The 57,671-nt window shown below is 62.5% G+C and carries 47 protein-coding genes, 3 tRNA genes and 1 riboswitch (1 of these 51 running past the window's edge); of the genes, 32 read left to right on the forward strand and 18 right to left on the reverse strand.

All coding sequences use genetic code 11. The features are described 5' to 3' along the window. Together ACODS1_RS10680 and ACODS1_RS10685 are read left to right on the forward strand one after the other, a co-directional pair. The coding region (locus tag ACODS1_RS10680) for a type I secretion C-terminal target domain-containing protein (protein ID WP_489085628.1) at positions 1-3,110 on the forward strand (3,110 nt) is incomplete at its 5' end. Positions 3,111-3,367: 257 nt separating this feature from the next. Continuing rightward, complete coding sequence (locus tag ACODS1_RS10685; protein ID WP_322978516.1) at positions 3,368-3,712, forward strand: tryptophan synthase subunit beta; 345 nt, start codon at positions 3,368-3,370, stop codon at positions 3,710-3,712. Positions 3,713-3,727: 15 nt separating this feature from the next. Here the strand turns inward: ACODS1_RS10685 and lapD are convergent, their stop codons facing one another. The 4 genes from lapD to ACODS1_RS10705 all read right to left on the reverse strand — a co-directional run bounded on the left by lapD (position 3,728) and on the right by ACODS1_RS10705 (position 7,266). Next, complete coding sequence (lapD, locus tag ACODS1_RS10690; protein ID WP_489085629.1) at positions 3,728-5,686, reverse strand: cyclic di-GMP receptor LapD; 1,959 nt, start codon at positions 5,684-5,686, stop codon at positions 3,728-3,730. A gap of 8 nt (positions 5,687-5,694) precedes the next feature. Then, on the reverse strand, positions 5,695-6,333 hold the full coding sequence (lapG, locus tag ACODS1_RS10695; RefSeq protein ID WP_322978518.1) for a cysteine protease LapG: 639 nt from the start codon (positions 6,331-6,333) through the stop codon (positions 5,695-5,697). A 193-nt stretch (positions 6,334-6,526) separates the two neighbouring features. Further along, positions 6,527-6,772: a DUF1145 domain-containing protein gene (locus ACODS1_RS10700; RefSeq protein WP_489085630.1), complete on the reverse strand. Its 246-nt coding sequence runs from the start codon at positions 6,770-6,772 to the stop codon at positions 6,527-6,529. Positions 6,773-6,852: 80 nt separating this feature from the next. Then, on the reverse strand, positions 6,853-7,266 hold the full coding sequence (locus ACODS1_RS10705) for a hypothetical protein (protein ID WP_489085631.1): 414 nt from the start codon (positions 7,264-7,266) through the stop codon (positions 6,853-6,855). 296 nt (positions 7,267-7,562) lie between these two features. After that, positions 7,563-7,665: riboswitch (guanidine-I (ykkC/yxkD leader) on the forward strand. Between the two features lie 65 nt (positions 7,666-7,730). Between ACODS1_RS10705 and ACODS1_RS10710 the strand changes: the two genes are divergently transcribed. The 18 genes from ACODS1_RS10710 to ACODS1_RS10795 all read left to right on the forward strand — a co-directional run bounded on the left by ACODS1_RS10710 (position 7,731) and on the right by ACODS1_RS10795 (position 28,238). After that, positions 7,731-8,801 carry a putative urea ABC transporter substrate-binding protein gene (locus ACODS1_RS10710; RefSeq protein ID WP_489085632.1) on the forward strand — a complete coding sequence of 357 codons (1,071 nt, stop codon included), beginning with the start codon at positions 7,731-7,733 and terminating at the stop codon, positions 8,799-8,801. A 62-nt stretch (positions 8,802-8,863) separates the two neighbouring features. After that, on the forward strand, positions 8,864-9,679 hold the full coding sequence (locus ACODS1_RS10715) for an ABC transporter permease (RefSeq protein ID WP_489085633.1): 816 nt from the start codon (positions 8,864-8,866) through the stop codon (positions 9,677-9,679). Continuing rightward, positions 9,676-10,503: an ABC transporter ATP-binding protein gene (locus ACODS1_RS10720; RefSeq protein WP_489085634.1), complete on the forward strand. Its 828-nt coding sequence runs from the start codon at positions 9,676-9,678 to the stop codon at positions 10,501-10,503. The genes ACODS1_RS10715 and ACODS1_RS10720 overlap by 4 nt, the downstream gene beginning before the upstream one ends. Positions 10,504-10,505: 2 nt before the next feature. Further along, positions 10,506-11,234 carry an urea amidolyase associated protein UAAP1 gene (locus ACODS1_RS10725; protein ID WP_489085635.1) on the forward strand — a complete coding sequence of 243 codons (729 nt, stop codon included), beginning with the start codon at positions 10,506-10,508 and terminating at the stop codon, positions 11,232-11,234. Positions 11,235-11,245: 11 nt separating this feature from the next. Beyond that, the gene (locus tag ACODS1_RS10730) at positions 11,246-11,881 is read left to right on the forward strand and encodes an urea amidolyase associated protein UAAP2 (protein WP_489085636.1); all 636 of its coding nucleotides are present in this window, start codon (positions 11,246-11,248) and stop codon (positions 11,879-11,881) included. 220 nt (positions 11,882-12,101) lie between these two features. After that, positions 12,102-15,785 (forward strand): urea carboxylase, encoded by a 3,684-nt coding sequence (uca, locus tag ACODS1_RS10735; protein WP_489085637.1) that lies wholly within the window; start codon positions 12,102-12,104, stop codon positions 15,783-15,785. Between the two features lie 356 nt (positions 15,786-16,141). Continuing rightward, a complete protein-coding gene (locus ACODS1_RS10740; protein ID WP_489085638.1) occupies positions 16,142-17,608 on the forward strand; it encodes a sensor domain-containing diguanylate cyclase in 1,467 nt (488 codons plus the stop codon). Then, on the forward strand, positions 17,608-17,808 hold the full coding sequence (locus tag ACODS1_RS10745; protein ID WP_489085639.1) for a cysteine-rich CWC family protein: 201 nt from the start codon (positions 17,608-17,610) through the stop codon (positions 17,806-17,808). The genes ACODS1_RS10740 and ACODS1_RS10745 overlap by 1 nt, the downstream gene beginning before the upstream one ends. 3 nt (positions 17,809-17,811) lie before the next feature. Next, positions 17,812-18,504 (forward strand): pseudouridine synthase, encoded by a 693-nt coding sequence (locus tag ACODS1_RS10750; RefSeq protein ID WP_489085640.1) that lies wholly within the window; start codon positions 17,812-17,814, stop codon positions 18,502-18,504. A 382-nt stretch (positions 18,505-18,886) separates the two neighbouring features. Beyond that, positions 18,887-19,774, forward strand: coding sequence for an alpha/beta fold hydrolase (locus tag ACODS1_RS10755; protein ID WP_489085641.1), 888 nt, complete (start codon positions 18,887-18,889; stop codon positions 19,772-19,774). Between the two features lie 73 nt (positions 19,775-19,847). Next, a tRNA-Gly gene (locus ACODS1_RS10760) sits at positions 19,848-19,921 on the forward strand. Positions 19,922-20,152: 231 nt separating this feature from the next. Beyond that, positions 20,153-21,382: an SIR2 family protein gene (locus ACODS1_RS10765; protein WP_489085642.1), complete on the forward strand. Its 1,230-nt coding sequence runs from the start codon at positions 20,153-20,155 to the stop codon at positions 21,380-21,382. After that, on the forward strand, positions 21,375-23,141 hold the full coding sequence (locus tag ACODS1_RS10770) for an ATP-binding protein (protein WP_489085643.1): 1,767 nt from the start codon (positions 21,375-21,377) through the stop codon (positions 23,139-23,141). Before ACODS1_RS10765 ends, ACODS1_RS10770 begins: the two co-directional genes overlap by 8 nt. Positions 23,142-23,149: 8 nt before the next feature. Continuing rightward, positions 23,150-23,362, forward strand: coding sequence for a KTSC domain-containing protein (locus tag ACODS1_RS10775; protein ID WP_489085644.1), 213 nt, complete (start codon positions 23,150-23,152; stop codon positions 23,360-23,362). A gap of 262 nt (positions 23,363-23,624) precedes the next feature. Further along, on the forward strand, positions 23,625-24,758 hold the full coding sequence (locus ACODS1_RS10780; protein WP_489085645.1) for a mechanosensitive ion channel family protein: 1,134 nt from the start codon (positions 23,625-23,627) through the stop codon (positions 24,756-24,758). Positions 24,759-24,856: 98 nt separating this feature from the next. Then, positions 24,857-25,522 (forward strand): DsbA family protein, encoded by a 666-nt coding sequence (locus ACODS1_RS10785; RefSeq protein ID WP_489085646.1) that lies wholly within the window; start codon positions 24,857-24,859, stop codon positions 25,520-25,522. 454 nt (positions 25,523-25,976) lie between these two features. Then, complete coding sequence (locus ACODS1_RS10790) at positions 25,977-27,428, forward strand: high affinity choline transporter 1 (RefSeq protein WP_322978546.1); 1,452 nt, start codon at positions 25,977-25,979, stop codon at positions 27,426-27,428. Between the two features lie 111 nt (positions 27,429-27,539). After that, a complete protein-coding gene (locus ACODS1_RS10795) occupies positions 27,540-28,238 on the forward strand; it encodes an endonuclease (protein WP_489085647.1) in 699 nt (232 codons plus the stop codon). A 375-nt stretch (positions 28,239-28,613) separates the two neighbouring features. Here ACODS1_RS10795 and ACODS1_RS10800 read toward each other — a convergent pair whose 3' ends face one another. Continuing rightward, entirely contained in the window at positions 28,614-28,811 is a 198-nt protein-coding gene (locus ACODS1_RS10800) for a hypothetical protein (RefSeq protein WP_489085648.1), read from the reverse strand. 73 nt (positions 28,812-28,884) lie between these two features. Here ACODS1_RS10800 and ACODS1_RS10805 point away from each other — a divergent pair, with 73 nt between their 5' ends. The 6 genes from ACODS1_RS10805 to ggpS all read left to right on the forward strand — a co-directional run bounded on the left by ACODS1_RS10805 (position 28,885) and on the right by ggpS (position 39,381). Continuing rightward, complete coding sequence (locus tag ACODS1_RS10805) at positions 28,885-30,402, forward strand: sigma-54-dependent transcriptional regulator (protein ID WP_489085649.1); 1,518 nt, start codon at positions 28,885-28,887, stop codon at positions 30,400-30,402. A 553-nt stretch (positions 30,403-30,955) separates the two neighbouring features. After that, the gene (gene gcvH / locus ACODS1_RS10810; RefSeq protein WP_230927049.1) at positions 30,956-31,339 is read left to right on the forward strand and encodes a glycine cleavage system protein GcvH; all 384 of its coding nucleotides are present in this window, start codon (positions 30,956-30,958) and stop codon (positions 31,337-31,339) included. Between the two features lie 9 nt (positions 31,340-31,348). Beyond that, the gene (gene gcvP / locus ACODS1_RS10815; protein ID WP_489085650.1) at positions 31,349-34,201 is read left to right on the forward strand and encodes an aminomethyl-transferring glycine dehydrogenase; all 2,853 of its coding nucleotides are present in this window, start codon (positions 31,349-31,351) and stop codon (positions 34,199-34,201) included. 168 nt (positions 34,202-34,369) lie between these two features. Next, positions 34,370-35,494 carry a glycine cleavage system aminomethyltransferase GcvT gene (gene gcvT, locus ACODS1_RS10820; protein ID WP_489085651.1) on the forward strand — a complete coding sequence of 375 codons (1,125 nt, stop codon included), beginning with the start codon at positions 34,370-34,372 and terminating at the stop codon, positions 35,492-35,494. Between the two features lie 261 nt (positions 35,495-35,755). Then, positions 35,756-37,006, forward strand: a complete 1,251-nt coding sequence (locus tag ACODS1_RS10825) for an MFS transporter (protein WP_489085652.1) — start codon at positions 35,756-35,758, stop codon at positions 37,004-37,006. 116 nt (positions 37,007-37,122) lie between these two features. Then, positions 37,123-39,381: a glucosylglycerol-phosphate synthase gene (gene ggpS, locus ACODS1_RS10830; protein ID WP_489085653.1), complete on the forward strand. Its 2,259-nt coding sequence runs from the start codon at positions 37,123-37,125 to the stop codon at positions 39,379-39,381. A 10-nt stretch (positions 39,382-39,391) separates the two neighbouring features. Here ggpS and ACODS1_RS10835 read toward each other — a convergent pair whose 3' ends face one another. Further along, positions 39,392-40,249 (reverse strand): LysR substrate-binding domain-containing protein, encoded by an 858-nt coding sequence (locus ACODS1_RS10835; RefSeq protein WP_489085654.1) that lies wholly within the window; start codon positions 40,247-40,249, stop codon positions 39,392-39,394. A gap of 142 nt (positions 40,250-40,391) precedes the next feature. On the opposite strand from ACODS1_RS10835, the gene ACODS1_RS10840 reads away from it, so the two are divergent. Further along, positions 40,392-41,234 (forward strand): bifunctional allantoicase/(S)-ureidoglycine aminohydrolase, encoded by an 843-nt coding sequence (locus tag ACODS1_RS10840; protein WP_489085655.1) that lies wholly within the window; start codon positions 40,392-40,394, stop codon positions 41,232-41,234. A gap of 121 nt (positions 41,235-41,355) precedes the next feature. Here ACODS1_RS10840 and ahpF read toward each other — a convergent pair whose 3' ends face one another. The 3 genes from ahpF to ACODS1_RS10855 all read right to left on the reverse strand — a co-directional run bounded on the left by ahpF (position 41,356) and on the right by ACODS1_RS10855 (position 44,829). Continuing rightward, positions 41,356-42,912 (reverse strand): alkyl hydroperoxide reductase subunit F, encoded by a 1,557-nt coding sequence (gene ahpF / locus ACODS1_RS10845; RefSeq protein WP_489085656.1) that lies wholly within the window; start codon positions 42,910-42,912, stop codon positions 41,356-41,358. 245 nt (positions 42,913-43,157) lie between these two features. Continuing rightward, positions 43,158-43,721 (reverse strand): alkyl hydroperoxide reductase subunit C, encoded by a 564-nt coding sequence (gene ahpC / locus ACODS1_RS10850; RefSeq protein ID WP_322978556.1) that lies wholly within the window; start codon positions 43,719-43,721, stop codon positions 43,158-43,160. 142 nt (positions 43,722-43,863) lie between these two features. After that, positions 43,864-44,829, reverse strand: a complete 966-nt coding sequence (locus tag ACODS1_RS10855) for a zinc-binding dehydrogenase (RefSeq protein ID WP_489085657.1) — start codon at positions 44,827-44,829, stop codon at positions 43,864-43,866. A 130-nt stretch (positions 44,830-44,959) separates the two neighbouring features. Between ACODS1_RS10855 and ACODS1_RS10860 the strand changes: the two genes are divergently transcribed. Next, positions 44,960-47,038: a carboxy terminal-processing peptidase gene (locus ACODS1_RS10860; RefSeq protein ID WP_322978558.1), complete on the forward strand. Its 2,079-nt coding sequence runs from the start codon at positions 44,960-44,962 to the stop codon at positions 47,036-47,038. 104 nt (positions 47,039-47,142) lie between these two features. Then, the gene (locus ACODS1_RS10865; RefSeq protein WP_489085658.1) at positions 47,143-48,903 is read left to right on the forward strand and encodes a bifunctional diguanylate cyclase/phosphodiesterase; all 1,761 of its coding nucleotides are present in this window, start codon (positions 47,143-47,145) and stop codon (positions 48,901-48,903) included. Here the strand turns inward: ACODS1_RS10865 and ACODS1_RS10870 are convergent. The 7 genes from ACODS1_RS10870 to ACODS1_RS10900 all read right to left on the reverse strand — a co-directional run bounded on the left by ACODS1_RS10870 (position 48,891) and on the right by ACODS1_RS10900 (position 51,999). Then, on the reverse strand, positions 48,891-49,364 hold the full coding sequence (locus tag ACODS1_RS10870; RefSeq protein WP_489085659.1) for a tetratricopeptide repeat protein: 474 nt from the start codon (positions 49,362-49,364) through the stop codon (positions 48,891-48,893). The two genes, ACODS1_RS10865 and ACODS1_RS10870, sit on opposite strands and share 13 nt — an antisense overlap. Further along, a complete protein-coding gene (locus ACODS1_RS10875) occupies positions 49,357-49,722 on the reverse strand; it encodes a hypothetical protein (RefSeq protein WP_322978561.1) in 366 nt (121 codons plus the stop codon). The genes ACODS1_RS10870 and ACODS1_RS10875 overlap by 8 nt, the downstream gene beginning before the upstream one ends. After that, positions 49,719-50,042, reverse strand: coding sequence for a helix-turn-helix domain-containing protein (locus tag ACODS1_RS10880; protein WP_489085660.1), 324 nt, complete (start codon positions 50,040-50,042; stop codon positions 49,719-49,721). Before ACODS1_RS10880 ends, ACODS1_RS10875 begins: the two co-directional genes overlap by 4 nt. A gap of 78 nt (positions 50,043-50,120) precedes the next feature. Further along, the gene (locus ACODS1_RS10885) at positions 50,121-50,576 is read right to left on the reverse strand and encodes a YkvA family protein (protein ID WP_489085661.1); all 456 of its coding nucleotides are present in this window, start codon (positions 50,574-50,576) and stop codon (positions 50,121-50,123) included. 337 nt (positions 50,577-50,913) lie between these two features. Next, positions 50,914-51,645 (reverse strand): BamJ family beta-barrel-assembly machinery protein, encoded by a 732-nt coding sequence (gene bamJ / locus ACODS1_RS10890; protein ID WP_322978564.1) that lies wholly within the window; start codon positions 51,643-51,645, stop codon positions 50,914-50,916. A 186-nt stretch (positions 51,646-51,831) separates the two neighbouring features. Continuing rightward, positions 51,832-51,908: transfer RNA gene (locus ACODS1_RS10895), tRNA-Asp, on the reverse strand. Positions 51,909-51,923: 15 nt separating this feature from the next. Beyond that, positions 51,924-51,999, reverse strand: a tRNA-Val gene (locus tag ACODS1_RS10900). Positions 52,000-52,251: 252 nt separating this feature from the next. On the opposite strand from ACODS1_RS10900, the gene rdgC reads away from it, so the two are divergent. After that, positions 52,252-53,172, forward strand: a complete 921-nt coding sequence (gene rdgC / locus ACODS1_RS10905; protein ID WP_489085662.1) for a recombination-associated protein RdgC — start codon at positions 52,252-52,254, stop codon at positions 53,170-53,172. 61 nt (positions 53,173-53,233) lie between these two features. On the opposite strand, the gene arfB is transcribed toward rdgC, so the two are convergent. Then, entirely contained in the window at positions 53,234-53,647 is a 414-nt protein-coding gene (arfB, locus tag ACODS1_RS10910; protein ID WP_489085663.1) for an alternative ribosome rescue aminoacyl-tRNA hydrolase ArfB, read from the reverse strand. A gap of 114 nt (positions 53,648-53,761) precedes the next feature. Between arfB and ACODS1_RS10915 the strand changes: the two genes are divergently transcribed. Next, on the forward strand, positions 53,762-54,826 hold the full coding sequence (locus ACODS1_RS10915) for a metal-dependent hydrolase (protein ID WP_489085664.1): 1,065 nt from the start codon (positions 53,762-53,764) through the stop codon (positions 54,824-54,826). Between the two features lie 36 nt (positions 54,827-54,862). After that, a complete protein-coding gene (locus tag ACODS1_RS10920; protein WP_489085665.1) occupies positions 54,863-56,698 on the forward strand; it encodes an ABC transporter ATP-binding protein in 1,836 nt (611 codons plus the stop codon). 66 nt (positions 56,699-56,764) lie between these two features. On the opposite strand, the gene ACODS1_RS10925 is transcribed toward ACODS1_RS10920, so the two are convergent. Further along, positions 56,765-57,671 carry the 3' portion of a DEAD/DEAH box helicase gene (locus ACODS1_RS10925; RefSeq protein WP_489085666.1) on the reverse strand. 419 nt of this gene lie beyond the right edge of the window, so only the last 907 of its 1,326 coding nucleotides appear in the window; its start codon lies off the right edge, out of view; it ends in the stop codon at positions 56,765-56,767.

The following is a 57,671-nucleotide window of genomic DNA, read 5'->3' on the forward strand; positions in this document are numbered from 1 at the left end:
GCTTCGCCATCAATGCCACCACCGGTGTGGTCACCGTCGCCGACGGCAGCAAGCTCGACTACGAGACGGCTACCAGCCACAACATCACCGTCAAGGCCACCAGCTCCGACGGCAGCAGCAATACCCAGGTGTTCACCGTCCAGCTCGGTAATCTCAACGAGTTCGGCGTGACCCTCAGCGATGTCGATGCAACCACCAACAGCGTCGCGGAGAACGCCGCCAACGGCACCGCCGTGGGCATCACTGCACGCGGGGTCGACGGTGACGCCGGCACCACGGTCAGCTACGCGCTGACCAACGACGCCGGCGGCCGCTTCGCCATCAATGCCACCACCGGTGTGGTCACCGTCGCCGACGGCAGCAAGCTGGACTTCGAAACTGCCACCAGCCACAGCATCACCGTACTGGCCACCAGTTCCGATGGCAGCACCCGCGCGGAGACCTATTCGATTGCCGTGACCAACGTCAACGAGGCCCCTGTGGTGGTCTCCGGCGCCAGCGTTACCGGTGCCGAAGACAGCAACTACACGTTCGCCTGGAGCGACTTCAAGGTCAGTGACGTCGACGCCAACAGCAGCCTGTCGATCAAGATCGAAAGCCTGCCCGGCGAAGGCAAGCTGCAGATCAAGTCCGGCAACAGCTGGGTCGATGTCAGCGCCAACGCCACGGTCAGCAAGTCGGTGATCGATGCCGGCGGCCTGCGCTTTGTCCCGGACAGCAACGAGTCTGGTCACGACAGCTTCGGCGGCAACGGCGTCGGCTTGAACCAGGCTACCTACGCCACGTTCAAGTACAGCGGTAGCGACGGCAGCCTGAGCACCGCCAGCAGCACCATGAACATCGACATCGCGCCGGTAGCCGATGTACCGACTCTGACCGTGAAGTCCGCTGCCACCAGCACGCTGTTCACCACTACCTGGGAAAGCGCGCCTGACAGCAACTACACCTCCGAGTTGATCAGCGGTTCGACCTTCGAGAACTGGACGCTGGTCACCACCGGTGACAAGCTCACCGGCGGCAGCAATGTCTTCGAGGTCTGGGGCCACAACGACCGGATGGAGAACCAGGCCGGCACCGAGATCACCATCAAGATGCAGGGCAGCGGCAACAACGATGCTCTGGAGCTGAACGACTCCGCTGGCACGATGGCTCAGACCCTGGGCATCACCCGCAACGTCGCCACCGAAGTCGGCAAGGTCTACGAGCTGTCGATGGACTACGCAGGCCGCCTGGGCTTCGACACCAGCTACACCAAGATCGCGGTCTACCTGGGCAATACCCTGGTCGGTGAATACGGTTCCACCAGCAGCCAGACCAGCCTGAACTGGGAGAACATCCATTTCAGCTTCGTCGGCACCGGCAGTACCGAGGCCCTGACCATCAAGCTAGCGGGCACTTCGACCAACGATGCTGGCCGCGGCGCGCTGATCGACAACATCAGCCTCTCCTCGTCCCAGGGCGTGGTGGCCGGCGATGGCGGCGTCAGCGGCAAGACCAGCATCGCCCTGAGCAACTACATCAGCGGCGCGCTGACCGACACCGACGGCTCGGAAAGCCTGCGCTACAACCTCTCCAACCTGCCCACAGGTGCCAAGATCGTGGTCGGCGGCAATACCCTGAGCGCAGTCGATGGCGTGGTTTCGCTGACAGCGGCCCAGTTGGCCACGGCCAAGCTGGAGGTCAATGGTGCAGTGCGTGGCGAGATCGGTCTGGACGTCAAATCCGTATCGGTCGAGCCCAACGGCAGCACCGCCAGTTCCAGCAGCCAGCACCTGACACTGAAGATCATCGATGGCGGCGTGGAGCATGGCAGCTACACTACCAACACCATCACCGCGAGCGAAACCGCAGGTGTGACCACTCTCGGCAGCGGCCTGACCAGCGAGTACTGGGGCTATCAGGAGGACAGCCGCAACCCGAACCTCAGCAGCCTGAGTCAGGTGGAGAACTACATCGAGGGTCGCAGCGGCAACAACAGCAACCTGGTCGGCTCCAACGCCAACGCGGCCAATGGCTCGCTCAATGCCAGCTTCATCGCCAATCAGATCGATTTCGGCCTGAAGAACGGCACCACGGTGTTCAGCGACGATCTGGGTGACAACCGCACCGTGAGAAATGGCAGGACCATCGGCAGCTCCACCGACAACCAGAACAACCTGTACGACTTCCTCACGGCGGCCAGCGTCAACAATGTCTCCGACCTCAAGGCTGGCGGCGCCGGCCTGGGCGATACCACGGATGCCATCATTCGTGCCCACGGCTTCCTCTCGGTCGCTGCCGGCACCTATGACATCCGCATCACCGCAGACGACGGTTATCGCCTGCTGATCGGTGGTCAGGATGTGGCCAACGTTGACAAGATCCAGTCCACCACCACCGACACCTTCAAGGGCGTCAACCTGGCGGGCGGCCTGCAGGCACTCGAACTGCTGTACTGGGATCAGGGCGGCCACGCCGCGCTGAAGGTCGAGTTGAAGCTCAGCGGCAGCAGCGACTCCACCTACCAGACCCTCGGCGCAGGAGACTACAAGTTGTTCCAGGCCGCGACCCTGAGCAGTGGCCAGGAGCTGGTGCAGACCGATACCGGCTGGGCGGTACACACCATCCAGACCACCAACGGCAGCGAAGCCAGCGACCTGATCAATGGCAGCAAGTACTCCGATATCCTCAATGGCGGCAACGGCCACGACGTGCTTTACGGCAACGCCGGCCATGACCTGCTCAATGGTGGTGACGGCAACGATCTGCTGATCGGTGGTGTGGGCAACGACACCCTGACTGGTGGTGCAGGCGCCGATACCTTCGTCTGGAAGGCTGGCGATCTCGGCAACGACGTGATCACGGACTTCAAGGCCAGCGACGGTGACCGCATCGACCTCAGCGACCTGCTGCCCGATGCGGCTAACGCCAACAACCTGCTCGACTACCTCAAGGTCGACACCACCACCAACACCCTGCAGGTCAGCACCACCGGCAATGTCGCCAACGGCGCCGACGTGACCATCAAGCTCGAAGGCGTGGATCTGACTCAGTACGGCTCCACCTCCGCGCAGATCGTCAACTCGCTGGTGGCCGGTGCCGATCCGCTGGTGAAGACCGAGCACAGCTGATGATCGCACTCACCCACCGCGTGAGGGCACTTCTAAAAACGTAGGCGAGGCAGCCAACGCAAGGCAAAAACAGGCGAAAAAGCGGAGTTTACGAGCTGTAAATGAGCATTTTGAGCCTGTTTTTAACGCAGCGGTGGCAACGCAGGTAGTTTTTAGAGGTGTCCTATAGGCGCGGTGGGTGAAGTGCATCCTTCTTGTCGAGGGCTCCGGCTGCGCGTATAGATGTGCGTCCGGCGCACATCCCATCGGGGGTATCCATGCTCTACGTACAACACGACGACCAGGGCCGCCTGGTGCGCGTCGAAGCGGCCGCGTTCGCCGGTCATACCGGCCAGCTTCCGGCCGACGCGCCTGACGTGCTCGCCTGGTACGCCAATCAGGCGGTCGAATCGAGCCTGCTGCAACTGCGCCAAAGCGACCAGGAAATGATCCGGGTGCTGGAAGACCTGATCGGTGCGCTGATCGCCAAGGGCGTCATCCGTATCACCGACCTGCCGCCTGCCGCGCAATCCAAGCTGCTCAGCCGTAACCAGGCGCGCGAGGCTCTGGGCGGCCTGTCACGCCTGATCGGTGAAGAAGAAACCAGCACCGGCCTGATCTAGCCGGCGCTCTCAGATTCAGTCCGCAGTCGGCCACGGCATGGGCGCGCCAACGCGTTGCCCCTGCACACCCTTGAAGCCCATCTCGGCCAGCACCTGCAACTCCCCTTCGGTTTCCACGCGCTCGGCGATCAGCGGCAGATCGATGCTGTTCGCTGCACGCTGCATGGCATCGATGAACAGGCGTTTGTCCGCCTCCATATCGATGGCGCGGATGTAGCTGCCATCCACCTTCAGGTAAGCCAGGCCCAGACGCGCCAGGTTGCCGATCATGCTGAAGCGCCCACCGAAGTGCTGCAGGCTGAGGCTGAAGCCCAGCTCGCGCAGGCGCCGGGTCAGTTGTTCCAGAGCGAGCGGATCCGGCAGTTGATCCTCCTCCAGCTCGAGGATCAGGCGCGGCCCGAGCGCAGCATGCCGGCGCAACAACTCGAACGCCGCCTCCAGCGCCTTGGGCTCGCGCAATAGCGCGCCGGAGAGGTTCAGCGCCAGCGTCTGCTGGTGCTGGGTCAGTTGTTGCAGCACCTTTTCCAGCATCAGCAGATCCAGCCGCGATGACCAGCCGAAGCGCTGCAGCCACGGCAGGAAGCGCCCGGCCGGAATCGTCTCGCCGGCTTCGTCGCGCAGACGCGAGAGCACCTTGTAATGCAGCACCTGCTCAGGCGCCCGAGCGCTGACCACCGGCTGGAAATACAGCTCCACCTGGCGCCGACTCAGGGCGGTGTCGAGCAACTGGTGCCAGGCATGGCGTTCGTCACCGACGCTGTGGCTCTGCTTGCGCGACACCAGTGCCCAGGTCTGCTCGCCCGAGGCTTCGGCCTTGGCCAGCGCCTCGTCGGACAGGCGCAGCAGGTCATGGCAATCATCGCCCGGCTGGAACGGCGCCAGGCCGATATGCGCCACTGGCGCACAATCAGTGGCACCAATGCTGACCAGATTGCCCAACGCCACTTCCAGCCGTATCGCCAGTTGCTCGGCCTCCTCGCTCATCAGCCCCGGCGCCAGCAGTGCGAAGTCGCCGCCCCGGCAACGCGCCAGCAGGTGGCCTGAGCCCAGCGGCAGCGCCTCGCGGGCGAGCAGCTCGCTGACGGCCTGCAGCAACTGGTCGGTACGCTGACCACCGAGGCGCTGGTTGAGCCCACCCAGGTCATGCACGCGCACCAGCAGCAGGTAGCCGGCATTGGCCTGATCCTCGGCACCCAGGCGCGTCTGCAGTTGCATCTCGAAGTGGCGACGGTTGGCCAGCCCGGTCAGGGCGTCCTTGTAGGCCTCGTCGCGCAGGCGTTCGCTACGCTCGGCCTGTTCCTGAAACAGCGCCTTGAGCTTCTCCACCATCAGGTTCATCGCCTGCACCACCCGGCGCAGCTCCGGGGTGCGCGGCAGCATGGGCAGGCTGAGAAATTCGCGGCGGGCAATGGCATGGGATTGCTCGACCATGTAGTCCAGTGGTTTGAGCTGGCGGCGCAGCACGAAGGCACCGACGCCGGCGCTGAGCAGGCCACACAGCAACAACCAGCCCAGGCTACCCAGCGCGCTGCGCCAGAGTCGGGCGATGGCGAACAGCGGATGGCTGCGCACCTCCACCCGCGCCGCCTGCTCCCAGCCGCGACTGACGATGGCGTCACCGGCCTCGGCGTTCAGACCGATCAGGTCGACGAACCATTGCGGCACTTCGGTGCCGGCGGCATCCGGTACGCCAGTGCGCTCGACCAGGATATTGCCGCTGGCGATGTCGATCACCCGGATGCTTTGGAAGTAGCCGCTGTCGAAGATCGAGCTGACCATCAGCTCCATCATCGCCGGGTCGTCCACGTGCGGCGTCAGCGACAGGCCGAGCGCGGTCGCGGCATCCTGCGCGTGCGAGCGCAACTGGTTGACGTACTGCTCGCGGGAGCTTTCCAGACCGACCATGAAGCTGCCGGTGAAAGCGACCACGAGGAACAGGCAGATGGCAATCAGCAATTGTTTGAACAGCGACATCTCGACTCCTATCGACCCGACTCCGCCGGGAATCCCTCGGCCGTCATCTTTTTCATCAGTTCCTGCCAGCGCGACAGGCGCTTGGCATCTCCCACCTGCTTGCCACCGCCCTTGCCCGCCAGCCACATGCCTTCGGCATTGAAGGCATACACCGGCAACAGATCCGAACGCTCGCTGGCGGGCCGGATGACGTTGATCAGATTGTCCAGCACCAGCGGCATGGCTTCGGGGGTGGCGTAATAGGTCAGCACCATGTGCGCCTGGTTCAGGCGCAGTGCCTTGACGTAGGTGATCCGCAGTTTTTCACTGGCGACACCGGCTTCACGCAGGGTGAAGTACTTGGCGATGGCGAAGTCTTCGCAGTCGCCCGCGCCAATGCGCAATGCCTCGACCGGCGTCGCCCAGTAATCGTTCTGGTGCCAGATTTCGATGTCGTCACGGAAGCGGAGGCTGGCATTGAAGAAGCGGTTGACCGCCTCCAGCTGCGCCGGCTCGTCGAGCGTCGGCAGTCGCTCCAGCAGCGCCTGCCAGTCGTCGATGCGTGCCTTGCCGGCACCCAACGGGCCGTAGAGCTTTTCGGCACGCTGGCTGATCAGGTTGAAATCCCAGTCCGCCTGTAGGGCACCGGCCAACGCGATCAGCAGCAATGGCGCGGCCAGGCGCGATTTGCGCCGCCGCCACCCTGCTCGACCTGTGCCTATGCCACCTCGGAACATCATCCATCCGTCTCGGGGCCACCCGCCCCTGGAACAAGGCAGGAATGGTGCGGGCTGGCCCGGAAAAAGACAATGGCACTTCGCCGTTATCCGGCGCGCCAGCCGGAGCCAGGCGGGGATGGCTTCAGCGCAGGCTGCGCAGGTGCAACACGCCGAACAGCAGCACTTGCAGGCGTTGCCACCACAGCCCGGGAAACGCGCTCAGGCGCGAGCGAAACAGCAGTAACTCGCCGACGTGCGCCAGCAGTATCAGCAAGGCGGCCCAGTTGACCCAGCCGCCCAGTGGCGCTGCGAAGGGATAGAAGAGATTGAGCAGCGCCACCAGCCAGAACATGGCCAGGGCACCCTTGGCGAAAGACAGCAGCTTCATCGTTGGCCTCCAGTGCAGTGAAGCCTGGAGTGTGCCGAGAAGCGGCGGCTCATGCCGCCGCTCTTTGGATGGGTGATCGGCTAGCGACGGTGTTCGCCCAAGCCGCGCGGTTGCTGATCGCGCCCCTGCGAGTAACGGCGATCACTGCGCTCCCAGCCACCCCGGGAAATACCACCGCCGCGCTGCTCGTAGCGGCGGCTGTCTCGGTAATGCTCATTGCGCGGCTGCCAGCGCGGCGGTTGCGCGTCGTGGTAGCGCGGCGGCTGAACGTAACGCGGTGGCGGGGGCAGGTAGCGACGATCCTGCCGGTAGTCGTAGCGGCGTTCCTCGTAGTAATAGCCCGGCACGTAAATCGGCGGCGAGGCGTAATAGCCGCGATAGCCATCGTTGTAGCGGTGTTCATAACGGCCATAACCGGGGCTCTCATAGCCCCCGCCATAAACCGCGCACCCTGATAACGAGAAGAACAGCAGGAACAGCATCTTCTTGAGCATGGCGGCCTCCTTTCGACCGCGAGACATAGCCGGCGCATGCCGGCAATAGGGAGTCGATCCCTGTTCCATCAGACAGCGGCAAGACCTTTAGGTGCGGCGGCAGGTGCTGTGATTTTCACGGCGCGCCCCAGCAGGCAGCACATCCTCTCGCGCCCGCACCAACACGGCGCACACCAGCCACCCGCGCCCGCTGCAGCCCAGGCAGAACCAGGGGTTGAATACCTGGCACGATGTTCGCTTGAGCTACTGCGTGCAGGAAATACCCCGGTACGCCGGGTACGCGGCACCACAATTTGCAAATAGCCGACTAGGGTTCCGGCTCGCCAGAAAAGCGAGTGACTGGTCCGAGAGTTGGCGACCTCCTTCGAGGTTACACGGCGGGACAAAAGCCCGGGAGACGCGCCCCTGTATCGGGGAACCGCCGCGAACTCCTGCCCGCCCCTTTCTCGAACTGGAGGTTCTCCATGCGTAAGTCCCGTCTGCTCTCCGTTCTCGCTGCCGCCGGTCTCGGCGCCGCACTCAGTCTGTCCGCCCAGGCCGCCCCGAAAACCGACTTCAGCGTGTGCTGGACCATCTACGCCGGCTGGATGCCGTGGGAATACGGCGCGGCCCAGGGCATCGTCGACAAGTGGGCGAAGAAGTACGGCATCAACATCGACGTGGTGCAGATCAACGACTACGTCGAGTCGATCAACCAGTACAGCGTCGGCCAGTTCGACGGCTGCACCATGACCAACATGGACGCCCTGACCATTCCCGCCGCCGGTGGCGTGGACAGCACCGCACTGATCGTCGGCGACTTCTCCAATGGCAACGACGGCGTCGTGGTCAAGGGCGAAGGCAAGACCCTGGCAGACCTCAAGGGCATGGACGTCAACCTGGTCGAGCTGTCGGTCTCGCACTACCTGCTGGCCCGTGGCCTGGAAAGCGCCGGCCTGAGCGAGCGCGACCTCAAGGTGGTGAATACCTCCGACGCCGACATGGTCGCCGCCTTCGCCACGCCTGGCGTGCAGGCCGTCGCCACCTGGAACCCGCTGCTGGCTGAGATCGAAGCCACGCCGGGCGTGACCAAGGTGTTCAACTCCAGCCAGATCCCCGGCGAAATCATCGACCTGATGGTGGTCAACAGCGAAACGCTCAAGGACAACCCCGCCCTGGGCAAGGCCCTGACCGGCGCCTGGTACGAAATCATGGCCACCATGGGCAGCGACTCGGCCGAGGGCAAGGCCGCCCGCGAGCACATGGCCAAGGCCTCCAGCACCGACCTGGCCGGCTACGAGGCGCAACTGGCCGCGACCAAGATGTTCTATGCCGCCCAGGACGCCGTGACCTTCGCCACCAGCGCGCAACTGCCGGCGACGATGACCAAGGTGGCCGAGTTCTCCTTCGCCCACGGCTTGCTCGGTGAAGGCGCGCAGAGCAGCGACGCCATCGGCATGAGCTTCGCCGGCGGCGTGGTCACCGGCGACAAGGGCAACGTCAAGCTGCGCTTCGACCCGAGCTACATGCAGATGGCCGCCGACGGCAAGCTCTGACGCCTCTCCCGCCCGTTCCCCTGCGGGAACGGGTTCAGGCCCCAAGCCAACCGAGAGATCCCATGCGCCTGATCAATCGACACCCGGATCGCGGCAGCCGTCTGCTGCTGATCCTCCTGCCCTTCGCGCTGGTGCTGCTGGTGTACTTCAGCAGCTCGGCCACGCGCCTGGCGGAAAACCCCAATGACAAGCTGCTGCCCAGCGCCGGGCAGATGGCCGATGCCATCGACCGCCTGGCGTTTACCGAGGACAAGCGTACCGGCCAGTACCTATTCTGGGCCGACAGCGCCTCCAGCCTCAAACGCCTCGGCCTCGGCCTGGGTATTGCCGCGCTGGCCGGCCTGACCCTGGGTATCGCCGCTGGCAGCCTGCCTCTGTTCGGCGCGCCGCTGTCGCCGCTGCTCACCGTGCTGTCGATGATTCCGCCGCTGGCCATCCTGCCGATCCTGTTCATCGTCTTCGGCCTGGGCGAGCTGTCCAAGGTCATGCTGATCGTCATCGGCGTCACGCCGATGCTGGCGCGCGACCTCGAACAGCGCGCACGGGAAATTCCGGGCGAGTTGCTGATCAAGGCGCAGACCCTCGGCGCCAGCACCTGGACGCTGATCCTGCGCCTGGTGCTGCCGCAACTGCTGCCACGCCTGCTCATCTCCCTGCGCCTGGTGCTCGGTTCTGCCTGGCTGTTCCTGATCGCCGCCGAAGCCATCGCCAGCACCGACGGCCTGGGCTATCGCATCTTCCTCGTACGCCGCTACATGGCCATGGACGTGATCCTGCCCTACGTGGCGTGGATCACCCTGCTGGCCTGGGCCATGGATCTGGGCCTGCGCCAGCTCACCCGCCTGTGCTTCCCCTGGTATGAGGGGGCCAAGGCATGAACGATAAAAAAAGCAGCGCAGTAGGCGCTTTCATCGAAGTGAAGAATGTTTGGCAGACCTACGGTGACCAGACTGTTCTGGAACGCCTCGATCTGAGCATCGCCGAAGGCGAGTTCTGCACCCTGGTCGGCGCCTCCGGTTGCGGCAAGTCCACCTTCCTGCGCCTGCTGCTTGGCCAGGAGCGCCCCAGCCGTGGGCAGATCCTGCTCAGTGGCGAGCCGCTGGTGGCCGAGCCCGATCCCAGCCGGGGCGTGGTGTTCCAGCGCTACTCGGTGTTCCCGCACCTGAGCGTGCTGGACAACGTCGCCCTCGGTCTGGAGCTGCGCCAATCACGGCTGCTCGGCCGCCTGTTCGGCGGCGCCAAGCGCGAAGCCCGCGAACGTGCAGCCGAGATGTTGACCAAGGTCGGTCTCGGTCACGCCCTGGACAAATACCCCAGCGCCCTCTCCGGTGGCATGCAGCAACGTCTGGCCATCGCTCAGGCGCTGATCATGAAGCCGCGCGTGCTGCTGCTGGACGAGCCCTTCGGCGCGCTCGACCCCGGCATCCGCAAGGACATGCACGCCCTGCTGCTGGAGCTGTGGCACGAGACCGGGCTGACCGTGTTCATGGTCACCCACGACTTGTCCGAGGGCTTCAGCCTTGGCACGCGGCTGATGGTCTTCGACAAGCTGCGCCACGACCCGCATGCCCCGGGCGCCTATGGCGCACGGGTGACCTACGACATCCCCCTCAACGCAAGCCGCCGCAACCAACGCGCCGCGGCCGACCTGCTGCCCGAACACCTGCTCGGCAGCCTGCAACCCACTCACCAAGGAGCCTGAGCATGACTGCCTCTCTCGCCCTGCGTCCGACCCTGTACGAAGAAACCGTCCCCGGTGGCGGCCACACCTCCTTCATCCTCAAGCGCGGCCAACAACTGCGCATCACCGATCTCGAAGGCGGCGCCAACGTCAGCCTGCTGCTGTTCAACGCCGCCGAGAAAAGCGAGCGCCTGAACCTGCCCGACACCCTCAAGGGCCAGCACACCGCCAAGCTCACCGCCGGCCACTGCCTGTACTCGGACATGGGTAAGGTGCTGGCGGCCATCACCGCCGACACCTGCGGCTGGCACGACAGCTTCGGCGGCGTGCTCAACGCAGAAGAAACGCTGGAGAAGTACGGCCAGGGCCGCTACCAGGAACTGCGCAACGGCTTCTTCCGCAACGGCATGGACAACCTGCTGGTGGAAATGGGCAAGTGGGATCTCAACCTGCTTGATCTGCTGATGAACCTCAACCTGTTCAGCCGCGTGGACGTCGACGCTGAGGGCGCCTTCCACTTCCAGCCTAACAACAGCAAGGCCGGCGACTACATCGAGCTGTACGCGCCGATGGACACCCTGGTGGTGCTCACCGCCCTGCAGCACCCGATGGATCCGAACCCGCAGTACGCGCCCAAGCCGGTGCACCTTCGCTGGAGCAAGGTCGACAGCGACGGCATCACCGTGCTCTGCCGCACCTCGCGCCCGGAGAACGGCCGCGCCTTCCACAACACCGAACGCCAGTACATCTGAGGGCTGCCGAAATGACCCTGACCGCCAGCACCCTGCCTGCCGAAACCGCCGTGTTCCGCCACACCATCCCGGCGGGCGAACCCTACCTGTTCGAGGTCAAGGCCGGGCAAACCCTGCGCCTGCACGACCTCGAAGGCAACCAGGCCATCGACACCCTGTTCTTCGCCGCGAACAACCCGCGCGAGCGCTTCGACCCACAGCGCACCCTGCGCAAGCAGAACAAGGTCTACCTGACCACCGGCACGGTGCTCTACTCCAATCTCGGCAAGCCACTGCTGACCATCGTGGCCGACACCTGTGGCCGCCACGACACCCTCGGCGGCGCCTGCGCGCAGGAGAGCAACACCGTCAGATATGCACTCGATAAGCGCTATATGCACAGCTGCCGCGACAACTTCCTGCGCGCCAGCCTGCACGACGGCCGCCTGAGCAAGCGCGACATCGGCGCCAACATCAACTTCTTCATGAACGTTCCCGTAACGCCGGAGGGCGGCCTGACCTTCGAGGACGGCATCTCCGCACCCGGCAAATACGTGGAGCTGAAGGCCGAGACCGATGTGATCGTGCTGATCTCCAACTGCCCGCAACTGAACAACCCCTGCAACGGCTGGAACCCGACGCCCGCCGAAGTGCTGGTGTGGAACTGACGTAGGGCGGGTGCAACCCGCCAAAACCCCAGCCAAAGCGCTGGCACAGAACCGACGTAGGGCGGGTGCAACCCGCCAAGGCCCGGCGGGTTTCACCCGCCCTACAAAATCGTCCCGCCAACACGCGCGGCACGTATCAGCGGATTTTTCGCCACGGACGACCGTGGCGCACGACGAATGACGGCGGGACGGCCCGCCACGCCCTTCGAGGGTCACCCTGATGTTCGACAAACTTTTGATCGCCAACCGTGGCGCCATCGCCTGCCGCATCCTGCGCACCCTACGCTCGCTGAACGTCGGCGGCGTGGCCGTGTACTCCGAAGCCGACGCCGCCAGCCTGCATATCCAACAGGCCGACGAAGCCTTCTCCCTCGGCGACGGCCCAGCCGCACAGACCTACCTGGTAGTCGACAAGATCCTCGCCGTCGCCAAACAGACTGGCGCAAAAGCTATCCACCCGGGCTACGGTTTTCTCTCGGAAAACGCGGCGTTTGCCGAAGCCTGCGAAGCCGCCGGTATCGCCTTCGTCGGCCCGACGCCGGAGCAACTGCGCGTATTCGGCCTCAAACACACCGCCCGCGCCCTGGCCAAGCAACATGGCGTGCCCATGCTCGAAGGCACCGAGCTTTTGGAAAACCTCGATGCCGCGCTGGTAGCCGGCGAGCAGGTCGGCTACCCGGTGATGCTGAAAAGCACCGCTGGCGGCGGCGGCATCGGCATGCGCGTGTGCCGTTCGGCAGAGGAACTGAGCGACGCCTTCGAGGCGGTCAAACGCCTGGGGCAGAACAACTTCAGCGACAGCGGCGTCTTCATCGAGAAGTACATCCAGCGTGCCCGTCACCTGGAAGTGCAGGTGTTCGGCGACGGCCAGGGCGAAGTGCTCGCCCTCGGCGTGCGCGATTGCTCGGTGCAGCGGCGCAACCAGAAAGTGCTGGAGGAGACCCCTGCACCCAATCTGCCCGCCGGCATGGCCGACGAGCTCTGCGCGGCGGCGATCAAGCTGGCCAAAGCGGTGAATTACCGCAGCGCCGGCACCGTCGAATTCGTCTACGACAGCGAGGCCGAGCGCTTCTATTTTCTGGAAGTGAACACCCGCCTGCAGGTCGAACACGGCGTCACCGAACAAGTGTGGGGCGTCGACCTGGTGCGCTGGATGATCGAGCTGGCTGCCGGCGATCTGCCGCCGCTCAGCGAGCTCGCCAAAGGCCTGCAACCCAGCGGCCATGCCATCCAGGCACGGCTGTACGCTGAAGATCCGGGCCGTGACTTCCAGCCCAGCCCCGGCCTGCTCACCGCCGTGCAATTTCCCGAAGCCGACGGCAAGGCGCTGCGCATCGACACCTGGGTCGAAGCCGGCTGCGAGATTCCGCCCTACTTCGACCCGATGATCGCCAAGCTGATCACCTGGGCGCCCAGCCGCGATGAAGCGTCCAAAGCACTGGACAAAGCCCTTGGCGATTCCGTGCTGTATGGCGTGGAATGCAACCGCGACTATCTGCGCCAGATCCTCAGTGACGCGCCCTTCGCCAGCGGCTCGCCCTGGACGCGCTGCCTGGAAAATCTGCTCTACCAGGCAACCACCTTCGAAGTGCTCAGCGCAGGCACCCAGACCAGCGTGCAGGACTTCCCCGGCCGCCTCGGCTACTGGGCCGTCGGCGTGCCGCCGTCCGGGCCGATGGACAGCCGCGCCCTGCGCCTGGGCAACCGCCTGTTGGGCAATGAAGAAGGCGCCGCCGGCCTGGAAATCACCATGAGCGGCCCGACACTGCGCTTCAACACCGATGCCGTGGTCGCGGTGACCGGTGCCGAGATTCCCGTCAGCCTAGATGGCGCGGCACACCCCATGAACACCGCGCTGCTGATCAAAGCCGGCAGCGCCCTGACGCTCGGCACCATCGCGGGCAGCGGCGCGCGCAGCTACCTGAGCATTCGCGGCGGCATTCAGGTGCCGGATTATCTGGGCAGCAAGAGCACTTTCACCCTCGGCCAGTTCGGCGGCCACGGCGGTCGCGCCCTGCGTGCCGGCGACGTGCTGCACCTGCTGCCACTCGCCGATACCAGCAGCGGTGCGCAACTGCCCGCCGAGCTTTGCCCCGCCCTACCGGCCGTGCGCGAACTGCGGGTGATCTACGGCCCGCACGGCGCGCCGGAATACTTCACACCCGGCTATGTCGACCGCTTCCTCGCCACCGACTGGGAAGTGCACTTCAACTCCAGCCGTACCGGCGTGCGCCTGATCGGCCCGAAACCGGAATGGGTGCGCGACAGCGGCGGCGAAGCCGGCCTGCACCCGTCCAACATCCACGACAACCCCTACGCCATCGGCGCGGTGGACTTTACGGGCGACATGCCGGTGATCCTCGGCCCGGACGGCCCCAGCCTCGGCGGCTTCGTCTGCCTGGTGACCATCATCGAGGCCGACCTGTGGCAGCTCGGCCAGCTCAAGGCCGGCGACAAGGTGCGCTTCGTGCCGGTGGATATCGCCACGGCGCGGGAGTTGGCCAAGGCACGCGACACAGAGGTCAGCAAACTCGCGCTTGTCTCCCCTCTCCCGCTTGCGGGAGAGGGGCCGGGGGAGAGGGTTCTTGAAAACGCCCAAAGCCCCTCTCCCCAACCCTCTCCCATAAATGGGAGAGGGAGCCGTTCGGTGTTGGCTTCCCCCATCGTCCTCGACATCGGCGAAGCCGACACCCGCCTGGTCGCGCGCCTGTCCGGCGACACCCACCTGCTGTTGGAAATCGGCCAACCCGAACTCGACCTGGTGCTGCGCTTCCGTGGTCATGCGTTGATGCAGGCGCTGGAGGCCAAGCAACTGGACGACGTGATCGACCTCACCCCCGGTATCCGCTCGCTGCAGGTGCACTACCAACCGGAAACCCTGGTCCTGCAGAAGCTGCTGGATATCGTCGCCGGCGAGTGGGACGCTGTCTGCGCCGCACGCGATTTGAAAGTGCCGTCCCGTATCGTCCACCTGCCGCTGTCCTGGGACGACCCGGCCTGCCAGTTGGCCATCGACAAGTACATGACCACCGTGCGCAAGGACGCGCCCTGGTGCCCGAGCAACCTGGAGTTCATCCGCCGCATCAATGACCTGCCGAACCTCGACGAGGTCTACCGCACGGTGTTCGACGCCAGCTACCTGGTGATGGGCCTGGGCGATGTCTACCTCGGCGCGCCGGTGGCCACGCCGCTCGACCCGCGCCACCGCCTGGTCACCACCAAGTACAACCCGGCACGTACCTGGACAGCGGAAAACTCCGTCGGCATCGGCGGCGCCTACATGTGCGTGTACGGCATGGAAGGCCCCGGCGGCTACCAGTTCGTCGGCCGTACCCTGCAGATGTGGAACCGCTACCGCGCGGTCGAGGCCTTCGACGGCAAGCCCTGGCTGCTGCGCTTCTTCGACCAGATCCGCTTCTATCCGGTCAGCGCCGACGAACTGCTGCGCATCCGCCGCGACTTCCCGCTGGGTCGCTACCCGCTGCGCATCGAACAGAGCGAACTGGCCCTGGCTGACTACCAGCAGTTCCTCGACGCCGAAGCCGAAGGCATCGCCGCCTTCCGCCAACAACAGCGCGCCGCCTTCGACGCCGAACGCCAACGCTGGATCGACAGCGGCCAGGCGCACTTCGAGGTCGAGGAAGCCACGCCCGAGCAGGGTGAGGATGCACCACTGGCAGCCGGCCAACATGCCATCGAAAGCCATGTCGCCGGCAACCTGTGGCAGGTGCAGGTGGAGGCCGGCGCGCAAGTGCAGGCAGGTGATGTGCTGGTGATCCTCGAATCGATGAAGATGGAGATTCCGCTCACCGCTCCAATGGCCGGCACCGTGCGCGAAGTACGCGTACAGCCAGGCTCGCCCGTGCGTGCCGGGCAGCGTGTGGTGGTGCTGGAAGAAGCCTGAAAAGCTCGCCGCTGAAGCGCCTCCCACAACGCCCCGCAGACGCCGGGAGTGGAGCGCTTCACCAGCGGCTGGGCAGCATTCTGCTTCAGCCACAACCCAACAGCGCCCCCGTAGGAGCGGCTTCAGCCGCGATCTCACCAAAGCCCCAATCCCCCCTGTGGGAGGGGCTTTAGCCGCGACCGCTTCACGCCTCACCGCCCCCCCAATCGCGGATAAATCCGCTCCTACAGCCCCATAACCCGGATGCAACCGGGCAACGCTCAGTCCGATAAAACAACACCAATTGTGATCACAACTGGCGCTTTCCCCGCCCAACGGGCTAGCATCACGCCATCAACCCGCTCCCGGATTCACCCATGTCCCTGCGCCCCAAACGGCACACGCAAATCTCGCTGGTGTTAGTGCTCCTGTTGCTGCTCGGCAGTGGTTTCCTCACCACGTCACTGCTCAGCTACTACGCCTCGCGCGACTCGATCCGCGACCACATCATCAACACCGAGCTGCCGCTGACCTCCGACACCGTCTACTCGGAAATCCAGAAAGACCTGGTGCGCCCCACCCTCATCTCCTCGATGATGGCCCGTGACACCTTTCTGCGTGACTGGGTGCTGGCCGGCGAGCAGGACGCCGAGCAGATGACCCGCTACCTGCGCGAAGTGCAGGAGCACTACGGCGCCTTCACCAGCTTCTTCGTCTCCGACAAGAGCAGCACCTACTACCAGTCCAAGGGCGTGCTGAAGAAGGTCAAACCAAGCGAACCGCGCGACGTCTGGTATTACCGCGTGCGCATGCTGCCGGAGCCCTACGAGGTCAACGTCGACGTCGACATGGCCAACGCCGACCGCCTGACCATCTTCATCAACTACAAGGTGCTCGACTACGACGGCAACTTCATCGGCGCCACCGGCGTCGGTCTGGCGGTCGATGCCGTGGTCAAGCTGATCGACGAATACCAGCAGCGCTACGAGCGCAGCGTCTATTTCGTCGACACCACCGGGCGCATCACCCTCACTGGCGCCCAGGGCGGGCCGCTGGGCGCCAAGGTCGGCGACCAGTTGGTCGACATCCCCGGCCTGGACAACCTGATGGAGAAACTACCGACGCCACAGAGCGGCCAGTTCGAATACCAGGAACAGGGCCACGAGCATTTCCTCAACGTGCGCTACATCCCCGAGCTGGAGTGGTACCTGTTCGTCGACAAGCATGACAAGGCCCTGGCCGGCGTCCGCCAGGGGCTCTACATCAACCTGCTGCTGTGCCTGCTGGTCACCGTTATCGTCCTCACCCTGGTCAGCCTGGTGATTCGGCGTTATCAGCGCCGTATCGCCGCCCTGGCCACCACCGATGCCCTTACCGAGCTGCCCAACCGTCGTGGCTTCGACATCCTCGCCGAGCAGGCCCTGCAGGAAGCGCAGCGCGACAGCAGCCCGCTGTGCGCCGTGCTGCTGGATCTGGACAACTTCAAGCTGATCAACGACCAGCACGGCCACCTGGCCGGCGACGAGGTGCTGCGCCGCTTCGCCGAGCAGTTGCGCGGCGCACTGCGCCAGTCCGACATCCTCTGCCGCTGGGGTGGCGAGGAATTCATCTTGCTGCTGAAGAACACAGACCGCCAGGCCGCCCATGAACTGGCCGAAAAACTCCGCCAGCACTGCGCCGACCAGCGCTACGCCGTAGACGATGCGGCGCTGCAGGTCACCGTCAGCCTCGGCCTCAGTCAGTGGCAAAGCGGCGAGAGCCTGCATGCTCTGCTCGGCCGCACCGACCGCGCGCTGTACCGCGCCAAGCAGGCCGGGCGCGACCGCGTCTGTGAAGAGCAGTGATGGATAACGAACGCTGTCCGCTGTGCGGCAAGCTCAACCAGTGCAGCGTCGCCGCCGGCCGCCGCGACGAACCCTGCTGGTGCTTCGAAGCCAAGATCGACCCGGCCGCGCTGGAGCGCCTGACGCCCGAACAACGCGACCAGGCCTGCCTGTGCCCGGCCTGCGCCGGCGCCGTCGCCAAACGTGATGAGCGCGACTGAGCCATGCGCCTGGATCGCTTTCTCAGCAACTTCCCGCGCTTCAGCCGCCAGGACAGCCGCCTGCTGATCAGCGCCGGCCGTCTGCGCGTGGATGGCGAGATCGTCCGCGACCCACGCCATGAGATCCGCGACATCCAGCGCGTGGAGCTGGACGACGAACTGCTGCAGGCCGGGCGCAGCGCGCGCTACTGGATGCTGCACAAACCGGTCGGCGTGGTCAGCGCCACCGAGCACGACGAACACCGCACCGTGCTCGACCTGCTCGACGAGCCGAACAAGCACGACCTGCACCTGGCCGGGCGCCTCGACCTGAACACCAGCGGCCTGCTGCTGATCACCAACGACGGGCGCTGGTCGCGGCGCATCACCCAGCCGCAGCAGCGCAAGCCCAAGGTCTACCACGTCACCACCGAGCAGCCGATCACCGCCGAATACGCCGAGGTCTTCGCCCGTGGCCTGTACTTCGCCTTCGAGGATCTGACCACCCTGCCCGCCCAGCTTGAGGTGCTCGACAGCCACCACGCCCGCCTGACCCTGTTCGAGGGCCGCTACCATCAGGTCAAGCGCATGTTCGGCCACTTCCGCAACCGCGTCGTCGCCCTGCATCGCGAAAGCATGGGCGAAATCGTCCTCGATCCACAACTCGCCCCCGGCCAGTACCGCGCCCTGACAGCTGCGGAAATCGTCAGCGTCTGACGACCTTTCCGGCTACCCGACCAACGGTCGGCACAATCGTCCATAAAGATGTGACTTGGCCTTGCGTGGCTGCAAGCTAGCTGCTTGAATCGAATCACAAGTCTTTGCGTGACCGATTGGTCACAGCGAGACGAACGAAAACGTTCTTCGGTTGCTGGTGCTCTGCACCGACTGGATTCCTGCCTGGTAACACCGCCCTCTCCCGGCCCTGAAAACGCTTGGAGTGCTCGCCTGTTTCGATCCTAACTGTTTGAAATTCCTAGACTTATAAAAATCTCCAGCCTGACATCACGCTGTCACGCTCAGGCGCTTTTCTAACTGCTAAAACCAACGCGAACGGTCGCCCGCTCGCCTTGACCTACTTGCGCCAGGAGGAAACGACATGAGGCCAGAAACCGCAGTCGTCGAGATCAACAGGAAGCACAAAGTCCACACGGAGTTCTACGGCAACCCGGCAGCAAGCAAGACCATCATTCTGGTCAACGGCTCTCTGGCGACCACCGCCTCGTTCACGCAAACGGTCAAATACCTGCAACCGCAGTTCAACGTGGTGGCCTTCGACCTGCCCTACGCCGGCCAGTCGAAGCCACACAACACGGACTTCACCCCCATCACCAAGGAAGACGAAGCGGCGATCCTGCTGCACCTGATCGACCACTACGGCGCCAACTACCTGATGTCCTTCTCCTGGGGCGGCGTCGCCTCGATGCTCGCCCTGGCCCAACGCCCGGCGACCCTGGAAAAGGCAGCGATCTGCTCCTTCTCGCCAATCCTCAACGTGCCGATGCTCGACTACCTGCACAAGGGCCTGCGCTTTTTGAACGCCGTGGATCGCGACAACATCGCCCTGCTGGTCAACAGCACCATCGGCAAACACCTGCCGTCACTGTTCAAGCGCTTCAACCATAAGCACGTCAGCACCCTGGACGAACACGAATACCGGCAGATGTACGCCCACATCAAACAAGTGCTGAGCATGGAAGCGCACTGCAGCATGGAGTGCCTCAAGGCCATCGACATCCCGCTGCTGTTCGTCAACGGCGACCGCGACGAATACACCTCGGTGGAAGACGCCTGCCTGTTCGCCCAGCACATCGACCACGCCCAGTTCGCCGTGATCGACGACGCCGGCCATTTCCTCGACATGGAACACAAGGCCGCCTGGCTGCAGAGCCAACGCGTACTGCTGGACTTCTTCAACGCCCCCAGCAAGCGCCTACAACTGCCAGCCAAAGGCGACCTGCGCGAACTGCAGGCGATGGCGGTGTGAAGGGCACCGAGCGCAAAGCGAATGCGCTTTGCGCTTCATTTCCGCCGCCGCTTCCGGTATAAAGGCACCCGCTGCGGGTGTCGTATAATGGTAATACCCTAGCTTCCCAAGCTAGAGCCGTGGGTTCGATTCCCATCACCCGCTCCAGACAGCCAAGAAAAAGCCCCGTCATCACTGACGGGGCTTTTTCGTTTCTGGCGTTTGAAGGGCTTGACCGCAAGGGTCATGGTCAGAAGGATGGCTTATTGCAATCATCTGAAAAACACGCTAGACAGACAATACATCTGTCTCAGGCTCTCGCTGTCCGAGATTCCAATTACCTTTAGTAAAAATAAATAAAAATCACAGATATAAATTAAACCATTTATAGGAATTTCAATGAGCAGATCAACTCACAACCCAGACCAATATATGTTCGGTTTTCGACAACTCGCCAGTAATGGCAAGAAAAAAATAGGGATACTTATCGGCGCCGGAGCTCCCGTAGGAATAAACGTAGCAAAAGATAGCGCCCAATGGGAATCACTAATTCCGAACCTAGACGGTCTAACTAAAACCGTAAAAAATGGACTTAGCGCTAAGGATCTAGAAGTCTATAACATTCTTGAGACAAGCACAGAAAAACCTAACCTAGAGAAGGTTCTATCAAAAATCAGAGCTATTTCTGAGGTTATAGGCTCTTCAAAAATACACAACTATAATTCAGATGATTTTGTCTCACTATCAGAAAAGATTTGCAACCTAATACGCGACGCAGTAAGCAAGGAATTACCAACAGGCGCAACGCCTTACTCAGAGTTAGTTGCATGGATAAATGGAGTTAACCGAAAGTACGGCATAGAGATTTTCACAACTAATTATGACCTCTTGATGGAGCAAGCTCTTGAGAGGTCTAAAACACCATATTTTGATGGTTTTAGCGGAGCTCGGGAGGCTTTTTTTGATCCATCAAGCATTTCAAGAAATGACTTACCATCTAGATGGGTGCGACTATGGAAACTTCATGGATCTATTGGTTGGGAACAAAATGAAAGAAGTGAAATTGTGCGCATACCCAACTCACCCAAAGCAAGCATGGTATATCCGTCCCATATAAAATATGACCAAACACAGGCTGCACCTTTTTCCTCACTATTCGAGCGGCTTAAGAATTTTTTGCTAGAGCCCGATACAGTTCTAATATCTACTGGCTTTTCATTTGCAGACGCCCACATCTCATCAAAATTACTAGAAAGTCTCCAAGCGAACCCATCAGCCGCTCTATTAGCCTTTCAATTTCAAGACCTAGAAACAGAGAAGTTCATAACAGAGCTAGCATTAAAATGCCCGAGCATAAGTGCATACTGCAACGACGGCGCAATAATAAACGGCGTCAAAGCCAAATGGAAGCTAGGTGCAATACCAAGCAAAGGCTGGGAACATATTAGGAAAGAATACTATCAAAATGACAAATTTACACTAGGAGACTTCTCCGCCTTAGCTCGATTTCTTGCAACAGCGGGAGGAGACTTCTCCGGAGACTTACCCCCCCCACAGGACCTTGAAGAAACAAATAACGCTACATCCAATACTAAAGAGGCACTCATTGAGGAGCCAAAAAATGCTTAACCAGCCTACGCTATTGGGAACGATAAGCTCTGTATCTGGTTCATCAGCAGTCGTAGAGGTAGCAAACTCCGTCGATTCTGGAATAGTAATTATAGGCGGGAGAAATTACAGAGTAGGCCAAGTCGGTAGCTTTGTAAAAATCCCCATTGGCTACAACAATCTTTACGGTGTAATCGCAGGCTCAAGTGAGTCCTCTCAACTAGAGGAAAGTCAATCAATTCGGCCAGATAGGCGGCTGGTAAAGATTGAGCTTGTAGGCGAGATAATTGCTGGAAACTTTGAAAGAGGCATAAGCGAATACCCTAGCATCGGAAATGAAGTACATATTGTAACAGACAAAGATTTAATTAAAGTTTTTGGTGACCCTACTGAGGGCCATGTCAAAGTTGGTACGCTTTCTAGCTCCGACGGCATAGATGTCAGCTTAGATCTAGACAAGCTCGTCACAAGACACTCAGCTATATTAGGATCAACCGGCTCTGGAAAATCCACTAGCACAGCCAGTATTTTAAGAGCCATAGCTACTGACGAAAAAAACGCAACACTACCAAGCGCAAGAATATTATTAATCGACATACACGGAGAGTACGAGTCCGCTTTAGGAGATATAGCAAAAGTCTTTTCAATTCTACCAGAATCAAAGAATAAACTTGAAATACCTTACTGGTGCCTTTCACCTAATAATCTCATCGATTTCTTATGCGGCACAATGAGCGAAAGCCACAAATCATTATTCCTAGACAAAACAATAGAGGAAAAAAGTCACGCGATAAATGCCAATAACCTAAACGACATAGATCCCGAGAAAATAACTAGCGCAACCCCACTGCCGTATAGAATTAAAAAAATATGGTACGACTTATTTTTCGATGACACGGTTACCTGGCAGGATGCCGCAATGAGTACACCAGCCTATGCCCATAATGGCAAAGGAAGTTTTGAAAATCTCGTAGCACCTAAATTTATTCCTCCCGGCGCCGGACAGGCTCTACCTAAAAAAGGTGGACAAGGAGTAATGAAAAGACCATTGGATCTAATGAAGTCTAGACTAACAGACGCTCAATTCTCTTTCATGCTTGAGCCCGGCGACTGGAACCCAGATAAAGATGGAATCATTAAAAAAGATATTGACGAGCTGATATCTGAATGGCTAGGACATGACAAACCTATAACCATACTAGATTTATCAGGAATGCCATCAACTACATTAAGCCTGCTTTTAGGAACCATCCTGGACATCCTCTTTGAAATCGCAATATGGGGTAGACATCAAGAAAGCGGAATGCGTAAGCGGCCTTTATTGCTAGTTCTCGAAGAAGCACATAGATACTTATCAAAGTCTGAAAATGGACTTGCCAAAAGCATGATCCAAAGAATTGCAAAAGAGGGTAGAAAATTTGGTGTTGGCGCCATGCTTGTTAGTCAACGACCATCAGAAATTGATGACACAATCCTGTCGCAGTGCGGAACGATTATATCCCTAAGAATAAACAACGCTTCAGATCGCGCCATAGTAAAATCCTCCTTCTCTGAGGGACTAGCAGGAATAGTAGAATCACTACCGATACTTCGAACCGGTGAAGCTATAATTGTTGGTGAGGCAGCAAAACTTCCTACGCGGTGCAGATTCAACCTACTATCCGAAGACAAATATCCCACGAGCAAAGATCCGGAAGTCACAAAACAATGGAGAAACCCAAAGACAAAAGAAGATTATGCAAAACTAATCAAAAGCTGGCGAACCCAATCAAATAAATAGGTAACACAATGGAACGCATACCTGTAGGCTCCAGCAATATAGCATCAATTGGTTACAACTCTGACTCGGAAATTCTTGAAGTGGAATTCTTGAATGGAAGCATTTACGAATATTACGGAGTCCCAGAACAAATACATCAAGATCTAATGAATGCAAGTTCTCACGGCTCTTACTTGAGCGCAAACATCAAAAACCATTTCTCATACACTAGAATACAGTAGAAGTATACCTCTATAATCGCTGGAGCTAGCTGTCCCAGCGTCAAGAGAACATAAAACGTAAAATCGGAGATATGCCACGATCAATACTTCAGCAGCTCCCGCTTACCCTCTTAATTGCTTGTTCTAAGCAACACATGAAAGCCAAGTCGATGCAAGGCCTTCTCACAACTGTATTTTGAAGCACCCCTTCTCCATTTCCCCGGAACTTCTGCCCCCCAACGCCACCAGAACACTATCCGCCCTTTTCTGGAGGCCTCTGGCGATGGAACAGTGGAATATCTGGCTTAACCGCGATATCTGGCTCAACGTGGCGATCGTGCTGGTCGCTACGGCGCTGATCTACAGCGTGCTACGTACCCTGGTGAATACCCTTCACAAGCGCCTGAAAGCCTGGTCGAAGGATCAGGATGGCAGTTGGCAGCACTTCGTCGCGGTGGTGATCGGCCGTACCAGCCGGCTGTTGCTGCTGGCCTTTTCCCTGTTGCTGGCGTTGCGTTTGCCGGATCTGCCCGACAGTTGGCAGAGCGCGCTAAGCCATACCTGGTTCGTCGCGCTGGCCTTGCAGGTGGCGCTGTGGGTCGATAGCGGCGTACGCCTGTGGTCGCGCAGCCTGGTGATGGGCAAGAGCGGCGCCAACTACAACCCGGTGATGACCACCATCATCAGCATCATGGTGTTGGTCATGGTGTGGTCGGTGATGCTGCTGTCGATCCTGGCCAACCTCGGTGTGGATATCACCGCGCTGGTGGCCAGCCTGGGTGTGGGCGGTATCGCCGTGGCGCTGGCGGTGCAGACTGTGCTCAGCGATGTGTTTGCCTCGCTGTCCATCGGCGTCGACAAGCCCTTCGAGATCGGCGATTTCGTGGTGTTCGGCGAGGTGGCCGGCACCATCGAGCATATCGGCCTGAAGACCACGCGCATCCGCAGCCTCAGCGGCGAACAGGTGGTGTGCGCCAACGCCGATCTGCTGCGGCAGATCGTGCATAACTACAAGCGCATGGACACCCGGCGCATCGTCTTCAAGTTCGGCATCAGCTATGACACACCGAGCGCCAAGGTGCGCCAGGTGTCGGAGAAGGTCGGCGAGATCATCCGCGCCACGTCCAAGACGCGCTTCGACCGCGCGCATTTCCTTGGTTTCGACGAGAGCCAGTTGACCTTCGAGGTGGTGTATATCGTGCTGACCTCGGACTACAACCAGTACATGGATATCCAGCAGGAGATCAACCTGCAGTTGCTCGACGCCCTGCGCGAGCTGGACGTGCGCTTCGCCCTGCCGCGCCGCGATCTGCGCCTGGTGGGCGAGCGAACGCCAGTGCTCAAGGTTGCCGGCCTGCCGCAACAGGTGGAGGCCGAGCGGGGTGAGGAAGATCAGCGCTTGCCTAGGTTCAGTTAGCCGCTGACTCGCGCGCTTTGCGCAACAAAGCTGCGACTGTCACGCGGTATATCTGCGCATGACGCAACGATAGAGTGGGCGCGCAGGAGACTTCGCCCATGACCATGCAAAACCTCGAACTGCAGTATTTCTTCGATCCGCTCTGCGGCTGGTGCTATGCCAGTGCCCCAGCTCTGGCCGGCCTGGCCGAGCGCCATGGCGCGGCATTGCGGATGATGCCCGTGGGGCTCTTCACGCAGCCGCGCCCCATCGCGGGCATGGCTGATTTTGCCTGGCAGAACGACCAGCGCATCGCCACGCTCACCGGCCAACGGTTCAGCGAGGCTTATAGGGAGCAGGTGCTGCTGGCCGCCGATGGGGTCTTCGATTCGACGTCACTGACGCGGGCACTGACGGCGCTGGCTGAACAGAACGCAAGCCTGGAGCCCCACCTGTTGCACGCCGCCCAGCTCGCTCGCTACGTCGACGGGGTGGACACCTGCCGCGCCGAAGCCGTCGCGCAGATCGCCGTGAATGTGGCGCAAGGCGCAGGTCTCAGCCTGGATGCCGCCGAATTCGCCGCGCGCCTGGACGATGATCGTGCGCTCGCAGAAGCCACCGCACGTCGTGTCGCCCTGGCCCAACAGGCCATGCAGACGCTGCCGTCAGGCGGCGTGCCGCAGTTGCGGGTCATCATCGATGGCGTATCTCAGGTCATTGCCGGGCAACACCTGTATACGGGCCCGCAACGGCTGCTGGAACAGCTGCAAGCCCTTCTCGGTTGACGGACTCGTCCACCCCATCTGACGTGCCGCTCATTCCAGACCTATCGGCATGAGCGGCCAGCGCGCAGAACCTGCAAGGCGCGGCCTCAGAGTGGCCGTGCGGCTCGCGCGAACCGGCAAAGCCGGTACGCTTGCCCAGTAGCCGTAAAATATCCAAAACGCCCTACACCGACACATCCAGCCAACGCTTTGTTTATCAGGTGCTTATCGATTCCGCCTGAAGGTCGCCTGTCGCTTTTTTACGTCATGAACGCTGTATATGTTTGACATATTTTACGGCTTTGGCAGACTGCTGGCCCGTTGCGGCAGGTGGCCGCGAACCCGGCATGGTGAGCGCCTGCGGGGTATCGCTCGCCAGTTGTGACGCGCCATGAAAACAACAATTCTGTCTGTCCAGGCGGCCTAGCGGGCACTGCCCACGCCGGACGACGGGCGAGCCACTGGTATTCATCCAATGCTGATCTGGTTTGTTGCGATCTACCTGCTGTTCACCGTCGGTGTCGGCGTCTATGCATCCACTCGCGTCAAGAACTCCAAGGATTTCGCCGCCGGCGGCAGGAGCATGTCCTTCCCACTGGTCGCGGCCATGGTGTTTGCCACCTGGTTCGGCTCGGAAGCGGTGCTGGGCATCCCGGCCACCTTCATCGAGGAAGGTTTCGCCGGCATCATCGAGGATCCGTTCGGCTCCTTCGGTTGCCTGATGCTGGTGGGTCTGATCTTCGCCCGCCCGCTGTACCGCATGAACCTGCTGACCATCGGCGACTTCTTCCGCAAGCGCTACGGCCCGCATGTGGAGATCTTCACCAGCCTGGTGATCATCGGCTCCTACCTGGGCTGGGTGGCGGCGCAGCTGACCGCGCTGGGCGTGGTGTTCAACGTGCTCTCCGATGGCTCGATCACCACCACTCAGGGCATGCTGATCGGCACCGCCATCGTGCTGCTCTACACCCTGTTCGGCGGCATGTGGTCGGTGGCGCTGACCGACTTCATGCAGATGATCATCATCGTCGCCGGCCTGTGCTACCTGACCTGGCTGATCGGCGACATGGCCGGCGGCGCCGACGTGGTGATCAGCCACGCAGCGGCCGAGGGCAAGTTCACCTTCATGCATGCCTTCGAGCCACGGGATATCGTCGCCTTCATCGCCGCGGCGGTGACGCTGATGCTCGGTTCCATCCCGCAGCAGGACGTGTACGCCCGCGTGATGTCGGCCAAGACCGAGAACATTGCCGCGCGCGCCTCGATGGCCGGCGCGGTGTTCTACCTGTCGTTCTGCATGCTGCCGATCTTCCTTACCTACGCCGCCTCGCTGATCGATCCGGCGATGGTGCAGAAGTGGCTGGCCGAGGATGCGCAGATGATCCTGCCGCACCTGATCATGGAGCGGACGCCGCTGTTCGCCCAGGTGATGTTCTTCGGTGCGCTGCTGTCGGCGATCATGTCCACCGCCTCGGGCACGCTGCTGGCGCCGTCGGTGACCTTCACCGAGAACATCCTGAAGAACTTCGTGCCGGTGATGAGCGACCGCCAGTTCCTGCTGGCCATGCGCCTGAGCGTGGTGGCGATGACCATCGCCACGTCGATCTTCGCCCTGAACTCCACGGCGAGCATCTACGAGATGGTCGGCAATGCTTACAAGGTGACCCTGGTAGCTGCCGTGGTGCCGCTGTTCGCCGGCCTGTTCTGGAAACGTGCGACCACCCAGGGCGCGCTGCTGGCCATCATCCTCGGCCTGTCGAGCTGGATCGCCCTGGAGCTGACCTATCAGGAGACCGACTTCTGGCCACCGCAACTGGCCGGTCTGTTGATCAGCCTGGCGGGCATGCTGATCGGCTCGCTGCTGCCGCAGTTCAGCCGTCACCGCGGCGACAGCGTACAAGCCATCACTGCCTCGGCCAACGCCTGAAAACAGGCGCCCTTCTCCTTCGAGAAGGGCGCTTTGCCACCATATAAGCCTTTGAAAAACATAAATTTTCACGCTTCACAAGCGTGACGGTGACGGCTACTCTGCCGCCCCATGATTCGATCTCTACTGCTTCTGTTCTGCTGTTTAACAGCCCTGTCCCTGCATGCCGCACCCGCCACCTTCGCCGAGGCCAAGCGCCTGGCCTGGCCGCTGTATGCCAAGCAATCCACCGAGTTCTATTGCGGCTGCAAGTACAGCGGCAATCGGGTCGACCTGCGCTCATGCGGCTACACGCCGCGCAAGAATGCCAATCGCGCCCAGCGTATCGAGTGGGAACACATCGTCCCCGCCTGGGTTATCGGCCATCAGCGCCAGTGCTGGCAAAAAGGCGGTCGCAAGAACTGCGCCGCCAACGATACCCAGTTCCGCAAGGCCGAGGCCGACCTGCACAACCTGGTGCCGAGCATCGGCGAGGTGAATGGCGACCGCAGCAACTACAGCTTCGCCTGGCTGCCGCAAAAGCCGAGCCAATACGGCCAGTGCCAGACGGTGGTGGACTTCAAGGCACGCAAGGTGATGCCGCGTGCCGCCATACGCGGGATGATCGCGCGTACCTACTTCTACATGGCCGACCGCTACAAGCTGCGCCTGTCCAGGCAGGATCGCCAACTCTACGAAGCCTGGAGCAAGACCTACCCGGCCGAACCCTGGGAGCGCCAGCGCAACCAGCAGGTGGCCTGCGTGATGGGCTGGGGTAACCCCTATGTGGGCAAGGTGGATATGAACCGCTGCGGACGTAAGCACGCGTAGGGCGTAGTTCGGCAGAGCAGGTCGAAGACGCCTCAGGCTCTTGTAGGAGCCCCGCCCCGGGGCGAAGCGCTTGAGTTCTCTATCGCCTGAATGATCGCATTCGCTGCGGGGCGCAGCTCCTACAGTTGATATACAGCTCGTAGGGCGGACTCAGGAGCCTAAGCGAACAGTCCGCCGGGCCAAGCCGAGTCAGGCACCACAACCCACGCCCAATACTCCCCCCAACGGCGTACTGCTTCGCGAACAGATCACTGCTCTTGCCGCCGCTTCCACGATCCGAAATGCAACCCCATGAAACAGTGGGAGGGGCTTTAGCCGCGACAGCCGTGGCGGCCAATTAATCGCGGCTAATGCCCCTCCCACATCGCCAAGCGGCTACGCCAGGCGCTGCAGCTCGCGCCGTACCATATTGGCGAACTCCGGGGGGCTGAGCTGGTAAAGCTCCTGCGCCACCCAGGGTAACCAACTCCCCTGCAGTTCAGCCTTGCGCGCCAGCAGGCGCTGGGCCTCGGCTTCGGCGCGGGCCTGGTGCTCGCGGTGGTAGTCGGCGCGGCTCGGTTTTTCTGTACTCACGCTGTTGCCCTTTTCCTCATATCGGGCGGAGCAGGCATAATCGCCGCCTGTTCGCCCATATCGACCGTCATCAATGCGCATCCACGTCAGCTTCATCGACCGCGTCGGCATCACCCAGGAAGTCCTGGCGCTGCTCGGCGGGCGCAATCTGAACCTCGATGCGGTGGAGATGGTACCGCCAAACGTCTATATCGACGCACCGACGCTAAGCGCCGAGGTGCTCGAAGAACTGCGCGGCGCGCTGCTGCAGGTGCACGGCGTGCAGAGCGTGGAGGTGGTGGACATTCTCCCTGGCCAGCGCCGTCGCCTGCAGCTCGATGCCCTGCTCGCCGCCATGCCCGACCCGGTGCTGGCGGTGGATGATCGCGCCACCGTGCTGCTGGCCAACCCGGCACTGAACGACCTCTACGGCCGCGCCCCCGAGGGCCTCAGCATCGCCGCGCTGTTCGCCGACGAGCCGCTGCAGCAATCGCTGCTGGCCGCTGGTTTCCACCAGCCGCTGCGCGAGGTGCATTTCGCCGGTCAGCCGCTGCTGCTCGATGCCCAGCCGATCACCGAGGACGGCCGCCTCACTGGCGGCCTGCTCACCCTGTATGCGCCGAGTCGCATGGGTCAGCGCCTGGCCGCGTTGCACCACGACCATGCCGAGGGCTTCGACTCGCTGCTCGGTGAGTCCGCTGCGATCAGCGCCCTCAAAACGCGCGCTCTGCGTGTGGCATCGCTGGATGCGCCGCTTTTGATCCATGGCGAAACCGGCACCGGCAAGGAACTGGTGGCGCGCGCCTGCCATGCCGTCAGCGTGCGCCGCACTGCGCCCTTCCTGGCGCTGAACTGCGCCGCCCTGCCGGAAAACCTGGCCGAGAGCGAGCTGTTCGGCTACGCCCCCGGCGCCTTCACGGGCGCCCAGCGTGGTGGCAAGCCAGGACTGCTGGAGCTGGCCAACCAGGGCACGGTGTTTCTCGACGAGATCGGCGAGATGTCGCCCTATCTGCAGGCCAAGCTGCTGCGTTTTCTCAGCGATGGCAGCTTCCGCCGCGTCGGGGGCGACCGTGAGGTGAAGGTGGACGTGCGCATCCTCAGCGCCACCCACCGCGATCTGGAAAAGATGGTGGCCGAAGGCAGCTTCCGCGAGGATCTGTTCTATCGCCTCAACGTGCTCAACCTGGAAGTGCCGCCACTGCGCGAGCGCGGCCAGGACATCCTGCTGCTGGCCCAGCACTTCATGGCCCAGGCCTGCGCGCAGATCCAGCGCCTACCCTGCCGCCTGGCGCCAGCCACTTTCCCGGCGCTGCTGGCCGGGCGCTGGCCGGGCAACGTGCGCCAGTTGCAGAACGTGATCTTCCGCGCTGCTGCCATCTGCGACAGCAACTGGGTGGAAATGGACGACCTGGACATCGCCGTGACTGAGGTGGCGCCACGGGTACAGGGCGAGGTTGGCAGCCTGGAGCAGGCCATGGACGAATACGAGAAGGCGCTGCTAGAAAAGCTCTACGCCAGCCACCCCTCCAGCCGCCTGCTCGCCACCCGCCTCGGCACCTCGCACACCGCCATCGCCAAGCGCCTGCGCAAGTACGGTATCGGCAAGCTGTAACGACGATCATCTGCGTAGGGCGGCCCGGGCGACGATCCGCTTCAGCCCACCAGCACAACCACAGCCCGGTGACACAACCTGCAGGATCACCCAGCGAATATCAAAAGCGCCATCCATACGCAGTGGGAGGGGCTTTAGCCGCGACAGCCTCGACAAATCGCCGCTGAAGCGCCTCCCACAAGCCACCTGACAAATCCGGGGGTTGCCTGCACGATCTTCCCGGATACATACGGCCTACAAACCAAGCAGGACGTGGCTTGTAGACTGTCTGTAGCCAAATCATTCCACCGTAACGATTTCGTAACGACACGGGTAAAGCCCCATTCCCGCTGGTGCGACCTCAACCTTGCTAAAAACGACGCAGCGTTTTGGAACGATATCGTTCCAGCATACTTTGATCAATCACCCATAAAACACTTAAGTAATTGATTTTATTGAATTTTATAGCAATGGCACCAAGCTTGCTCTAGGGCCAGGAGTTCGACCCGCCCTGCTGCGGGTTACCCGTTGCCTGCCGCAGAAGCAGGCCACCTTTGCCCTTTGAGGAGTTCACATGAGCGAGTTGCGTTTCACCGCCGATCACGAATGGCTGCGTCTGGACAACGATGGTCTGGTAACCGTCGGCATCACCCATTACGCCCAGGACGCGCTCGGCGACGTGGTGTACGTGCAACTGCCGGAAGTGAAGGCCTACGCCCAAGGCGAGGAAGTGGCCGTGCTGGAGTCGGTGAAGGCCGCCAGCAACATCGTCATGCCGCTGGACGGCGAGATCGTCGAAATCAACGGCGACCTGGAAGGCAGCCCGGAGCTGGTCAACGAGTCGCCGCTGGACAAGGCCTGGTTCTTCCGCATGCGCCTGGCCGACAACGCCGTGCTGGCGGACCTGCTGGACAAGGCCGGTTATGACCGCCTGCTGAACGCCAACGCCGACGCCTGAGTGATCGCCATGACCAAGCTCGATACCCAGAACGAATTCATCGCCCGCCATATCGGCCCGCGCGATGCCGACACAGCCGCCATGCTCGAACTGCTCGGCTATGACTCGGTCGACGCGCTGACCGGTGCGGTGATCCCCGAGAGCATCAAGGGCACCAGCATCCTCGGCGAGCAACCGGGCCTGTCGGAAGCCGACGCCCTGGCCAAGATCAAGGCCATCGCCGCGAAGAATCAGCAGTTCAAGAACTACATCGGCCAGGGTTACTACGGCACTCATACGCCGAGCCCGATCCTGCGCAACCTGCTGGAAAACCCGGCCTGGTACACTGCCTACACCCCTTACCAACCGGAGATTTCCCAGGGCCGCCTGGAAGCGCTGCTGAACTTCCAGACGCTGATCAGCGACCTCACCGGCATGCAGATCGCCAACGCTTCGCTGCTTGACGAAGCCACCGCCGCTGCCGAAGCGATGACCTTCTGCAAGCGCCTGTCGAAGAACAAGGCCAGCAACACCTTCTTCGCCTCCCAGCATTGCCACCCGCAGACCCTCGACGTGCTGCGCACCCGTGCCGAACCGCTGGGCATCGAAGTGGAAGTGGGCGACGAAGCCGCCATCACCGACGCCAGCGCCTACTTCGGCGCGCTGCTGCAGTACCCGGCGAGCAATGGTGACATCTTCGACTACAGCGCCCTGGTCGAGCGCTTCCACGCCGCCAACGCCCTGGTTGCCGTGGCTGCCGACCTGCTGGCTCTGACCCTGCTCACCCCGCCGGGCGAGTTCGGCGCCGACGTCGCCCTGGGCAGCGCCCAGCGCTTCGGTGTGCCGCTGGGCTTCGGTGGCCCGCACGCTGCCTACTTCGCCACCCGCGACGCGTTCAAGCGCGACATGCCGGGCCGCCTGGTTGGCATGTCGGTCGACCGCTTCGGCAAGCCGGCCCTGCGCCTGGCCATGCAGACCCGCGAGCAGCACATCCGCCGCGAGAAGGCCACCAGTAACATCTGTACCGCCCAGGTGCTGCTGGCCAACATCGCCAGCATGTACGCCGTGTACCACGGCCCGAAAGGCCTGACCGAGATCGCTCAGCGCGTGCACAGCTTCACCGCCATTCTCGCCCTGGGCCTGACCAAGCTGGGCCACAGCGTCGAGCAGCAGCACTTCTTCGACACCCTGAGCATCAAGACCGGCGCCAAGACCGCCGAACTGCATGCCAAGGCCCGTGCGGCCGGCATCAACCTGCGCGAGATCGACGCCGAGCGTCTGGGTCTGTCGCTAGACGAAACCACCGACCAGGCAGCCGTCGAGGCCTTGCTGGCACTGTTCGCCGCTGACCAGGCCGCGCCTGTCGTCAGCGACCTGGCCGCACAGATCGCCAGCCGCCTGCCGCAAGGCCTGCTGCGCCAGTCGGCCATCCTGCAACACGCCGTGTTCAACCGCTACCACAGCGAAACCGAGCTGATGCGCTACCTGCGCAAGCTGGCTGACAAGGATCTGGCCCTGGATCGCAGCATGATCCCGCTGGGCTCCTGCACCATGAAGCTCAACGCCGCCAGCGAGATGATCCCGGTGACCTGGCCGGAATTCGGCAACCTGCACCCCTTCGCTCCGGTCGAGCAGGCTGCCGGTTACACCCAGCTGACCAGCGAACTGGAGGCCATGCTCTGCGCCGCCACCGGCTACGACGCCGTGTCGCTGCAGCCCAACGCCGGCTCCCAGGGCGAGTACGCCGGTCTGCTGGCCATCCGTGCCTATCACCTGAGCCGTGGCGACGATCAGCGCGACATCTGCCTGATCCCGCAATCGGCCCACGGCACCAACCCGGCAACCGCCTCCATGGCTGGTATGCGCGTGGTGGTCACCGCCTGTGATGCACGCGGCAACGTCGACATCGCTGATCTGAAGGCCAAGGCCGAAGAGCACAAGGATCGCCTGGCTGCGATCATGATCACCTACCCGTCCACCCACGGTGTGTTCGAGGAAGGTATCCGCGAGATCTGTCAGATCATCCACGACAATGGCGGCCAGGTGTACATCGACGGCGCCAACATGAACGCCATGGTCGGCCTCTGCGCACCGGGTCAGTTCGGTGGCGACGTCTCGCACCTGAACCTGCACAAGACCTTCTGCATCCCGCACGGTGGTGGCGGCCCGGGCGTCGGCCCGATTGGCGTCAAGTCGCACCTGGCGCCGTTCCTGCCGGGCCATGCGCACATGGCACGCAAGGAAGGTGCCGTCAGCGCCGCGCCGTTCGGCAGCGCCAGCATCCTGCCGATCACCTGGATGTACATCACCATGATGGGCGGCAACGGCCTCAAGCGTGCGTCGCAGATGGCCATTCTCAACGCCAACTACATCGCCCGTCGTCTGGAAGAGCACTACCCGGTGCTGTACTCCGGCGAAGGCGGCCTGGTGGCGCACGAATGCATCCTCGACATCCGTCCGCTCAAGGACAGCAGCGGCATCAGCGTCGACGACGTGGCCAAGCGCCTGATCGACTTCGGCTTCCACGCCCCGACCATGTCCTTCCCGGTGGCCGGCACCCTGATGATCGAGCCGACCGAGAGCGAGTCCAAGGAAGAGCTGGATCGCTTCTGCGACGCCATGATCGCCATCCGCGAGGAAATCCGCGCAGTCGAGCAGGGTCGTCTGGACAAGGACGACAACCCGCTGAAGAACGCCCCGCACACCGCCCTGGAACTGGTTGGCGAGTGGCACCACGCCTACAGCCGCGAGCAGGCCGTGTACCCGCTGGCGAGCCTGATCGAGGCCAAGTACTGGCCGCCGGTTGGCCGCGTGGACAACGTCTACGGCGACCGCAACCTGGTCTGCGCCTGCCCGTCCATCGAGGCGTATCAGGACGCGTAAGGGGCTTGTCTCCCCTCTCCCGCTTGCGGGAGAGGGGACTGTTCAGCGTCCAGCCCGTAGCCCGGATGCAATCCGGGGAGGCCCGCAAAGCCCCCCGGATTGCATCCGGGCTACGACTCGCGAAACGCCCCGCGCCAGGTGCGCCGGGCCTTTTCAAGGATTTTTCCGATGACTACCGAAACCCTCGCCAAGACGCCATTGCACGCCTTGCACCTCGAACTCGGCGCGCGCATGGTGCCTTTCGCTGGCTATGACATGCCTGTGCAATACCCGCTGGGCGTGATGAAGGAACACCTGCACACCCGCGACGCGGCCGGTCTATTCGACGTATCGCACATGGGTCAAATCCTCCTGCGTGGCGAAAACGCCGCGCGCGCCCTGGAAACCCTGGTGCCGGTGGACATCATCGACCTGCCGGTGGGCACGCAGCGCTACGCCATGTTCACCGACGCCCAGGGCGGCATTCTCGACGACCTGATGGTCGCCAACCTGGGTGACGACACCCTGTACCTGGTGGTCAACGCCGCCTGCAAACATCAGGACCTGGCGCACCTGAACAAGCACATCGGCGAACAGTGCCAGATCGAGGGCCTGTTCGAGGAACGCGCTCTACTCGCCCTGCAAGGGCCAAAAGCGGTCGACGTGCTGGCCCGCCTGGCGCCTGAGGTGAGCAAGATGACCTTCATGCAGGTTGCCCGTGTGCGCCTGCTGGGCAGCGAGTGCATCGTCAGCCGCAGCGGCTACACCGGCGAAGACGGTTTCGAGATTTCCGTTGCCGTCGACCAGGCCGAAGCCCTGGCACGCAGCCTGCTGGCCGAGGCGGAAGTCGAGGCCATCGGCCTGGGTGCGCGTGACTCGCTGCGCCTGGAAGCCGGCCTGTGCCTGTACGGCCACGACATGAGCAGCGCCACCTCGCCAATCGAGGCCAGCCTGCTGTGGGCCATTTCCAAGGTGCGTCGCGAGGGTGGCGAACGTGCCGGCAACTTCCCCGGTGCCGAGCGTGTGTTCGAGCAGCAGCAAAAAGGCGTGGCGCGCAAGCGCGTCGGCCTGCTGCCGCAAGAGCGCGTGCCGGTACGTGAAGGCGCGGAAATCGTCGACGCCAACGGCAGCGTAATTGGCCAGGTGTGCAGCGGCGGCTTCGGCCCGAGCCTCGGCGCGCCGGTGGCCATGGGTTACGTCAATGCCAGCCACAGCGCCATCGACAGCGATGTCTGGGCCGTGGTGCGCGGCAAGCGCGTGCCGATGAAAGTGGCCAAGACGCCGTTCGTGCCGCAGCGCTACTACCGCGGTTGAGCCCCCGTAGCCCGGATGCAATCCGGGGAGGCTGTGAAAAGCTCCCGGATTGCATCCGGGCTACGTCTGTCTTTGACGGCCAGGCGTGCGTCCTGGGCTATTTGCGCACGCTCATGGGGCAACGGCTCTACGCAAAAAATTCACACGACCGTTCGTCATTAAAATTTTTACTTAAATAACAACAACTTAAACAAAGCAACCGCTGCGCACTGGCCTGTTTCGTGCTTGCCATCACCGGCATAGTTCCCTAGGGTAGTTTGCATGTTGTCTCTCATTGCCCCCATCAGCTCACTGCTGAGCGGCGTGGCTCTGCTCCTGCTCGGCAATGGTCTACTCAACACCCTCCTGACCCTGCGTGGCGTCGCCGAAGGCTACTCCACCACGATGCTCGGCCTGATCATGTCCGGGTACTTCGTCGGGTTTCTCCTCGGCACCTGGCTGGCGACTCCGCTGGTCAGACGCATCGGGCATATCCGCGCGTTCGCCTGTTGTGCCGCCCTGGCCGCCATCGCCGCCCTGCTCCATCTGCTGCTGATCGATCCGTGGATCTGGCTGGGCCTGCGCGTGCTCTATGGCCTGGCACTGGTGACGCTGTACATGGTCATCGAAAGCTGGCTCAACGCTCAGGCGCCCAACGAAAAGCGTGGTCAGGTGTTCGCCGTCTACATGGCAGTCAACCTCGGGGCCCTGGCCCTGGCTCAGCAACTGCTGCACCTGGCCGACCCGGTACAATTCACCCTGTTCGCCATCGCCGCCATCCTCATCAGCGCCGCGCTGATGCCCATTACCCTCACGCGCCAGTCCCAGCCGAGCCTGCCGGAAACGCCGCCGAGCAACCTGCGCCAGCTGTGGAGCATCGCCCCCCTGGCCATCGTCGCGGCGGGGCTTTCCGGGCTGGCCATGGGCGGCTTCTGGGGGATGGCCCCGGTGTATGCCAGCCTGTCCGGCTTCGACACCGCCGGTGTCGGCCTGCTGATGACTGCCACCATTCTGGGCGGCGCGCTGCTGCAATGGCCCATCGGCATCTATTCCGACCGCCACGACCGGCGCCAGGTGCTGTTCTGGGTCGTGGTACTGGCCGTGGCCCTGGCACTGATCATGAGCCTGCTGCCGGCGGGCCCTTGGCTGCTCGGCGCCATCTTCATCTGGGGTGGCCTGGCCTTCGCCATCTACCCCATCGCCGTGGCCCAGCTGATCGACCAGTTGCACAGCGACGAGATTCTTTCCGGCTCCGCCAGCCTGCTGATGATCAACGGCATCGGCTCGGTGTGCGGGCCCCTGCTGGCCGGCGTGTTGATGGAGCAACTGGGCGCACACGCGCTACCGCTGTACTTCGCCGCCACCCTGGGCCTGCTGGCCGCCTACACCCTTTACCGGCTGCGCCATGTCAGCGACCTGGTCAGCGGCGACGCCGCGCACTTCGTCCCCATGCTGCGCACCAGCCCGACGGTGCTGGAGCTGATGCCCGATGCACCGCCCCATGACTCGACGGAGGAGACAACTCAGTCCTGAAGTCACGCAACCGGCTGTTTCGGCAAGGCCTCGAGCCTACCCCAAGCAGCCAGAAACCCGGCCAGTAGGCCGCTCGCCCTTGAGCCGAGCCGCAGGCCACTTCTGGAGACACAACGATGCTATTAGCCACCGACCTGGATGGAACCTTTCTCGCCGGCGATCCCGAAGATCGCCTGAGCCTCTATCAGACCATCGCCGCGCACCCGGAGATCAAGCTCGCCTACGTCACCGGGCGCAGCCTGGAAGCGGTGCTGCCGCTGCTGGCCGACCCAACGCTGCCGCAGCCGGACTACATCATCGCCGACGTTGGCGCGACCCTGGTGCATGGCGACAGCCTGCAACCGATCCAGCCGCTGCAAAGCACGGTGGATGCCCGCTGGCCAGGCGAAACACAGGTGGCCAGCGCCATCGAGGCGTTCGGCCTGGAACGCCAGGACGTGCCACAGGCGCGTCGCTGCTCCTACTTCTGCACTCCGGAACAAGCGGCCAACCCGGCACTGCGCACGATCGCCGACGAACTGGGCTGCGACCTGCTCTACTCCGCCGGGCTGTACCTGGATTTCCTGCCCAAGGGTGTGAACAAGGGCAGCAGCCTGCAGGCCCTGGCCGACTGGTTGGAACTGAGCCACGACCAGGTACTGGCCGCCGGCGATACGCTCAATGACCTGTCGATGCTCAGTTCCAGCTTCCACGGCGTGTGCGTTGGCCAATCGGAAACCGCGCTACTGGAGGCCACGCGCAGCCACTCGCGCACCCTGCATGCCAATCGTCCGGGCTGCGGCGGCATTCTCGAAGCCTTCGCTCATTTCGGCTTTCTCGGCGAACACGGCATCGCCGCCGAGCGCCGCCAGGCCGCGCAGCCGGGCAAGGCCGAGCTGGTGATGGTCTATCACCGCCTGCCCTATGAGGAATACCGCAACGCTGCCGGCAAGCTGCAGCGTCGCCGGCCGACCTCGCCCAACGGCATCATCCCCACCCTGCTGAGTTTCTTCGGCGATGGTCGCCCCGGCTCCTGGGTCGCCTGGGCCGTGCACGAGGATGACGACGAGCCCTTCGACAGCCACACCACGGTGGATGCAGAGCGCTATCCCAAGCTCACCGCCGCACGGGTCAAACTGAGCAAGGAAGAGGTCGACGTCTTCTACAAGCGCTTCTCCAAGGAAGCCTTCTGGCCGACCCTGCACACCTTCTGGGAGCGCGCCACCTTCAACGAGGACGACTGGCAGGTGTTCTGCAAGGTCAACCGCGCCTTCGCCGAACGCACCGCGCTGGAAGCCGCCGAAGGCGCCATCGTCTGGCTGCACGACTACAACCTATGGATGGTGCCGGCCTACCTGCGCGAGCTGCGCCCGGACTTGCGCATCGCCTTCTTCCACCACACCTACTTCCCCTCGGCCGACGTGTTCAACGTGCTGCCGTGGCGCCGCCAGATCGTCGGCAGCCTGCTGCAATGCGATTACATCGGTTTCCATATTCCGCGTCAGGTGGAGAACTTCGTCGACGTTGCCCGTGGTGTGTTCCCACTCAAGACCCTGGATCGACAGAACTGCGCACCGCGCTTCATCACCTACGGCTGCGCCGTCGGTCTGGAGCGCATGACCACCGCGCTGGATACCGGCACCCGGCAGGTCAAGCTGGGTGCGCACCCGGTGGGGCTGGACATCGACCGCGTGCGCAACGCCCTGGAAGCCCCGAAGATTCAGGAGCTGATGGGTCAACTGCGCGAAGAGATGAAAGGCGTGAAGCTGATTCTCGCCGTGGAGCGCCTCGACTACACCAAGGGCATCCTGGAAAAGCTCAACGCCTACGAACGCCTGCTGGCCGACAATCCGGAGCTGATCGGCAAGGTCACCCTGGTCACCGTCTGCGTGCCGGCAGCGCGCGAGATGACGGTGTACGACGAGCTGCAGACGCAGATCGAACAGGCGGTCGGCCGCATCAACGGCCGCTTCGCCCGCATTGGCTGGACGCCGCTGCAGTTCTTCTTCCGCAGCCTGCCGTTCGAGGAAGTCAGCGCCTGGTACGCCATGGCCGACGTGATGTGGATCACCCCGCTACGTGACGGGCTGAACCTGGTGGCCAAGGAGTTCGTCGCCGCCCAGGGTCTGCTTGGTGGGCGCGGCGTATTGGTGCTATCGGAGTTCGCCGGCGCCGCCGCCGAGCTCAAGGGCGCGCTGCTGACCAACCCGCACGACCCGGCGGATCTGGCGCACACCTGCTACCTGGCACTGAACCTGCCCAAGAGCGAGGCCCAGGCGCGTCTGCGCGAGCTGTTCGATATCGTCAGCTACAACGACATACGCCGCTGGGGCGAGGACTTCCTCGCCGGCGTGGCGCCCGCCCAGGAGCGCCAGCCGCTGACGCTGGCCAGTTGAGCCCATTGCGCTAACCGCGCTGCATGATGCCCTCGCAGGCCTGGATCAGCGCGGCCGCCAGCTCCCTTGCATGCCCTGGCAATTGCGCCCGGGCATGCAGGGCGACTTCTACCGGGGCCACCGCCGGAAAGCCCTCGGCCTCGGTCAGCTCGCGGTGCTCAGGGGTAATCAGCCGGCGTGGCAACAGAGTCAGGCCGAGACCTCCCTCAGCCGCCGCACTGACGCCCGGCAGGCTGCTGCTGACGTAGGCGATACGCCAGGTCTTGCCCATGGCATCCAGAGCATGGGTCATTTCCAGACGGTACAAGCCATTGGGCGGGAACACCGCCAGCGGGATCGGATCGCGCGCCAGCACCGGGCGTGCACGGCTGTCCAGCCAGGCCAGCGGCTCGGCCCAACTGGCCAGGCCTTTGACGCTGCCGGCGCGCTGCTTGATCAGCGCCAGATCCAGTTCCCCGGCATTGAAGGCGCGCCAGACGTCATGGCTAAGGCCGCTGGTGATCTCCAGGCGGATACCGCGATGAGTGTCGGCAAAATCCGCCAGATAGGGCGTCAGGCTGTTGGCCGCGAAGTCATCCGGCACGCCGAGGCGAATCTCTCCCTCCTCGGCACTGCGCCCCAGCGCCAGCTGCGCCTCATCCATCAGCGCGACGATGCGCTGGGCATAACCGAGCAGGCGCTCGCCTTCGGTAGTGGTGACCACGTAACGTCCGCTGCGGTCGAGTAACTCGGCGCCGAGCTGTTCCTCCAGGCGGCGAATCTGCTGGCTGACGGTGGACTGGGTCAGGTGCAGGCTGGCAGCGGCACGGGTAAAACCGCCGGTCTGCACCACGGCGAGAAAACTGCGCAGAAGAACGGGATCGAGCACGGCGCCACTCCATCATGAAAGCCACTGGCACGCATTCTACTATTTAATTTCAGAATCCAACGGCCGCTTGCTTATAGTGCCTGCACATCTTTTCCACGCCGGGCGACCGCCCGACGCTTCACCATCGCCGAGGCCCTTCTCGATGAGTAAAACGCCCTTCTACTATGCCCCGCATGGCGGCCACCCCGGTCAGGAGCAATTGCTGACCGACCGTGCCATGTTCACCGAGGCCTATGCCGTCATTCCCAAAGGCGTGATGCGTGACATCGTCACCAGCCACCTGCCGTTCTGGGACAACATGCGCATGTGGGTCATCGCCCGCCCGCTGACCGGCTTCGCCGAAACCTTCTCGCAGTACATCGTCGAAGTCAGCCCGAACGGCGGCAGTGACAAGCCGGAGCTGGATCCGACGGCCGAAGGCGTGATCTTCGTGGTCGAAGGCACCTGCGACCTGACCCTGAACGGCACGCAGCACGCCCTGCGCCCGGGCAGCTACGCCTTCATCCCGCCGCAGAGCGATTGGTCGCTGCGCAACAAGAGCAGCGAAGCGGTACGCTTCCACTGGCTGCGTAAGGCCTATCAAGCCGTTGACGGCGTACCCTACCCGGAAGCCTTCGTCACCCACGAACAGGACATCGACCCCATCGTCATGCCGGGCACCGAAGGCCGCTGGAGCACCACGCGCTTCGTTGACATCAGCGACATGCGCCATGACATGCACGTCAACATCGTCAACTTCGAGCCGGGCGGCGTGATTCCCTTCGCCGAAACCCACGTCATGGAGCACGGCCTCTATGTGCTGGAAGGCAAGGCGGTGTATCGCCTGAACCAGGACTGGGTCGAGGTCGAGGCTGGTGACTTCATGTGGCTGCGCGCCTTCTGCCCGCAGGCCTGCTACGCCGGCGGCCCGGGTCGCTTCCGCTACCTGCTGTACAAGGACGTGAACCGCCAGATGCCGCTGACCCTGGGCGGCCTCAAACGCTGAATGATGGCGTGCCCGTAGGAGCGGCTTCAGCCGCGATCAGATCGCTACCCAAGCCCCTCCCACACGCACGAACAAAAAAGGCCACCCCTCGGGGTGGCCTTTCAGTTTCTGCAGCAACCGATCAGCTATGGCGGATCAGGTGGTCGAAGGCGCTCAGCGAAGCCTTGGCACCCTCGCCCACGGCGATGACGATCTGCTTGTACGGCACGGTGGTCACGTCACCGGCAGCGAATACACCGGGGATGTTGGTCGCGCCCTTGGCATCGACGATGATCTCGCCAAAACGGTTGAGTTCGATGGTGCCTTTGAGCCAGTCGCTGTTGGGCAGCAGGCCGATCTGCACGAAGATGCCTTCCAGCTCGACGGTGTGCAGCGCCGCGGTAGTGCGATCCTTGTACACCAGGCCGGTAACCTTCTGGCCGTCGCCCTTGACCTCGGTGGTCTGCGCGCTCTTGATCACGGTCACGTTCGGCAGGCTGAACAGCTTCTTCTGCAGCACGGCGTCGGCACGCAGGGTATCGGCGAACTCCAGCAGGGTGACATGGCTGACGATGCCGGCCAGGTCGATGGCCGCTTCGACGCCGGAGTTACCGCCGCCGATCACCGCCACGCGCTTGCCCTTGAACAGCGGGCCGTCGCAGTGCGGGCAGAAGCACACGCCCTTGGCCTTGTATTCCTGCTCGCCGGGAACCCCCATCTCGCGCCAGCGCGCGCCGGTGGAGAGGATCACGGTCTTGGCCTTGAGCGAAGCGCCGTTCTCGAACTTCACTTCATGCAGGCCGCCTTCACCGCTGGCCGGTACCAGAGCCGACGCACGTTGCAGGTTCATCACGTCAACTTCGTATTCCTTGACGTGTTCCTCCAGGGCGCGTACCAGTTTCGGGCCTTCGGTTTCCTTCACCGAGATGAAGTTCTCGATAGCCATGGTGTCGAGCACCTGACCACCGAAGCGCTCGGCGGCAATGGCGGTGCGGATGCCTTTACGGGCGGCATAGATGGCCGCCGAGGCGCCAGCCGGGCCACCGCCGACCACGAGCACGTCGAAGGCTTCCTTGGCGGTCATTTTCTCGGCGTCACGGCTGGAAGCACCGGTATCGATCTTGGCGAGGATCTGCTTCACGTCCATACGGCCGGAGGCGAATACTTCACCGTTCAGGTAGATGCTCGGCACGGCCATGATCTGGCGACGCTCGACTTCTTCCTGGAACAGCGCGCCGTCGATGGAGACGTTGCGGATGTTGGGATTGAGCACCGCCATCAGGTTCAGCGCCTGCACCACATCCGGGCAGTTCTGGCAGCTCAGCGAGAAGTAGGTCTCGAACTCGAACTTGCCTTCGATGCCCTTGATCTGCTCGATGGTCTCGGCGTCGAGCTTGGACGGATGCCCGCCCACCTGCAGCAGCGCCAGCACCAGCGAGGTGAACTCATGGCCCATGGGGATGCCGGCGAATGCCAGGCCGATATCCGCACCAGGACGATTGAGCGAGAACGACGGACGACGGGCGTCGTTGCCATCGGTCTTGAGGGTGATCTTGTCGGTCAGGCCGACGATGTCTTGCAGCAGCCCGAGCAGTTCCTTGGACTTCTCGCCGTCATCCAGGGACGCGACGATCTCGAACGGCTGGGTGACCTTTTCCAGGTAGGCCTTCAACTGGGTTTGCAGATTGGCGTCCAACATGACGGGAATCCTCTAGAAATAGCGAATTACGGGCGAAAAAACGCCCGGACGGATCGCGCCCGGGCGTTCGGGCACCTTCAAAGGCCTTTTAGACCTTGTAAGGCGAAAATGGGATGAAGAGCGTCGCGAGCGACGGTAGTGCAAGGCGAAATCAGGCGAGGGCGCGGAGTTTACGAGCTGTAAATGAGCAGCCCGAGCCTGATTTCAACGCAGCAATACCTAGCGCAGCAGCTCTGCGCCCATTTTTAGATCTTGCCAACCAGATCCAGGGACGGAGCCAGGGTCTTCTCACCTTCTTTCCACTTGGCCGGGCAGACTTCGCCCGGGTGAGCGGCGGTGTACTGGGCAGCTTTCAGCTTGCGCAGGGTCTCGGAGACGTCACGAGCGATCTCGTTGGAGTGGATCTCGACGGTCTTGATCACGCCTTCCGGGTTGATCACGAAGGTGCCGCGCAGAGCCAGACCTTCTTCAGCGATGTGTACGCCGAAAGCGTTGGTCAGCTGGTGAGTCGGGTCACCGATCAGCGGGAACTGGGCCTTGCCCACGGCCGGCGAAGTTTCGTGCCAGACCTTGTGCGAGAAGTGGGTGTCGGTGGTCACGATGTAGACCTCGGCACCGGCCTTCTGGAACTCGGCGTAGTTGTTGGCGGCGTCTTCGATTTCGGTCGGGCAGTTGAAGGTGAAGGCAGCCGGCATGAAGATCAGCACGGACCACTTGCCCTGCAGGCTCTGCTCGGTGACTTCGATGAATTCGCCGTTGTGGAAAGCGTTGGCCTTGAACGGTTGCACTTGAGTATTGATGAGGGACATCTCTGACTCCTTGATTGAGGTTTCACTGAGGGTTAGAACTTCGATGGGGCGTATATTAGCCGCCTATCGAAAAAAAGCTTATTGATTACACCCATGGTATCGATTGAATGTGGCAATCAGTGCTGCCAATCATCGAGAGGCCCTATTGTGCCAGCTCGGGATCGATCAGCAGCACCACCTTGCCGGACACCTGGTTGCTGGCCAATGCTTCGAAGGCAGCCTCACTGTCTTGGAGTGAGAAAGTGCGCTCCAGTTGCGGCTTGATTCGCCCTTCGTCGAACAGTGGCCAGACGTGCTGCCGTAGCTCGAGCAGCAGCTCACCCTTGAAGCGGTCATCGCGATTGCGCAGGGTCGAGCCGATCAGTTGGATGCGCTTGCCCAGTACCTGAGCCAGATCGAGACTGGCCTCGCGCCCGCCCATCAGACCGATGTTGACCCAGCGCCCATCCTGCGCCAGCAGATCGAGGTTGAGCCCGGCATATTTGCCGCCTACCGGGTCGAGAATCACGTCGAACGGGCCAAAATCTCGCAACCCTTCGAGCCCATCACCGCGTAACACCCCACCCTGCGCGCCAAGTGCCTCGCAATAGGCCAGCCGCTCAGCCGAGCCGACACTGACCCAGCAGGGGCTGCCGAACGCCTTGCACAACTGGATGGCGGCCGAGCCGACACCACTGGCTCCCGCGTGCAGCAGCACCTTCTCACCCGGCTTGAGACCGGCGAGCTGGAACAGGTTGAGCCAGGCCGTGGCGTACACCTCTGGCAAGCCGGCCGCCTGCGCCAGACTGAGGCCCTCAGGTACCGGCAACGCATGACGGGCATCGACCACCACTTCCTCGGCCATGCCGCCGCCCGCGAGCAGACAACACACGCGATCCCCGACCACCCAGGTGCTACCAGCCCCGACCTCCGTAACCACACCGGCGCACTCCAGGCCAAGCGCCTGGCTGGCTCCAGGCGGCGGCGGATAGAGCCCTGCGCGCTGCAAAAGATCGGCACGGTTGAGGCCGGCAGCCGCAACTTTCACCCGAATCTGGCCCACATCGCAGGTCTGGGTCGGTTGTTCCAGCCACTCTGCGCGCCCTTCGACGCCTTGCAATGCCTTCATGCTGCCTCCATAGTGCAAGTGAAACCGAGCCCAGCGGCTGACCGCCGGGCTTCTGCCCAGCGCCAACGGAACCTGGCGCCCACATATACGGCCTAATATGCGTTATCACCTGCCACTACGTCGAATCAGCATGAAGCGCTCTCTCGCAAGCACAGCCCTCGCACTCGCCCTCGGCTTCAGCGCCTTGCCGCTGGCGGCCAAGACCACCAGCGCCGACTGGGAATACCTGCAGCCGGATCGCGAGCAGGTGATCGCCAGCCTCAACGTAGTGGAACTGTTGCGCCGTCACCACTACAACAAGCCGCCGCTGAACGACGAGCGTTCGATCCAGATCTATGACAACTATCTGAAGATGCTCGATCCATCGCGCAGCTATTTCACCGCTGGCGATATCGCCGAGTTCAATCAGTGGCGAACCAAGTTCGACGATCTGCTGAAATCCGGAGATCTCGAACCAGGCTTCTTCATCTACCGCCGTCATCTGACCCGTCTTCAGGAGCGCCTGGACTATGCCCTGGCCTTGCTCGACAAGGGCGTGGACAAGATCGACTTCAGCGTCGACGAAAGCCTGCAGGTGGATCGCGAGAAAGCTCCCTGGGCCAAGGATAGTGCCGAGCTCGACGAACTCTGGCGCAAGCGCGTGAAAGACGAGGTGCTGCGCCTGAAAATCGCCGGCAAGGACACCAAGGCTATCCAGGAACTGCTCACCAAGCGTTACAAGAACCAGCTCTCGCGTCTGCAGCAGACGCGTGGCGAAGACGTGTTCCAGGCTTATATCAACGCCTTTGCCACCACCTACGATCCGCACACCACCTACCTGTCTCCGGACAACGCGGAAAACTTCGACATCAACATGAGCCTGTCGCTCGAAGGCATCGGTGCGGTGCTGCAGAACGACAGCGAATACGTCAAGGTCGTGCGCCTGGTGCCGGCCGGCCCGGCCGAGAAAAGCAAGCAGATCGCCCCGGCCGACAAGATCATCGGTGTTGCGCAAGGCAACGATGAAATGGTCGACGTGATCGGTTGGCGCCTGGACGAAGTGGTCAAGCTGATCCGTGGCCCGAAAGGCTCCACCGTGCGCCTGGAAGTGATCCCGGCGAGCAACCCGCCGAGCGACCAGACCAGCAAGGTGGTCACCATCACCCGCGAGTCGGTCAAGCTCGAGGAACAGGCCGCGAAGAAGAAGGTGCTGCATCTGACCCAGGATGGCCGTGACTACAAGCTTGGCGTGATCGAGCTGCCGGCCTTCTATCTGGACTTCAAGGCCTTCCGTGCCGGCGATCCGGACTACAAGAGCACCACTCGCGACGTTAAGCGCCTGATCGACGAGTTGCAGAAAGAGAAAGTCGACGGCCTGGTCATCGACCTGCGCAACAACGGCGGCGGCTCCCTGCAGGAAGCCACCGAACTGACCAGCCTGTTCATCGACCAGGGCCCGACCGTACTGGTGCGCAACGCCGACGGCCGTGTCGACGTGCTCGCCGATGAGAACAAGGGCGCCTATTACAAGGGCCCGCTGGCTGTGCTGGTCAACCGCCTCTCCGCCTCGGCGTCGGAGATCTTCGCTGGCGCCATGCAGGACTATCACCGCGCGCTGATCCTCGGCGGCCAGACCTTCGGCAAGGGCACGGTGCAAACCATCCAGCCGCTCAACCATGGCGAGCTGAAGCTGACCCTGGCCAAGTTCTATCGCGTCTCCGGGCAGAGCACCCAACACCAGGGCGTACTGCCGGATATCGCCTACCCCGACGTGATGAACACCAAGGACATCGGCGAGAGCGCCCTGCCGGCGGCCATGCCCTGGGACAGCATCCGTCCGGCGATCAAGCCGGAGCTGGATCCGATCAAACCGTTCCTCAAGCAACTGCAGAGCAAGCACGATCAGCGTACCGCGCATGATCCGGACTTCCTCTTCACGCGCGCCAGCATCGACCTGTCGAAGCAACTGATGGCCGAAACCACAGTCAGCCTCAACGAGACCAAGCGTCGCGCGCAACAGGCCGATATCGAGGCCAAGCAGCTCAAGCTGGAGAACGATCGACGCCAGGCCAAGGGCGAGGAACCGCTCAAGGAACTGGCCAAGGAAGACGAGGACGCCCTGCCCGCCGAAGAGGACAAGAGCAAGCCCGAGGACGATGCCTATCTGTCCGAGTCCGGGCACATCCTGATCGACTACCTGGGGCTCAACCCGTCGCTGGCGCTGCATTGATGACAGCAGCTGGAATCTGTCATCAAGCAGTCATCAAACTGTCGTGAAATACGAGGGCCGATCATTGATCGGCCCTTTTCGTTTCCAGGCATAACGAGACCACCATGACCGTCACCGAGCAGTTGAGCGCACTGGGTAACATCCTCGCTCACGGAGACCTCAACAGCCTGTTCCAACCGATCGTCTCCCTTTCCGAGCAGCGCATCCTTGGCTACGAAGCCCTGACGCGCGGCCCCTCCAACAGCGCCTTGCACTCCCCACTCACGCTGTTTGCCGTCGCACGCCACGCGGGGCGTCTCAGCGAACTGGAAATGCTCTGCCGCAAGAGTGCCTGCAAGCGTTTCAGCAATCTGGGGCTGGAGGGCAAGCTGTTTCTCAACGTCTCCCCCGAGTCCCTGCTCGAAGCCAGCCATCAGCCAGGACGCACCCTGCAGTTGCTGCAGGCCTTCGGCATACCGCCCAGTCAGGTGGTGATCGAACTCACAGAACAGTCGCCGACCGAGGATTTCGGCCTGCTCGACAACGCCCTGCATCACTACCGCGCCATGGGATTTTCCATCGCCCTGGATGATCTGGGCGCCGGTTACTCCAGCCTGCGCCTGTGGTCGGAGCTGCGCCCGGATTACGTGAAGATCGACCGCCACTTCATCGATGGCATCCACCAGGATGCGGTCAAACGCGAGTTCGTCGGTTCCATCCTGAAGATGGCTCAGGCCTCGCGCGCCCAGGTCATCGCCGAAGGCATCGAATTGGTCGAGGAACTCACCGTATTGGCCGAGATGGGGGTGGATCTGGTGCAGGGCTACCTGATCGGCCGGCCGCAGGAGAAACCGCCGCGCGATGCCCGGAAGATGCTGCCAGAGCTGCTCGACAGTCAGGAAACGCTGGGCGAGGACAGCCACGATCTGAGCGCCCTGCTCAATGAACTGCCGGCCGTGGATCAGCAGACCGCGACTGCCGACGTGCTGGACGTATTTCGTGCCCAGCCCAACCTCAACTCCCTGGCGGTGCTCAACAACGAGCAGCAACCAGTGGGCATCGTGCATCGCCACTCGCTGTCCGAGGCCCTGCTCAAGCCCTTCGCTACCGAGCTGTTCGCGCGCAAGCCGATCAGCCGCCTGATGAGCGAGGATTTCCTTGCCGTCGAGTTGACGCAATCGCTGCAGAAAGTCAGCCGGCTGCTGACCAGCCGCGCCCGGCAGCGCATTGAGGAAGACTTCATCATCATCCAGCAAGGGCGCTATCGCGGCCTGGGCCGGGTGATCGACGTGCTCAAGCTGATTACCGAACAGAAGCTGCAACAGGCCCGCCACGCCAACCCACTGACCCTGCTACCGGGCAACGTGCCGATCCAGCAATGCCTGACCCGCTTGCTGCAGCAGAAGCGCAAGGCGGCGGTGTGCTACGTCGATATCGACAGCTTCAAGCCCTTCAATGATCTCTACGGTTACGCCAAGGGTGACGAAGTGCTGCTGTGCCTGGCGCAGTGCCTGAATGAGCGGGTCGATCCGGCGCGGGATTTCGTCGGCCATATCGGCGGCGACGACTTCATGCTGGTGCTGGGCACCGACGATTGGCGGCAGAAGCTCAGTCGCCTGCTGGAGGAGTTCCAGAACCAGTGTCGGCGCTTCTACCGCGAGGAGCATCTGCAGGCCGGCTGTTTCAGTGCCCACAACCGTCAGGGGCAGCGTCAGGAATACCCGCTGCTGTCACTCTCGATCGGCGTGGTGCATCTGCTGGAGCAGGACTGCGGCGAGCTCGACGCAGCCCAGCTGGCCGAACTGGCCTCCGATGCCAAACGCGGAGCCAAGGCCGTGCCAGGCTATAGCGTGCACGTCATCGAAGCGAAGGCTCAGCGCGCCTGACTCTCCAGCTCGGCATAACGGGCTGCCTGTTGCATATCGACTTGCAGACCGGGAGCCCCCTCCCGGTAAAGTTGCGCGAGATGTCGGGCCGCCAGAGGATGCCCAGCTTGTAGCGCCAGCTCCAGCCAGCGTACGGCCTCCTGGCCATCCGGTGCGTGCCGCGCATCGCCTTTGAGCGCCAGCAACCCGACCTGATAGGCCGCCTTGCCATCACCGCCTTGGGCGGCCAGGCGCAACAGGCGCATGCCCTCTTCACGCGCCCCGAGCCCCTGCCCACGAAACGCCAGAATATGGCCGTAGAAACTCTGCGCCGAAACATCCCCCAGATTCGCCATGCGCCCGTACTGCCCCTGCATCCATTGCCAGGCGCGAGGCTGGCGCATGATCCAGGACCAATGAAACAGACGCCTGGCCAGCCAGTAGCCCAGGCGTGCGCGTAACGTCCAGAGCAGCCTAGACATCGTCGGGGTAATCGAATTCGAACACGCGCGCCACCTCGGAAGCGTGCCAGGACGCCGCGGCCACCCCGTCGGAGGCACCGGAAAAACGCCCCAGACGCGTGGCGCACTCGAAGAAGCCGGTTCGCGGCAGACGACTGGCACCCTGACTGATCACCAGCGCACTGCGCAGTGGCCGTTCGGCACGCGCGTCCAGCGCCGCCAGATGCTCGAGCGCCGCCGCCAGGGTCTGCATGGCCGGGCTTGGCAACACCAGGCGCTCGATCAAGGCACGGTAGGTCAACAGATGGCGCTGACGGCGGGCATCATCCAGCTCAGTGAGCAACGCCTGCCAGTGCTGACGGCTGATCCGTACGCTCAAGACCAGCCCTCCAGCCCGAGCTGCCAGGCCAGCGAGCGCTGGATGGCCGCGTCCGGTATACGCTCGCCACGCTCGATCATTGCCAGATAGTGAGGGCTGATGCCCACGCTGCGGGCCAGTTCCTCAGCCGCCAGGCCCTTGGCCTCACGCAGCCGTGCCAGCTCGATGAGCGCCGGCCGCACAGCGCTGGGTACAGCCGCTGCAGTCGGCGCCGCCTCGGCAACGGCCTGGCCAGCAGCCTGCAGCAAAGCCTGATAATCCGCCCAGGGCAGCACGGCGTATTCCGGTTCGCCATCGCGGGCAATGATTTGCACTGTCATCGATATCTCCATGGGAACGGCAGAGCCGATGCCTCGGCCCTTTCCTTGACGAGCGGTCATCTTAACAGGCGCCCAAGGTCAGGTGTTCGCCCGCGGCGGAACGAGCCCGCCCTGCTCCCCCTCAGGCAGATATTCGATGGCGGCCAGGCGTTGCGGCGATTGTCGCTCACGCCAGGCACGAAACGCCTGCAATTCTCCTTTCCAGGTGTTGAGTACCCACGCCAGCACCGCCAGATCGTCGACGAAGCCCAGCCCGACCAGCCAGTCCGGAATGGCATCGAGCGGCGTGAGAAAGTACAGCAGCGCGGCGACGACCATCAGCATGGCCTGCTTGCTGACCTGCCGATATTCACCTTTGAGCCAGGCCATACACAGGGCCCGCAGCAGGTCGAGATCCTCTCTGAGCGCGGCGAAACGAGCGCCCGACGGCGTCTTCTTGTCCGCCACCGCACGCAGCAGCTCTGGCAGCCGACCTTCACGCAGAAAGCGAGCGGCCAGTGGGAGGTAACGCGCCAGTTTCCAGGGAGTTTTCATCGCATCTCCTTGGCAGCCCAGTCACTGCCTGGGATTGATCGGCTTATCCACCGAAGCTGTGGATAAACCTGTGCAAAGAACTTCGACAAGCTTACCAAAGCCCCGTGGCATGCGGCCTTCGCTTAGATCGGACATTTTTTGCCCAACCCATAAACCTCAATGAAATCAACAAGTTGAAGGTTGACAAAGACAGCAGCCAACTGTAACGAAATCCACTTGGGAGCGATTCCCAAAATGTGCATAAGCGTAACATCGAGATCAGAGGCGAGCGCCTCGGTCAAGGGTAAAAACGCAAACGCCCCGTCAAGACGGGGCGTTTTTCGGGCGCTCGCAGGTGTTACTGAGCGGCGTCTTGATCCTGACCTTGCTGCTGGCTCGGATCCTTGATGCCGATCAGTTCGAGATCGAACACCAGCACCGAGTTGGCCGGAATGGCCGGCGACGGGCTCTGCTCGCCGTAAGCCAGCTCGCTGGGGATGTACAGCTTGTACTTCTCACCCACGTGCATCAGTTGCAGGCCTTCGACCCAACCCGGAATCACACCGCTGACCGGCAGATCGATGGGGCTGCCACGAGCGACCGAGCTGTCGAATACGCTGCCGTCGGTCAGCTTGCCTTCGTAGTGAACGGTCACCACGTCGCTGGCCTTGGGCTGAGCGCCGTCGGTCTTCTTGATCACTTCATACTGCAGGCCGGAGGCAGTGGTCACCACGCCTTCACGCTTGCCGTTTTCTTCAAGGAACTTCTTGCCGGCTTCGGCAGTTTCCTTGCTCAGGGTAACCATGCGCTCTTGGGCACGGTTCTGCAGGAAGGTGAAGGCCTCGACCATCTCCTCATCCTTGATGCGCGGATCCTTCTTCGCCAGCGCATCTTCGATGCCCTGGGCGACGGCCTTGGAATCCAGATCGTCCATGCCTTCCTCAGAAAGGCTACGGCCCATGTTCAGACCGATACCGTAGGAGGCTTTCTGCGCCGGGGACTTGAGTTCGACTTCGCTGGTCTGCGAATCACAACCGGTGAGCACCAGACCCACCAGGGCAACCGCCGCCGCCAAACGATGCTGTTTCATGCTTGTTCCTTGTAGATGCGCCCGAAGGCCGTCGTGTGAAAGCGCGAGCTTAGCAGCACGCCACGATCACTGGCTACGGCATAGGAGCCGAGCAAAGCGCATAAGTTCAGGCAAACAAAGGATTTTTTGAAAATTCAGGCGAACGCTGAAGGATTGTCACAGGAGGGGATGAAGCGAGGAAAAGAATGGCGCAGCGGACGGGACTCGAACCCGCGACCCCCGGCGTGACAGGCCGGTATTCTAACCGACTGAACTACCGCTGCGCGTAACTGCGAGATTGGTGGGTGATGACGGGATCGAACCGCCGACCCTCTGCTTGTAAGGCAGATGCTCTCCCGGCTGAGCTAATCACCCTTCACTCTCGAAGTGGGGCGCATTCTAGAGAGCGTTGATGACCTTGGCAAGCCCCGATGTGAAAAAAATTTATCGAAGTAGCAAGAACTTAGCGCCGCCTGGGGAATTTTCCGAGCGGCTGCTTGCCAATGGTTGGCCTGAACGCCGAGGCCGACAATAATGCGCGCTTCGCATCGGCAGCCTGGCTGCCGCGTTCGCCGTCGCGCCGCCTGGCCGGCCTGCCCCCTTACGCCAATGGAGAGTCATCCGCACATGTGGTTCCGTAACCTGCTGGTCTATCGCCTTACCCAGGACATCCCTTTCGACGCCGACGCTCTGGAAGCGGCTCTGGCGAGCAAGCTCGCCCGTCCTTGCGCCAGCCAGGAGCTGACCACCTACGGTTTCGTCGCCCCCTTCGGCAAGGGCGAGGATGCACCGCTGGTGCATGTCAGCGGCGACTTCCTGCTGATCGGCACGCGCAAGGAAGAACGCATCCTGCCGGGCTCGGTGGTGCGTGACGCGCTGAAGGAGAAGGTCGACGAGATCGAGAACGCCCAGATGCGCAAGGTCTACAAGAAGGAGCGCGACCAGATCAAGGACGAGATCGTCCAGGCCTTCCTGCCGCGCGCCTTCATCCGCAAGTCCGGCACCTTCGCCGCCATCGCCCCGAAACAGGGCATGATCCTGGTCGATAGCGCCAGCGCGAAGAAAGCCGAAGACCTGCTATCCACCCTGCGTGAAGCCATCGGCTCGCTGCCGGTGCGCCCGCTGTCGGTGAAGATCGCCCCGACAGCCACCCTCACCGATTGGCTGAAGGTCCAGAAGGCGGCCGAAGGTTTCTTCGTTCTGGATGAATGCGAGCTGCGCGACACCCACGAAGATGGCGGCGTGGTGCGCTGCAAGCGCCAGGATCTGACCAGCGAGGAAATCCAGCTGCACCTGTCCACCGGCAAGCAGGTCACCCAGTTGTCGCTGGCCTGGCAGGACAAGCTGTCCTTCGTGCTGGACGATAAGCTGACCATCAAGCGCCTGCGTTTCGAGGACGTGCTGCAGGAACAGGCCGAGCAGGACGGCGGCGACGATGCCCTGGCTCAGCAGGACGCCAGCTTCATCCTGATGATGATGACCCTGGTCGAGTTCCTCCCCGAGCTGTTCACCGCCCTCGGCGGCGAAGAGATCCCGCAGGGCATCTGACCCTCCCCCAGCGGATCGCCGCAAGGCGATTCGCTGCCTCCCTCGCTGCGGCTCTGACGCGTCAGTAATCGACCCGCCCACGCCCGGCTTTGATCGCCCCGCGCTTGTTCTTGCCGTCCAGCCGGCGGGTTTGCGAGCCACGCGTGGGCTTGGTCGGGCGGCGTTTCTTCTCGGTCTTGGCGACGCTGCGGATCAGCTCCGCGAGGCGCTCCAGCGCATCTGCACGATTCTGCTCCTGGGTGCGGAACTGCTGCGCCTTGATGATCACCACCCCCTCTGCAGTGATGCGCGAATCGCTCGCAGCCAGCAAACGCTCCTTGTAGAAGGGCGGCAACGACGAAGCCTGGCTGTCGAAACGCAGATGCATGGCGCTGGACACCTTGTTGACGTTCTGCCCACCCGCGCCCTGGGCGCGGATGGCGGTCAGTTCGATCTCATCGAGCGGGAGATGGACAGCGTTGGAAATGATCAGCATGGGGGATGGCCTGGCTTGTGCGATGCCTACTGTAACCTTTGCTTGAAATTTCGCTACGGCGGCGCCGGCAACGCTCGGCTAACGTAACGGCCTCGTCATTCGTGGATCCACCCTATGGACTCGATTACCCAGGCCGTTCTTGGCGCCACCATCCAGGGCGCACTGCTCGGCCGCTGGCAGGGGCGCAAGGCGCTGCTCTATGGCGCCATGCTCGCCACCCTGCCCGACCTCGATGTCGCCATCGACTATGGCGACGCGGTCGCCGACATGACCTATCACCGCGGCTTCAGCCACTCGCTGTTCGTCCTCAGCGGCCTGGCCCTGCTGCTGACCTGGCTGGCACGGCGTTATCGACCACACCCCGGCTATTCGAGCCAGCGCCTGCTGCTGACGTTATGGCTCGTCTTGATCACCCATCCGTTGCTGGATGCCTTCACCAGCTACGGCACCCAGCTGTTCTGGCCACTGATGCCCACGCCGACGGCCTGGTCGAGCATCTTCATCATCGACCCGCTGTACACCCTGCCACTGATCGTCGCCGTGCTGGTCGGGCTGATCGGCGGCCTGCGCGAACGCTCCGCCCAGGTACCCGTCATTGCCCTGGCACTGTCCACGCTTTATCTGGGCTTCACCCTGACAGGCAAGTACATGGCCGAACAGCGTGTCGAGCGTGAGCTGGCACGCCAGGACATCCAAGCCGAGCAGTTGTTCGTCACGCCTACCCCGTTCAACAGCCTGCTGTGGCGCGTCATCGTGCTCGATGGCGAGTATTACCACGAGGCGCTGACCGGCTGGTTCGACAGTGCACCACCACAACTGCAGCGTCTGCCCCTGGGCACTCAGCTGCGCCCGGCACTGGCAGATGCCGCGATGCATCAGCGCCTGACCTGGTTCAGCGGCGGCATGCTGCGCTATGACCAGATCGACGGCCGCCTGATCGTCACCGACCTGCGCCTGGGCATGACCGGCTACCACCCCTTCCGCTTCGATTTCGCCCATTGGCAGGAGGGCCGCTGGCAGGTCAATCACCCCATCGAGCGCCTGCCTTTCGCCCGTGGCGAACCCGAGCAGTTGCTGCTGTTACTGCGGCGCATCTGGCAACCACAGACCGAAGTGCCGCTCCTGGCCTGGGCCAGCGAACTGAAGAGAACACTGCCTGCTGAGACGGGTTCGCGCTAGGATCGGCGTTCGCTTTCCGGGCAGGATGCCGCTCTCATGCTGTTTCGCCGCTTCGAGTCGTTGATCGACGTGTTCAAACCCAGCCCCGATGTGGCACCACCGGCGGGGCTGCTGCCTTTCTATGGCCACTACCTGAAACAGGTGTGGCCACTGATGTTGGCCATGCTGATCATCGGCTTCTTCGCAGCCCTGATCGAGGTGGCGCTGTTCGCCTTCCTCGGCCAGTTGATCGACATGGCGCAGGCCAGCACCGATGCCAGCAGCTTCTTCGCCGAACATCGGAGCGATCTGCTTTGGATGCTGCTGGTGGCGTTGATCATCCGTCCGGTGGTGTTCGGCCTGCACAACCTGCTGGCGCATCAGGCGATCAACCCGGGGCTGAGCAACCTGATCCGCTGGCAGAACCATCGCTATGTACTCAAGCAGAGCCTGAGCTTCTTCCAGAACGATTTCGCCGGACGCGTCGCCCAGCGCGTGATGCAGACCGGCCCGTCGCTACGCGAATCGGCCATGCAGGTGATCGATGCCCTGTGGCATGTGCTGGTGTATGCCGGCAGCGCGCTGTACCTGTTCGCCGCCGCCGACCTGCGCCTGGTGCTGCCACTGCTGCTTTGGATAGTCGGCTACAGCACGGCGCTGTGGTACTTCGTGCCGCGTATCAAGGCACGCTCGGCGGCCGCCTCTGCCGCGCGCTCGAAGGTCATGGGGCGGGTAGTCGACGGTTACAGCAACATCGCCACGCTCAAGCTGTTCGCCCACTCGCAGGAAGAGGAAGGCTACGCCCGCGAAGCCATGCAGGAGCTGCTGCACAAGTTCCGCCTGCAGTCGCGCACCATCACGGCGCTGGACTTTCTCATCACCTGCATGAACGGCGTGCTGATCGTCGGCACCGGCGCCCTGGCGCTGTGGCTGTGGAGCCAGACGCTGATCAGCACCGGCGCCATCGCCCTGGCCCTCGGCCTGGTGATCCGCATCAACAACATGTCCGAATGGATCATGTGGGTGGTCAACGGCATCTTCGAGAACGTCGGCACCGTGCAGGACGGCATGCAAACCATCGTCCAGCCGCGTCAGGTGCTCGACCGCGACGACGCTCAGCCGCTGCAGGTAAACCGGGGTGAGGTGCGCTTCGAGGCCATCCACTTCCATTACGGCAAGCGTGGTGGGGTGATCGCCGGTCTGGACATCGCCATCCGCCCTGGCGAGAAGATCGGCCTGGTCGGCCCGTCCGGTGCGGGCAAATCCACCCTGGTCAACTTGCTCCTGCGCCTCTACGACCTGGAAAGCGGGCGCATCCTGATCGATGGTCAGGACATCGCCACGGTGACTCAGGAAAGCCTGCGTGCACAGATCGGCGTAGTGACCCAGGACACTGCCCTGCTGCACCGCTCAATTCGCGACAACCTGCGCTACGGCAAACCCGACGCCAGCGACGAGCAACTCTGGGACGCCGTGCGCAAGGCACGTGCCGATACCTTCATCCCCACGCTGGACGACAGCCAGGGCGGGCGCGGCATGGACGCGCAAGTGGGCGAGCGTGGGGTCAAGCTGTCCGGCGGGCAACGCCAGCGCATCGCCATCGCCCGCGTGTTACTCAAGGACGCGCCGATCCTGGTGCTGGACGAAGCCACCTCGGCGCTGGATTCGGAAGTCGAAGCGGCCATCCAGGAAAGCCTGGACAGCCTGATGCAGGGCAAGACGGTGATCGCCATTGCCCACCGCCTGTCGACCATCGCCCGGATGGATCGCCTGGTGGTGATCGATCAAGGCCAGGTGATCGAAACCGGTAGCCACGCCGAACTGATCGCCCGTGGCGGCCTGTACGCACGCCTGTGGCAGCACCAGACCGGCGGTTTCGTCGGGGTCGACTAAGTGTAGGGCGGTGCAACCCGCCAACTCCTGCCGGCGGGTTACACCCACCCTACACTGACAGCCGTGTTACTCCGCCGCCGGCTTCTTGCGCTTGAGCGGCGCGCTGCCGTCGGCGCTGACCAGCGCAGATGGCTTGCCAGCAGGGCGTGGGCCGGTCTTGCGCTTGGGCGCAGCGGCCTTCTTCGGGTCTTTCTTGTCGGTCTTTTTCTTCTTGCTGCTGGCGGCCTTGCCCGAGGCCTTGAGGTTCTTCGGCCCCTGGTAGGTGCCCTTGAGCTCCTTGATGGTACGACGCTCGAAACGCTGCTTGAGGTAGCGCTCGATGCTCGACATCAGGTTCCAGTCACCGTGGCAGATCAACGATACGGCCAGGCCTTCGCCGCCCGCGCGGCCGGTACGGCCGATGCGGTGCACGTACTCATCACCGGAGCGCGGCATGTCGAAGTTGATCACCAGATCCAGGCCATCGACATCCAGACCACGTGCAGCCACGTCGGTGGCCACCAGCACCTTGACCGCGCCCTGGCGCAGGCGCTCGATGGCCAGCTTGCGATCCTTCTGATCCTTCTCGCCGTGCAGGACGAAGGCCTTGACGCCGGCCGCCACCAATTTGCCGTACAGGCGATCCGCCTGCACCCGGGTATTGGTGAAGACGATGGCCTTGTCATAGGTTTCGTGGGCCAGCAGCCAGTCGACCAGTCGTTCCTTGTGATGGTTGTGGTCGGCCGTGATGATCTGCTGGCGGGTGCCCTCGTTGAGCTGGCTGACGCTGTTGAGCATCAGGTGCTGCGGCTCCTTGAGCACCTTGGCGATCATCTCGCGCAGGCCATTGCCGCCAGTGGTAGCGGAGAACAGCAACGTCTGGTGCGGCCCACAGGCCTCGGCCAGGCGCTGGGCGTCTTCGGCAAAGCCCATGTCGAGCATGCGGTCGGCCTCGTCGAAGACTAGCACTTCGACCTCATCGAGCGGCAGATTG

It is taken from the genome of Pseudomonas sp. FG29 (assembly GCF_057809355.1).

Bases quoted from the DNA above. Each gene is read 5' to 3' on its own strand.
- ACODS1_RS10685 (WP_322978516.1), top strand. From the start codon at position 3,368: ATGCTCTACGTACAACACGACGACCAGGGCCGCCTGGTGCGCGTCGAA.
- lapD (WP_489085629.1), bottom strand. From the start codon at position 5,686: ATGTCGCTGTTCAAACAATTGCTGATTGCCATCTGCCTGTTCCTCGTG.
- ACODS1_RS10700 (WP_489085630.1), bottom strand. From the start codon at position 6,772: ATGAAGCTGCTGTCTTTCGCCAAGGGTGCCCTGGCCATGTTCTGGCTG.
- ACODS1_RS10705 (WP_489085631.1), bottom strand. From the start codon at position 7,266: ATGCTCAAGAAGATGCTGTTCCTGCTGTTCTTCTCGTTATCAGGGTGC.
- ACODS1_RS10710 (WP_489085632.1), top strand. From the start codon at position 7,731: ATGCGTAAGTCCCGTCTGCTCTCCGTTCTCGCTGCCGCCGGTCTCGGC.
- ACODS1_RS10715 (WP_489085633.1), top strand. From the start codon at position 8,864: ATGCGCCTGATCAATCGACACCCGGATCGCGGCAGCCGTCTGCTGCTG.
- ACODS1_RS10720 (WP_489085634.1), top strand. From the start codon at position 9,676: ATGAACGATAAAAAAAGCAGCGCAGTAGGCGCTTTCATCGAAGTGAAG.
- ACODS1_RS10725 (WP_489085635.1), top strand. From the start codon at position 10,506: ATGACTGCCTCTCTCGCCCTGCGTCCGACCCTGTACGAAGAAACCGTC.
- ACODS1_RS10730 (WP_489085636.1), top strand. From the start codon at position 11,246: ATGACCCTGACCGCCAGCACCCTGCCTGCCGAAACCGCCGTGTTCCGC.
- uca (WP_489085637.1), top strand. From the start codon at position 12,102: ATGTTCGACAAACTTTTGATCGCCAACCGTGGCGCCATCGCCTGCCGC.
- ACODS1_RS10740 (WP_489085638.1), top strand. From the start codon at position 16,142: ATGTCCCTGCGCCCCAAACGGCACACGCAAATCTCGCTGGTGTTAGTG.
- ACODS1_RS10745 (WP_489085639.1), top strand. From the start codon at position 17,608: ATGGATAACGAACGCTGTCCGCTGTGCGGCAAGCTCAACCAGTGCAGC.
- ACODS1_RS10750 (WP_489085640.1), top strand. From the start codon at position 17,812: ATGCGCCTGGATCGCTTTCTCAGCAACTTCCCGCGCTTCAGCCGCCAG.
- ACODS1_RS10755 (WP_489085641.1), top strand. From the start codon at position 18,887: ATGAGGCCAGAAACCGCAGTCGTCGAGATCAACAGGAAGCACAAAGTC.
- ACODS1_RS10765 (WP_489085642.1), top strand. From the start codon at position 20,153: ATGAGCAGATCAACTCACAACCCAGACCAATATATGTTCGGTTTTCGA.
- ACODS1_RS10770 (WP_489085643.1), top strand. From the start codon at position 21,375: ATGCTTAACCAGCCTACGCTATTGGGAACGATAAGCTCTGTATCTGGT.
- ACODS1_RS10775 (WP_489085644.1), top strand. From the start codon at position 23,150: ATGGAACGCATACCTGTAGGCTCCAGCAATATAGCATCAATTGGTTAC.
- ACODS1_RS10780 (WP_489085645.1), top strand. From the start codon at position 23,625: ATGGAACAGTGGAATATCTGGCTTAACCGCGATATCTGGCTCAACGTG.
- ACODS1_RS10785 (WP_489085646.1), top strand. From the start codon at position 24,857: ATGACCATGCAAAACCTCGAACTGCAGTATTTCTTCGATCCGCTCTGC.
- ACODS1_RS10790 (WP_322978546.1), top strand. From the start codon at position 25,977: ATGCTGATCTGGTTTGTTGCGATCTACCTGCTGTTCACCGTCGGTGTC.
- ACODS1_RS10795 (WP_489085647.1), top strand. From the start codon at position 27,540: ATGATTCGATCTCTACTGCTTCTGTTCTGCTGTTTAACAGCCCTGTCC.
- ACODS1_RS10805 (WP_489085649.1), top strand. From the start codon at position 28,885: ATGCGCATCCACGTCAGCTTCATCGACCGCGTCGGCATCACCCAGGAA.
- gcvH (WP_230927049.1), top strand. From the start codon at position 30,956: ATGAGCGAGTTGCGTTTCACCGCCGATCACGAATGGCTGCGTCTGGAC.
- gcvP (WP_489085650.1), top strand. From the start codon at position 31,349: ATGACCAAGCTCGATACCCAGAACGAATTCATCGCCCGCCATATCGGC.
- gcvT (WP_489085651.1), top strand. From the start codon at position 34,370: ATGACTACCGAAACCCTCGCCAAGACGCCATTGCACGCCTTGCACCTC.
- ACODS1_RS10825 (WP_489085652.1), top strand. From the start codon at position 35,756: ATGTTGTCTCTCATTGCCCCCATCAGCTCACTGCTGAGCGGCGTGGCT.
- ggpS (WP_489085653.1), top strand. From the start codon at position 37,123: ATGCTATTAGCCACCGACCTGGATGGAACCTTTCTCGCCGGCGATCCC.
- ACODS1_RS10840 (WP_489085655.1), top strand. From the start codon at position 40,392: ATGAGTAAAACGCCCTTCTACTATGCCCCGCATGGCGGCCACCCCGGT.
- ahpF (WP_489085656.1), bottom strand. From the start codon at position 42,912: ATGTTGGACGCCAATCTGCAAACCCAGTTGAAGGCCTACCTGGAAAAG.
- ahpC (WP_322978556.1), bottom strand. From the start codon at position 43,721: ATGTCCCTCATCAATACTCAAGTGCAACCGTTCAAGGCCAACGCTTTC.
- ACODS1_RS10855 (WP_489085657.1), bottom strand. From the start codon at position 44,829: ATGAAGGCATTGCAAGGCGTCGAAGGGCGCGCAGAGTGGCTGGAACAA.
- ACODS1_RS10860 (WP_322978558.1), top strand. From the start codon at position 44,960: ATGAAGCGCTCTCTCGCAAGCACAGCCCTCGCACTCGCCCTCGGCTTC.
- ACODS1_RS10865 (WP_489085658.1), top strand. From the start codon at position 47,143: ATGACCGTCACCGAGCAGTTGAGCGCACTGGGTAACATCCTCGCTCAC.
- ACODS1_RS10870 (WP_489085659.1), bottom strand. From the start codon at position 49,364: ATGTCTAGGCTGCTCTGGACGTTACGCGCACGCCTGGGCTACTGGCTG.
- ACODS1_RS10880 (WP_489085660.1), bottom strand. From the start codon at position 50,042: ATGACAGTGCAAATCATTGCCCGCGATGGCGAACCGGAATACGCCGTG.
- ACODS1_RS10885 (WP_489085661.1), bottom strand. From the start codon at position 50,576: ATGAAAACTCCCTGGAAACTGGCGCGTTACCTCCCACTGGCCGCTCGC.
- bamJ (WP_322978564.1), bottom strand. From the start codon at position 51,645: ATGAAACAGCATCGTTTGGCGGCGGCGGTTGCCCTGGTGGGTCTGGTG.
- rdgC (WP_489085662.1), top strand. From the start codon at position 52,252: ATGTGGTTCCGTAACCTGCTGGTCTATCGCCTTACCCAGGACATCCCT.
- arfB (WP_489085663.1), bottom strand. From the start codon at position 53,647: ATGCTGATCATTTCCAACGCTGTCCATCTCCCGCTCGATGAGATCGAA.
- ACODS1_RS10915 (WP_489085664.1), top strand. From the start codon at position 53,762: ATGGACTCGATTACCCAGGCCGTTCTTGGCGCCACCATCCAGGGCGCA.
- ACODS1_RS10920 (WP_489085665.1), top strand. From the start codon at position 54,863: ATGCTGTTTCGCCGCTTCGAGTCGTTGATCGACGTGTTCAAACCCAGC.